The sequence below is a fragment of the Oscillospiraceae bacterium genome, assembly GCA_035353335.1.
Classification (GTDB): domain Bacteria; phylum Bacillota; class Clostridia; order Oscillospirales; family JAKOTC01; genus DAOPZJ01.
The window spans coordinates 1-48519 of record DAOPZJ010000015.1; the positions used below are offsets into that span (position 1 = coordinate 1).

Annotated in this window: 43 protein-coding genes; 13 read left to right on the top strand and 30 right to left on the bottom strand. The window is 53.3% G+C overall.

Annotated elements, in window-relative coordinates:
- The 18 genes from PKH29_04650 to PKH29_04735 all read right to left on the bottom strand — a co-directional run.
- Window positions 1–859: EpsG family protein (locus PKH29_04650; GenBank protein HNX14123.1), on the bottom strand; the 859-nt coding region annotated here is incomplete at its 3' end.
- A gap of 25 nt (window positions 860–884) precedes the next feature.
- Complete coding sequence (locus tag PKH29_04655; GenBank protein HNX14124.1) at window positions 885–1358, bottom strand: GNAT family N-acetyltransferase; 474 nt, start codon at window positions 1356–1358, stop codon at window positions 885–887.
- A 1-nt stretch (window position 1359) separates the two neighbouring features.
- Window positions 1360–2277, bottom strand: a complete 918-nt coding sequence (gene nadA / locus PKH29_04660; protein ID HNX14125.1) for a quinolinate synthase NadA — start codon at window positions 2275–2277, stop codon at window positions 1360–1362.
- A 54-nt stretch (window positions 2278–2331) separates the two neighbouring features.
- The gene (locus tag PKH29_04665; GenBank protein ID HNX14126.1) at window positions 2332–2697 is read right to left on the bottom strand and encodes a hypothetical protein; all 366 of its coding nucleotides are present in this window, start codon (window positions 2695–2697) and stop codon (window positions 2332–2334) included.
- Between the two features lie 163 nt (window positions 2698–2860).
- Window positions 2861–3358, bottom strand: a complete 498-nt coding sequence (locus tag PKH29_04670) for a zinc-ribbon domain-containing protein (protein HNX14127.1) — start codon at window positions 3356–3358, stop codon at window positions 2861–2863.
- 83 nt (window positions 3359–3441) lie between these two features.
- Window positions 3442–3861: a hypothetical protein gene (locus PKH29_04675; protein HNX14128.1), complete on the bottom strand. Its 420-nt coding sequence runs from the start codon at window positions 3859–3861 to the stop codon at window positions 3442–3444.
- A gap of 154 nt (window positions 3862–4015) precedes the next feature.
- Window positions 4016–4972 carry an FAD:protein FMN transferase gene (locus tag PKH29_04680; GenBank protein HNX14129.1) on the bottom strand — a complete coding sequence of 319 codons (957 nt, stop codon included), beginning with the start codon at window positions 4970–4972 and terminating at the stop codon, window positions 4016–4018.
- A gap of 43 nt (window positions 4973–5015) precedes the next feature.
- Complete coding sequence (ribF, locus tag PKH29_04685; protein HNX14130.1) at window positions 5016–5918, bottom strand: riboflavin biosynthesis protein RibF; 903 nt, start codon at window positions 5916–5918, stop codon at window positions 5016–5018.
- The gene (gene truB / locus PKH29_04690) at window positions 5915–6793 is read right to left on the bottom strand and encodes a tRNA pseudouridine(55) synthase TruB (GenBank protein HNX14131.1); all 879 of its coding nucleotides are present in this window, start codon (window positions 6791–6793) and stop codon (window positions 5915–5917) included. Before truB ends, ribF begins: the two co-directional genes overlap by 4 nt.
- Window positions 6781–7743 (bottom strand): bifunctional oligoribonuclease/PAP phosphatase NrnA, encoded by a 963-nt coding sequence (locus tag PKH29_04695; protein HNX14132.1) that lies wholly within the window; start codon window positions 7741–7743, stop codon window positions 6781–6783. Before PKH29_04695 ends, truB begins: the two co-directional genes overlap by 13 nt.
- A gap of 18 nt (window positions 7744–7761) precedes the next feature.
- Window positions 7762–8127, bottom strand: coding sequence for a 30S ribosome-binding factor RbfA (gene rbfA, locus PKH29_04700; protein ID HNX14133.1), 366 nt, complete (start codon window positions 8125–8127; stop codon window positions 7762–7764).
- Window positions 8128–8182: 55 nt separating this feature from the next.
- A complete protein-coding gene (gene infB, locus PKH29_04705; GenBank protein HNX14134.1) occupies window positions 8183–10684 on the bottom strand; it encodes a translation initiation factor IF-2 in 2502 nt (833 codons plus the stop codon).
- Between the two features lie 10 nt (window positions 10685–10694).
- Window positions 10695–11015, bottom strand: a complete 321-nt coding sequence (locus PKH29_04710; GenBank protein ID HNX14135.1) for a ribosomal L7Ae/L30e/S12e/Gadd45 family protein — start codon at window positions 11013–11015, stop codon at window positions 10695–10697.
- Window positions 11008–11271: a YlxR family protein gene (locus tag PKH29_04715; GenBank protein ID HNX14136.1), complete on the bottom strand. Its 264-nt coding sequence runs from the start codon at window positions 11269–11271 to the stop codon at window positions 11008–11010. The genes PKH29_04710 and PKH29_04715 overlap by 8 nt, the downstream gene beginning before the upstream one ends.
- A gap of 12 nt (window positions 11272–11283) precedes the next feature.
- The gene (gene nusA, locus PKH29_04720) at window positions 11284–12435 is read right to left on the bottom strand and encodes a transcription termination factor NusA (GenBank protein HNX14137.1); all 1152 of its coding nucleotides are present in this window, start codon (window positions 12433–12435) and stop codon (window positions 11284–11286) included.
- Window positions 12436–12469: 34 nt separating this feature from the next.
- Window positions 12470–12949 (bottom strand): ribosome maturation factor RimP, encoded by a 480-nt coding sequence (gene rimP, locus PKH29_04725; protein HNX14138.1) that lies wholly within the window; start codon window positions 12947–12949, stop codon window positions 12470–12472.
- A gap of 313 nt (window positions 12950–13262) precedes the next feature.
- Window positions 13263–15755, bottom strand: coding sequence for a GH116 family glycosyl hydrolase (locus tag PKH29_04730; protein ID HNX14139.1), 2493 nt, complete (start codon window positions 15753–15755; stop codon window positions 13263–13265).
- A gap of 94 nt (window positions 15756–15849) precedes the next feature.
- Window positions 15850–16857, bottom strand: coding sequence for a uroporphyrinogen decarboxylase family protein (locus tag PKH29_04735; protein HNX14140.1), 1008 nt, complete (start codon window positions 16855–16857; stop codon window positions 15850–15852).
- Window positions 16858–17006: 149 nt separating this feature from the next.
- Between PKH29_04735 and PKH29_04740 the strand changes: the two genes are divergently transcribed.
- On the top strand, window positions 17007–18092 hold the full coding sequence (locus PKH29_04740; GenBank protein ID HNX14141.1) for a uroporphyrinogen decarboxylase family protein: 1086 nt from the start codon (window positions 17007–17009) through the stop codon (window positions 18090–18092).
- Between the two features lie 3 nt (window positions 18093–18095).
- On the opposite strand, the gene PKH29_04745 is transcribed toward PKH29_04740, so the two are convergent.
- On the bottom strand, window positions 18096–20156 hold the full coding sequence (locus PKH29_04745) for a lacto-N-biose phosphorylase central domain-containing protein (protein HNX14142.1): 2061 nt from the start codon (window positions 20154–20156) through the stop codon (window positions 18096–18098).
- Window positions 20157–20347: 191 nt separating this feature from the next.
- On the opposite strand from PKH29_04745, the gene PKH29_04750 reads away from it, so the two are divergent.
- Both PKH29_04750 and PKH29_04755 read left to right on the top strand, forming a co-directional pair.
- Window positions 20348–20887, top strand: a complete 540-nt coding sequence (locus PKH29_04750) for a sigma-70 family RNA polymerase sigma factor (GenBank protein ID HNX14143.1) — start codon at window positions 20348–20350, stop codon at window positions 20885–20887.
- A 29-nt stretch (window positions 20888–20916) separates the two neighbouring features.
- Entirely contained in the window at window positions 20917–22563 is a 1647-nt protein-coding gene (locus PKH29_04755) for a DUF4179 domain-containing protein (protein ID HNX14144.1), read from the top strand.
- A 683-nt stretch (window positions 22564–23246) separates the two neighbouring features.
- Here PKH29_04755 and PKH29_04760 read toward each other — a convergent pair.
- Window positions 23247–23507, bottom strand: coding sequence for a DUF6291 domain-containing protein (locus PKH29_04760; GenBank protein ID HNX14145.1), 261 nt, complete (start codon window positions 23505–23507; stop codon window positions 23247–23249).
- Window positions 23508–23884: 377 nt separating this feature from the next.
- Here PKH29_04760 and PKH29_04765 point away from each other — a divergent pair, with 377 nt between their 5' ends.
- From PKH29_04765 to trpS, 7 genes are all read left to right on the top strand, one after another.
- Window positions 23885–25504, top strand: a complete 1620-nt coding sequence (locus tag PKH29_04765) for a hypothetical protein (GenBank protein HNX14146.1) — start codon at window positions 23885–23887, stop codon at window positions 25502–25504.
- A gap of 360 nt (window positions 25505–25864) precedes the next feature.
- Entirely contained in the window at window positions 25865–26338 is a 474-nt protein-coding gene (gene greA / locus PKH29_04770; GenBank protein ID HNX14147.1) for a transcription elongation factor GreA, read from the top strand.
- A 43-nt stretch (window positions 26339–26381) separates the two neighbouring features.
- Window positions 26382–27872: a lysine--tRNA ligase gene (lysS, locus tag PKH29_04775; protein HNX14148.1), complete on the top strand. Its 1491-nt coding sequence runs from the start codon at window positions 26382–26384 to the stop codon at window positions 27870–27872.
- Window positions 27873–27940: 68 nt separating this feature from the next.
- On the top strand, window positions 27941–28720 hold the full coding sequence (locus PKH29_04780; protein ID HNX14149.1) for a hypothetical protein: 780 nt from the start codon (window positions 27941–27943) through the stop codon (window positions 28718–28720).
- A gap of 1 nt (window position 28721) precedes the next feature.
- Window positions 28722–29420 (top strand): hypothetical protein, encoded by a 699-nt coding sequence (locus PKH29_04785; GenBank protein ID HNX14150.1) that lies wholly within the window; start codon window positions 28722–28724, stop codon window positions 29418–29420.
- A gap of 32 nt (window positions 29421–29452) precedes the next feature.
- The gene (locus PKH29_04790; GenBank protein HNX14151.1) at window positions 29453–30631 is read left to right on the top strand and encodes a PLP-dependent aminotransferase family protein; all 1179 of its coding nucleotides are present in this window, start codon (window positions 29453–29455) and stop codon (window positions 30629–30631) included.
- A 130-nt stretch (window positions 30632–30761) separates the two neighbouring features.
- On the top strand, window positions 30762–31766 hold the full coding sequence (gene trpS / locus PKH29_04795) for a tryptophan--tRNA ligase (GenBank protein HNX14152.1): 1005 nt from the start codon (window positions 30762–30764) through the stop codon (window positions 31764–31766).
- Window positions 31767–31979: 213 nt separating this feature from the next.
- Here trpS and PKH29_04800 read toward each other — a convergent pair whose 3' ends face one another.
- The 3 genes from PKH29_04800 to PKH29_04810 form a co-directional block, all read right to left on the bottom strand.
- Window positions 31980–32468: a hypothetical protein gene (locus PKH29_04800; protein HNX14153.1), complete on the bottom strand. Its 489-nt coding sequence runs from the start codon at window positions 32466–32468 to the stop codon at window positions 31980–31982.
- A gap of 179 nt (window positions 32469–32647) precedes the next feature.
- Complete coding sequence (locus tag PKH29_04805; protein ID HNX14154.1) at window positions 32648–34312, bottom strand: hypothetical protein; 1665 nt, start codon at window positions 34310–34312, stop codon at window positions 32648–32650.
- A gap of 272 nt (window positions 34313–34584) precedes the next feature.
- Entirely contained in the window at window positions 34585–35532 is a 948-nt protein-coding gene (locus PKH29_04810) for a D-2-hydroxyacid dehydrogenase (protein HNX14155.1), read from the bottom strand.
- Between the two features lie 211 nt (window positions 35533–35743).
- On the opposite strand from PKH29_04810, the gene PKH29_04815 reads away from it, so the two are divergent.
- Window positions 35744–37927: a SpoIIE family protein phosphatase gene (locus PKH29_04815; protein ID HNX14156.1), complete on the top strand. Its 2184-nt coding sequence runs from the start codon at window positions 35744–35746 to the stop codon at window positions 37925–37927.
- Window positions 37928–38012: 85 nt separating this feature from the next.
- On the opposite strand, the gene PKH29_04820 is transcribed toward PKH29_04815, so the two are convergent.
- The 7 genes from PKH29_04820 to PKH29_04850 all read right to left on the bottom strand — a co-directional run bounded on the left by PKH29_04820 (window position 38013) and on the right by PKH29_04850 (window position 45414).
- Window positions 38013–38603 (bottom strand): HD domain-containing protein, encoded by a 591-nt coding sequence (locus tag PKH29_04820; protein ID HNX14157.1) that lies wholly within the window; start codon window positions 38601–38603, stop codon window positions 38013–38015.
- Window positions 38604–38618: 15 nt separating this feature from the next.
- The gene (locus PKH29_04825) at window positions 38619–39527 is read right to left on the bottom strand and encodes an MBL fold metallo-hydrolase (protein HNX14158.1); all 909 of its coding nucleotides are present in this window, start codon (window positions 39525–39527) and stop codon (window positions 38619–38621) included.
- Window positions 39528–39682: 155 nt separating this feature from the next.
- Complete coding sequence (locus tag PKH29_04830) at window positions 39683–42190, bottom strand: DNA translocase FtsK (GenBank protein ID HNX14159.1); 2508 nt, start codon at window positions 42188–42190, stop codon at window positions 39683–39685.
- Between the two features lie 52 nt (window positions 42191–42242).
- Window positions 42243–43124 (bottom strand): undecaprenyl-diphosphate phosphatase, encoded by an 882-nt coding sequence (locus PKH29_04835; GenBank protein HNX14160.1) that lies wholly within the window; start codon window positions 43122–43124, stop codon window positions 42243–42245.
- A gap of 215 nt (window positions 43125–43339) precedes the next feature.
- Window positions 43340–44035: a sigma-70 family RNA polymerase sigma factor gene (locus PKH29_04840; protein HNX14161.1), complete on the bottom strand. Its 696-nt coding sequence runs from the start codon at window positions 44033–44035 to the stop codon at window positions 43340–43342.
- Between the two features lie 24 nt (window positions 44036–44059).
- The gene (locus tag PKH29_04845; protein HNX14162.1) at window positions 44060–44911 is read right to left on the bottom strand and encodes a sigma-E processing peptidase SpoIIGA; all 852 of its coding nucleotides are present in this window, start codon (window positions 44909–44911) and stop codon (window positions 44060–44062) included.
- Between the two features lie 212 nt (window positions 44912–45123).
- Window positions 45124–45414 (bottom strand): sporulation transcriptional regulator SpoIIID, encoded by a 291-nt coding sequence (locus tag PKH29_04850; GenBank protein HNX14163.1) that lies wholly within the window; start codon window positions 45412–45414, stop codon window positions 45124–45126.
- A gap of 406 nt (window positions 45415–45820) precedes the next feature.
- On the opposite strand from PKH29_04850, the gene PKH29_04855 reads away from it, so the two are divergent.
- A complete protein-coding gene (locus PKH29_04855) occupies window positions 45821–47407 on the top strand; it encodes an NAD(P)/FAD-dependent oxidoreductase (GenBank protein ID HNX14164.1) in 1587 nt (528 codons plus the stop codon).
- A gap of 5 nt (window positions 47408–47412) precedes the next feature.
- Window positions 47413–48519, top strand: a 1107-nt coding sequence (locus tag PKH29_04860) for a glycosyltransferase family 2 protein (protein HNX14165.1), incomplete at its 3' end; no start/stop codon positions are given.

Here is a 48519-nt window from a genome sequence, read left to right on the forward strand (position 1 = left end):
GATAAACACCGAGACCGTAGCAATAAATTTTAAAAATCAAATCCGCTGTCTTATCTTCATTTTGAGCTTTCCGGTATTTGTAAAACACAAAGGCGATGACCGCGAAAGTAACAAGCCGTTCTGCCGCTGCGATCCAACTGACATCTCCGAAACCGTTGAAGGAGTAATTTTTCCCGAGAGCAAGCGAGATTTTTCCGAGCAATCCGCTGACAAGCGGAATGCTGACCGCAACTCCGGCGGCTGCGCATCCTCCCAAAATCCACCAGATCGCTTTTTGACTCAAAAGCATGACGACCGGGGCCGCAAGCACAATAAAAGAGGCTTTATGGATGAAAAGACAGGCAATTCCGATCGCAAAATACTGCCAATATTTTTTCTCCAGCAAAAAAGGCAGCATCAGCCCTAAAAACACGCAGATCGTCAGCCCCTGCCGAACGCCGGAAAACAGATAAGTCAGATACCAGGTCGGGAAAGCCAGCAGCAGAGCAAAAGTGCGTGCACCCGGGCAGCATTTGACGGCAAACCGGCAAAGCAGCAGCATGGAGCCGGCTCCGATCACGGCCATGAAAGCCCAGAACGGCAGGTTAATCATCTGAAACGCATATTCCAGCAGCTTCCACCCGATTTCAACGTTCCCGTTTTTTGTCCAAAAACTCTCGTCGGGAATGATGCCGCCGGGTGCTTCTTCATAAAGGCGCATATAGGAAAAATAATCGGTGCCCTGCCCGTATCTGAGTACCAAAAACAGCGTCAGCACCAGTGCCGATAAAATGAAAAGGAAATTATAGTCCTTCTTTTTTATAAAGGAAACCGCCGCCGCTGCCAGCAGAAACAGATAGACAATCAGATACGGACTCATCGTCAACTCCCGTTCTTTGGATAATTTATTCGGGCAGGATCAATTCCATCGTCCTTTTTTGCGTCGACATGCCCACTCGCTTATAAAAAGACTTCGCGCCTTCGTTGAACTCCCAGACATTCAACTCGATGTTGTAACAGCCGTTCTTCTCCGCGTAAGCCCTCGCCTCGTCAAACAGCGCCCGGCCGATGCCGCCTCTTCTGTATTCGGGATTTACGCACAAATCATCGATGTACAGACAGCGGTAAGCTTTTCGGACCGCGTATTTCGGCTGCTCCTTGATTTTCGCGATCAAATAACCGGCGATGCCGCCGCTTTCACCCTCGGCGACGAATACCGCATGATCGGTAAGCAGTGACGCAACACCTTCGGCATCGTATTTTCCGCACGAAGCGTCAAACAGGTCGGGTCTGCCCGCTCCGTGCTGTGCCGCGATGATCTTCAAAAGCTCCGCAATTCCGGCGCAGTCGCCTTTATCGGCTTTTCTGATCTTTATCATTTTATTCGCTCAGCCGGATCATCTCGTCGATGCAGTGACGAGCCTTTTTGAGCGTATCGGGATCGAGCGTGATCTCTTCGCCGCCTCTGCCCTCGAGACAATTCAACAGATCGGGCAATGTGGTCGCCTTCATGTTCTCACAGACCATCTTTTTGGAAAGCGTGTAAAACCGTTTATCCGGGCGGTCGTATTGGAGATGTTCGGCAATGCTGTTTTCGGTACCGATGATGAACTCTTTTGCTTCCGATTTGCGCGCAAAATCCATAATGCCCGAAGTTGAGCCGACGTAATCGGCTGCCGCCGCAACCGCCGGAACACATTCGGGATGAACAAGCAGCAGCGCGCCGGGATGGGCGTTCTTTGCTGTTTCGACGTCGCGCACCGTAATCGCGGCATGCACCGGACAACCGCCCTGTAAAAGCTTAAAGTTTTTCTCCGGCAGCTGACCGGCGACAAATTTGCCCAAATTGCAGTCCGGAATGAATAAGATATTCTTATTGTCGATTTTTGAGCAGACCTTTACCGCGCACGATGAAGTGACGCAGACGTCGCAGACGGTTTTTAATTCTGCGGTGGTGTTGATGTAACAGACGACGGTATAGTCGGGAAACTGCGCTTTAACACCTTCGATCAGCTCCCGGTCCATTTGCTCGGCCATCGGACATCCCGCGGTGGGGTTTGCGAGATACACCGTCTTGCCGGGCGAAAGGATTTTAACGGTCTCGGCCATAAACCGAACCCCGCACATGATCACGGTCTCGGCGTCGGTCTTTGCGGCCATGACGCTGAGCTGATAGGAATCGCCGCGGAAATCGGCGACTTCGGTGATTTCACGCCCCTGATAGCTGTGGGCGAGCACGCAGACGTTCTTTTCGGTTTTTAAAGCGCGGATGCGTTCCTGCATCTCATTGACTGTCACTTCTCAAACATCCTCTCCCTCTTATTAAGGGCATTAAACTCCATCCCGAAAAATCTATTTTTCAGGCAGCACCTTCGTGAAACTCATGATGTATTCCTCGTCGGACATGGTGAGTTTATTTCCGTCCTCGGCAAACGCATAGGTATATTCTTTTTTTTCTCCGAGTATGTCGGTCATTTGTATGGTATCTTCGTCGATAACCTCATAGGTGCCGAAATCGAGTTCCGGTTTGCCGCTGAGTTCACCGAGAGAGGTTGTGGCTTTCATGATGCCTTTTCCTTTAAAAATATAATACACGCCGAGCTCGCCGCCGAAGTCATCACTCCATTTACCCAAAAACGGTTTTGTAAGGCTTGAGCATCCGGCCGCCGAAAGCGCGACAAGAAGTACGGCCAGTAAAATCGAAACTTTTCGCTTCATGGTTCAGAAACCTCCTGACAGGATTGAAGTTATTATACCATATTTGCCGTCTGTATACAATTCCGCCCGAAACAAAAACACAGTTATTTGTCGTTATAAACCTGTCAAGCGACGGCAAAGCCGCCGGCTTGGCGTCGGCGGCTTTTTTGATGCATTATTGATATCAGACGGAGGGCTTCATGAAAGAATCGAGAATGTGCAGTTTTCCGATCACGGGAAGCGCTTTTTTCTCGCCTTTTGCGGCATTGACGATGCCGATGATGGCCAGCACGGTAAACGCAAGCCAGAGCAGTCCCAGAACGGTGCTCATAATGCTTCCGAGCTTCCAGGAAATCGCCCAGAAAATCGCGATGAGAATCCACTCGACGATGCTGAATGCGATTTCGGCCAGAAACAGATTGAATCCCTGGACCGTATGGAATCTCGCGAATTTCGATGTTTTCGCAGCGAACATCGGCACGAATACCAACGGGCCGAAATACGCCAAAATCCCCATCGCTTTGTTGTCGGCAGCGTCTTTTGCGTCATCGGTCTGAACCGGCGCGCCGACGGGTGTTCCGACCGGAGCCGCCTGCTGGGCTCCTCCGATTTCAGCACCGCAGACGCCGCAGAATTTTGTTCCCTCGGGGACTTCCGCTCCGCATTTTCCACAGAATGGCATATGTTTTCCTCCCTGAATAAATTTTTATGTAATCCGAAATCAGATCATTGAAAACAATCTGAAAACCGGATTAAACATCAAAGTCAAACCGAGACACGTCCGGCGATCCAATCCTGCAACGTACCGATAAAAGGCAGCCCGAGCGCCGAAAAAATCGTGGCTGCGATGGTCGTGACCGCGATTCCGATCAGCAGCCAGAGCAGATAAGCGCGGGCAAAATTACGTCTGTTTTGGTTGATGCATCCTCCGCATGCCCACACTACCATAAATATGAAGCCGATGACCGGAATAGAAAACAACAGGATGCTTCCCATATAAGATCCGATGCTCATGACCGCATATCGGCTGCCCTTTGGCGGCAGTGTTTCGGTATACGGAGCAATGTAGAGCGGTGAAGTCGTTGTTGAGACGGGCAGCGGCCGAACCTTCGGAGTCCCGCAGGTCGGGCATACCTGAGCGCCGTTTAAAGCAGCGCCGCATCTCTTGCAACTGTCGATTGCCATTTTTTTCATCCACTCCACTGTGTATTTCGCCTATTGCCGGCTCTTTGCTGAGCTGACATGAGTTCGAAATCTCCGCGAGCCGAATCGCCATGGCTTTATTTTATTGCCCTGAGCCTTCTTTGTCAAGGTGTTTTCGGACGCAACCGCAGTTTTTTTAATGAATATAAACCGTTTCGCCGTCCGCAGTGACAAGAATGGCTTTGATTTCGGGGTGGTTTTTCAGGTATTCGGTTGTTTTTTCTTTGCCCATAACGAAAAAGGCGGTCGAGTATGCGTCGGCAGCGGTGTCGTCGGCACAAATTACGGTCACCGAGACAAGCCCGCTTTCGGCAGGCCGGCCGGTATATGGATCGATGATGTGATGATACCAAACGCCGTTCTGTTCAAAATGCCTGATATAGCTGCCCGAAGTCACGACTGCCGTATCCGATACCTGAACCGTATCGAGATAAGCGCTCTCGTCGTCCGGGTCGCGGATGGCCACGTTATATAAGGTGCCGTCCGGCTTTTTCCCGAGGGTGGTCACGTTTCCGCCGAGCGACAAAATCGCGCTCGTTACCCCCATTCCAATCAACAATTCTTTCAGTTTTCCGGCCGCCCAGCCCTTCGCGACGCCGCCGAGGTCCAGCCGCATTCCCGCCGGAATTCTCACTTTCCCGTCCGCGAGTTCGATTCTTTCCCACCCGACATCCTTTGCCGCCGCTGCGAGTTCTTCATCCGACGGCACACGGGGATCCGTCCTGAATCCCCATAGTTCGACGTATTTTCCGACCGTAACGTCGAATGCGCCGCCGGTCTGACTTGAAAACCCGACGCAGCTTGTCAACAGCTGATAGACCTCCGGGCTTACCCCGACAAACTCCCCGGCATGGCTGTTGATGTTTCCGACGTCTCCGGTGTCGACGTCGAGAAGAGTGTCGTATTCGTTGAGCTTTTGTGCCGCGGCTTCGAGCGCCGGACCCGCATTTTTTCCGTATGCCGTCAGTGTTGCGACGGTGTCCATCGCAAACACCGTCAGGGTCTTCGGGCTCTGCCGGATCCCGCACCCGCAGAACCCGGGCAGAAGCAAAATGGCGGCCAAAGCGACCGCCGTTTTTTTTATGATCTTCATTTTGGTAACCGCCTTTACAGATGATGGGACGAAACGTGTACTTTCAAACCGCACCCCGGATTTCCAGCGCTGCCGCGACGTCTTTTTGTATCTGGTCCCGAAGCTTTCCGATATCTTCAAACTTAACTTGCGGCCTTAAATACTTTAAAAACCGCACGCTGACGGTCTTTTTGTAAAGATCGCCCTCAAAACCGATGATATGGGTCTCGGCGGCCTCTTCATTCTGCAGAACCGTCGGCCTTGCGCCGAAATTCGTGACCGCCGGATACTCTTTTCCGCCGAGCGTTACGGAGGATGCGTAGACCCCGCGCAAAAGCGGTTTTACCGGTGCCGTCAGCGGTTGATTGAGGGTCGCGAACCCAAGCCTGCGCCCGAGATTTTTCCCGTTTTCAACCTGTTCCGTCAGCAGAATGTCTCTGCCCAGCATCTTCGCAGCCGATTGCACGTCCCCTTGATTCATCGCCGCGCGGATGCGGCTGGAGCTGATCGGCACGTTGTCGAACAACACCGGTTCCGCCCGAGTATGCGCGACACCGTCTTTGTCGCAGAACCGCGCAAGCAGCTCGCTGTCGCCTTCCCGCCCTTTTCCGAATCGGTAGTTATACCCATAAAAAGCCGCTCTCATCTGCAGCTTGTCTCTCAAAAATTCATAAAAATCCGCCGCGCTCATCGCGGCGAAATCGGCGAAATCCGCAATGACGGCGATTTCAACGCCCAACTGCTCAAAGCAGCCGAGCCGGTCATTCAGTTCGGAAATCAGCTCCGGCGCATCGCCGAAAAACGCGCGGGGATGTTGTGCGAACGTAAAAACAACAGGCAATAATCCGCTTTTCACCGCTGCCGAGATGACCGCCCGGTGCCCTTGATGCACACCGTCGAAAAAGCCCAGCGCAACCGCCGCCGGCTTATCAAGACAGATGTTTTTGGTGTCGGTAATGACTTTCATAAGACGATCTCCGAGGGATTGCAGAATAGTTTCTTCGTACAGCCGATTTGACCGGTGACACAGCAGAGGCCCAAAAAAACACCGTGAAACACCGTATAAAGCCCGTCCGGCTTGTCCGTCTCAAAATCCGCGCCGTTCACAAACCGCCGCAGTTTTTCGCCCGTGAGCTCAAGTTCCGGAAGCGTCTTGAACACTTCCGATATCGGGCGAAGATATCGTGCCTCATCGCCCTCGTTCCGGCACTGCTGAAGCTGTTCCAGCGTCACGCAGTCGGCGAGCGAAAATCCGCAGGCGCGGGTTCTGTTTAACGACGACAGCGCCGCGCCGCAGCCGAGTTTTTGCCCGATATCATGTACCAGCGAGCGCACATACGTCCCTTTGGAGCAGGTGACGCGCAAAAAAAGTCCGCTGCCCTCTTCATAACAAACCAGTTCGCCGACTGTGACTTTTCGGGGGCTCCGCTCGACTTCGCGGCCCTCTCTCGCGAGATCGTAAAGCCGCTGTCCGTGGACTTTTACCGCGGAGTACATCGGAGGCAGCTGTTCTATCTCTCCTCGGAATTCGGGCAGAACCGCTTCTATCTCTTTAACGCCGATATCGCCCGGTTCACAGGACGAGACCGTATTCCCGGTGACGTCGTATGTATCGGTCACAAGTCCCATCCGAATCCCTGCGATATAAACCTTCACAGTGTCCGGGCACAAATCCACCGCGCTTGTCGCACGTCCCAAAAAAAGAGGCAGTACGCCGGTCGCCATCGGATCAAGCGTCCCGCCGTGGCCGATGCGGCGTTCCCGCAAAATGCCGCGGCATTTGGCCACCACGTCAAACGAGGTGAAATCCGTCGGTTTGCTGACGCAGATCAGTCCGTCCATGCCGCCAACTGTTCCTCTGCTTTTGCGATCAGTTTATCGCGGACCTCAATCTGACTCCCGCGGATCGTGCAGCCCGCCGCGCGGGTGTGCCCGCCGCCGCCGAACGCTTTGCAGATCTCCTCGGCGCTGAGTTTTTCGTTGGTCCGAACCGAAATTTTATACACCGCCCGCTGAAGCTGCTTCAACGTGATGCCGCATTCAACGCCCTCGATCTGGCGGGGGATCGAAGCCATCTCGCCGAGGTCGTCGTTGTAAAAACCGGCCTTCTCGCGCATTTTCTGCGTGACGGTGACGACGGCGATTTTGCCGTCGGAGTAATATTTGATGCTGTCCAAAATCATGCGCCACATCTCCATCTCGCTGCGGCTCCTGGTTTCGAACATCTTTCTCGTGATGGTCTCGGTATCGGCTCCGGCTTCGGTCAGCTCGATTGCTGCGGCATGCGCGCCGACGTCGGTGTTGGCATATTTAAAACATCCGGTGTCGGTGGAGACGGCGGTGAAAAGCGCGTCGGCGATGTCCGGCGTGAGTTCGGCGCCAAGCTCTTTCGCCAATTGCAGAATGATGACGCCCGTAGCGGCGGCTTTTGGATCGAGCACCAAAATATCCTCAAAGCGCTCCTGCGCATGGGAGATATGGTGATCAAATGACAAATCGCAGCGGTTATAGTCCGCCCAGAGCTTGCCCCACTGACCGACCGAAGCGGTATCGACCGAAACGACGGTTTCCGGCGTCTCGCAATCCTGCGGCAATCTTAAGGATAAAAAGTCAAATACATGCGGAAATTCACCGGCACATCGAACCTTGGTCTTTTTCCCGAGTCCGTGCAGAATCAAAGCCAGGCCCGCTGCGGAGCCGACGGCGTCGCCGTCCGGATTGACGTGGCAGATGATATGGAAGTTATCCCGCTTTTGTAAATATTCCGCAGCGGTTTTCAGCTCTTCACCCACTTTTACTGCTCCTTTTGGCTATTGCGGTTTTCCGTCTTTTTCGGCCGGGATGTTCAGATCTTTCAGCTTTTTGGCGATTTCTGCGGAGTATTCGATGCTGTCGTCTGCGATGAATTCAAAATGCGGGATCACGCGCAGCCGCAGCCGGGTACCGACCTCGTGACGGATAAAACCGCCCGCGGCTTCAAGCCCTCTCGCCGAAACTTTTGCGACTTTCATACCCTCGATGGCGCTGACGTAAACGCGGCAGGAAGAACCGTCGCCCGACAAATCAACCCGAACGACCGAGAGCATTCCCGAAATGCGCGGGTCCTTGAGCGTCGGGATAACCGAACAGAGCACCCGCTTAATGTCCTCGCTGTTGCGCTGATTGGTAAAAGACATCTATTGTACAATCCTTTCACAGTGCGTAACTGCTGTCTCTTTCGCAGCCGCTGCTTTACTGCTTGATTTCCTCCATGGTGAAGGCCTCGAGGATATCGCCCTCCTTGATATCGGAAAATTTCTCAAGCGAAATGCCGCATTCATACCCTTCCGCGACCTCTTTGACGTCGTCCTTGAAACGGCGCAGTCCCGCCAGTTTATCTTCGGCGACGACGATACCGTCGCGGACGACGCGGATCTGAGCGTTGCGGGTGATTTTGCCTTCGCGCATATAGCTGCCTGCGACCGCTCCGACTCCGGTGATCTTATAGACCTGGCGGACTTCGGCTTTTCCGAGAATGACTTCTTTATATTTGGGCGCGAGCATCCCTTTCATCGCCGCGGTGATCTCGTCGATACAGTCATAGATAATCCGGTAAAGGCGTATATCCACGCCGTAATTTTTGGCGTTTTCCGCTGTGACGGAATCGGGTCGGACATTGAAGCCGACGATGATCGCTCCCGCGGTTCTGGCAAGCATGATGTCGGTTTCGCTGACCGCGCCGACGCCGGAATGGATCACTTTCACGCGCACTTCATCGGTGCCGATCTTCGAAAGAGATTGGCTGACGGCTTCGACTGAGCCGTTGACGTCGGCTTTTACGATGATCGGCAGCTCCTTGACTTCGCCTTCCTTGAGCGAGTCAAACAAGTTGTCGAGTGTGACCTTACGGTATTCGCCGAATTTTTCTTCTTTTTCCTTCGTGCGCCGCTGGTCGACAAGCTCTCTGGCAAGGCGTTCATCCGACACGACGTCAAAATTTTCGCCTGCGGCCGGGACGTCGTCGAGACCGGTGATCTCGACCGGTTCGGACGGGCCTGCGCTCTCGCGTTTGCGGCCTTTATCGTCGCTCATCGTGCGCACGCGGCCGACCGTGTCTCCGGCAACGAGGATATCGCCCGTATGCAGCGTGCCGTTTTGAACAAGCAGCGTCGCAATCGGGCCCATGCCCTTATCCAGACGCGCTTCGATGACCGCGCCCTTTGCGGGACGATTCGGATTGGCCCTGAGGTCTTTGACATCGGCCAGAAGTATTATGGTCTCCAGCAATTCATCTATGCCTTTATGCGTAACGGCAGAGACCAATACACAGGGCGTTTCGCCGCCCCATTCCTCGATCACGAGTTCGTGTTCGGTCAGCTGCTGCTTGATGCGTTCGGGGTTTGCGCCGGGCTTATCCATCTTGTTGATTGCGACAATGATCGAGACGCCGGCGGCTTTTGCGTGGTTGATGGCTTCTACGGTCTGGGGCATGATGCCGTCATCGGCCGCGACGACAAGCACCGCGATATCGGTGATCTTCGCGCCGCGGGCGCGCATTGAAGTAAACGCCTCGTGGCCCGGAGTATCCAGGAAGGTGATCTCCCTGCCGTTGATTTTGACGCGGTAAGCGCCGATATGCTGGGTGATGCCGCCGGCCTCGCCCTCGGCGACCTTGGTCTTGCGAATGGCGTCGAGCAGAGAGGTCTTGCCGTGGTCGACGTGGCCCATGACCACCACGACCGGGCTGCGCAGTTCGAGATCGGCTTCGCTGTCTGCGCTGGTATCCATGATGCGTTCTTCGATTGTCACCACGACCTCGCGCTCAACCTTGGCGTTGAATTCCAACGCGATAATTTCGGCGGTGTCATAGTCGATGATATCGGAAGCCGAGGCAAAAGTCCCGAGTGCAACCAGTTTCTTGACCACTTCGGCTACGTTCTTTTTCAGGCGTGTGGCAAGCTCGCCGACCGAAATTTCGTCCGGCAGCATGATCTTGAGCTGTTGTTTGCGGGCTTTTTCAAGCTGCAAACGACGCAGCTTTTCTGCTTCGGTCTCTTTCTTCGAAAAGACCGGCTTCCCCTGTTGGCGGGATTTTTGGTTGATCTTTTGCTTGTGAGGTTCATATTTGCGCGAATTAATGTTGGCGGGTCCGCTCTGTTCATAGCGGCCGCTGTATTTATCGGCGTCGATCTCCGCGCCCGAACGGGTATCCACCATTCGGATCACGCGCTCCTGAGGCGGCAGGACTACGCGTTCCCTGGGCTTTTTGGGCTCGGTGGGATTCATGTTCGGTTTAAAATCGGCAGGCCGCTGATAACCGACGACTTTTTGTTTTGGCTGTTCCGGCTGCTTCGGCTGAACTTGTCTTACCGGCTCGGCCTTTTTTACCGGTTGAGCGGCTGCCTGAACGGGCGTATGCTGCGCAGCCGGCTGTGCGGGTTTTGCGGCCGCTTCGGCTGCCTTCTGCGCATCAAGTGCGGCCTGGGCGGCTTGCTTTTTGGCCTGCTCTTCCTGCTTTACCGCAGCCGCCGCCATCGCCTCGGCGAAAAACTCCATAAAATTCTTGACGCTGTTGTCCAAAGTGAGCCGGTCGAAAATCAAACTCAGCTCCTCTTCGGTCAGCACCGTGGAGTATTTCTTTCCGTCGTTTCCGTCCGGGTCGATGATCGACAGGAGATCCTTGCTGGTCAGCTCCCTGCCGCTTATCGCAAAATCCTTAGCCGCCTCGTGGATTTTGTATTTTCGTGTGATCATTGAACTCCTCCTATTTGTGGGTATCCGTCAGATAACCCGATATCAGTTTTGCAAATCCCTCGTCTGTTACCGCGGCGACTCCCGTCGGTTTCCCGACTGCTGACGAAAATTGTTCCATCGTCCGCCCGGTCATCACGTGCCTGACGCTTTCCCGACACAAAAATTCGACGTTTGAAAGCGTTTTTGCCGATAGATCCGCAGCAGTCAGCACTAAAACCGCTTTATGCTTTTGGATTGCGTCCTTGACGGTTTCGTAGCCGTACACCAGCCGTCCCGCTTTTTTTGCAAGTCCCATCGTGGTCATTAATTTGTCTTGGTTTTTATCAGCCATTGATCTCCTCTGCCAGCCGGTCGTAAACTTCCTGAGAAATCGAGGTCTTGAGGTTTCTTTCAAGCCGTTTGGTCTTGATCGCCTTTTTCAGGCACTCGGCGCTTTTGCAGACATACGCACCCCGCCCGGAGACCTTACCCTTTTTGTCGAGCAGGATTTCTCCCACGGGGGTCAGCACCACACGCAAAAGCGCGTTTTTATCTTTCATCTCGCCGCAGCCGGTGCACATGCGCTGCGGGATTTTCTTCTCTGCCATAATCTGCCGTTCTTATTTCGATTCATCCGCTCCCGAAGAGGCGAAGAAGTCGTTGTCGAAGTCGAATGCCATATAGCCGGGTTCGTTCGCGCCTTCCTTATCGGAGTGGATGTCAATCTTCCAACCGGTCAGTTTTGCCGCAAGACGGGCGTTTTGGCCGCGGTTGCCGATGGCGAGCGAGAGCTGGTGATCCGGCACGATGGCGCGGCTCAGCTTGTTCTCCTCGTCGATGATCTCGACGTCGATGACCGAAGCGGGGGCAAGCGCCGCGGCGATCATCGAAGACGGCAGCGGCGAATATTTGACGATGTCGATCTTCTCACCGCCGAGTTCGTCGATGATCTGAGCGACGCGGGCGCCTTTGTGGCCGATACAGGCGCCGACCGGATCGATATTGGGGTCGCGGCTGTAAACCGAAATCTTGGTGCGGCTTCCGGCCTCGCGGGCGATTGCTTTGATCTCGACGATGCCGTCGGCGATCTCAAAGACCTCTTTTTCAAACAGACGGCGCACCATGTTCTGATGGGTGCGGGAAATCAAAGCGCGCGGGCCTTTTTCGCTTTCTTTTACGTCTACGACATAGACCTTGATCAACTGACCCGGACGCAGAGTCTCTTCGGGCAGCTGCTCGGTACGCGGCAAAAGCAGCTCGTTGCCGTCGATTTCGACGGTGGCGTTTGACGTCATCGGGTCGATGCGCACGACGCGGGCGGTCACGAGCTCATAACGGTAATTCTGGAATTTTTCGAGCATCTGCTCGCGCTCGACTTCGCGGATTCCCTGCCGGATCACATGCTTTGCGGCCTGCGCGGCGATGCGTCCGAAGTCCTTGGTGTTCAGCGACACATCGACATAGCCGTTCGCCGGGTCGTAGCCCTCGATATTTTTGGCCTCTTCTTCTGTGATCTGCGTGTTTTTATCTTCCACCTGTTCGACGATCGACTTGCGGATATAGACGTTGAATTTCCCCTTTTTCATATCGATGTCGGTGATGGTGTTGTCTTCGCACCCCATGTCGCGGCGCACCGCGATGGCGATGGCATTCTTGATGCGCTCCAGCAGCACGCCGGAGGTGATGCCCTTTTCCTTTTCGAGCAATTTAACCGCTTCAAATATTTCCAAGGTGTCGGGTGTCATGCTCTTTGCGACTGTCTTCTTGTTCATGTCGGTTCATCAGTTCCTTTCGAAAAATCCGATTTCATATTTCAAATGTCCATTTAGTATATGCCGTTTCCTTCAACGGGAATAACTTTTGCCCCCCGATTGTCTCAAGCGTGATCACGTCATCCGAAAAGCCGGATAAAATACCGATAAAATCACGCTTACCGTCGATCGGCCGGATCGTGCGCAATTCGACCTCACGGCCGACGGAGGCGGCAAAATGCTCAGGCAGACGCAGTTTCCGGTCGAGACCCGGCGAGCTTACTTCAAAGCAATAGCTTCCGCTGACGGGATCGGCTTCGTCGATCACGGGATTTGCCAACTCGGTAAATCGATAGCATATTTCGCTGTCGATGCCTTCGGGCCGGTCGATGGTCACGCGCAAAACGAAATTTCCGCCCTCTTTGAGATATTCGACGTCCCAAATCGCGACTTCGCACTGTTTTGCGACCGGTTCCATCAGAAGACGCACCGTCTCCGCGATATTTTTCCCCAAATCCCGCTCGTCTCCTTTCAAAAAATCCCCTTAACAAAAACGAAAGAGCGGGAAGACCCACTCGATGACTTGTCAAGTATAACATATTCTTTCCGCGTTTGCAAGAGGTTTTTTATACTTTATAATAAAAAATTGTAGGGCGCGGCATCCCTGACGCGCCGCGTGGATTTATGCCTGCGGATTGTACTCGCCGCGCGGGGTACGACGTAGGGGCGATTCGCAATCGCCCGAATATTATGTGCCGGCTTTCGGTCAATTACGAATCACCCATAAATCATGTGTCATCTTCGGGCGATTGAGTCGGGTCGTGCCCGATATCGCCCTACACCCAATTTTATCTCACGACGGTCAGCTTTTCTTTTATAACCGCTGTCTCCCCGAACGCATATTCCCCGTCCTTATAAACAGCTTTCAACGCTTTTCCGTCAATGGTTACTTTGCCTCCGGCGAGTTTGGTGCGCAGCTTTTTCAAACGCAGTTCCCCGCCCAAAATCGTGAGTTCCAGCGCTTTCGCGGTGATTTTCACCGTGCCCCACGCCGAATCCACGCTCCAGATGCAGCGAAATTCCGGTAACTCATCAATCGGGTCAAACCCGATCATGCCCTGTGTCATATCGAACGAAAAGCCCGAGATCAGCGGGATAAACGCATAGGTCGCCATCGAGCGGGCGTAGTTGTTGCCGCACTCGATCTCGTTGTAGGGGTTGCGCTTTTTGCCGTCATATTTTTCGCGCACCGCCCGAACCATTTCCAGTGCTTGCTTTTTCAAACCGTGTTTATACAGCAGCCCGGCGGCGGCATATTCAAAGCCGTGCATGGTCTCCTGACAGTAGGGAATCGGAATCGCGGGTTTTTCGGCGCCCTCGGGGAAGGTGCAGATGACGGTGCCGCCCTCGTCGTTCAGCGAATACAGGCGGAACGGGTTGTAAAACTCCCGCACCGAGAATTTGAAGTTGTTTTGATAGAGGTTTTCAAGCGCAATCTGCACATGGCCGGGGTCGAATAATTCCCCGAGTCCGCAGATGTCGGCGTGCCATTGCCCGAGCAGCTGGTCGATCTCGCAGCCGTCGCCGATTTGGTATTTGATCTCCCCTGCTTCGTCGTTCCAATACTGCGCGCGGGCATCCGGGTACGGATCGAGAATATGCTCGTCGTGCAAGTCGATCTTTTGCTGATAATACTTGCCGTTGAACAGCTCTTCGGTCTTTTTCTTTCCACTCTCGTATACCGCAAGATACTCTTTCGCTTTTTCCGGCTCGCCCAGATATTGTGCCATCTCGGCTCCGGCCTTTAAAGCCGCCAGATAAAAACCCTGCAGCCACGACGACGGCCCGAACAGCTCCATATCGAGCGTGTGGTGCTGCCGGCCCTCCAACATCCCGTCCTTATCCAAGTCCCATCGGTCGCGGTTTTCGGGATTCCAAGCATATTCGAGCGATTTTTGGACCTTTGGCCAAAGCCCTCTGAGCCAGTTGTCGTCACCGCAGTGTTTCCAGTCGCGCCAGACTTTGAGCACACCGCCGAACTGCCCGTCGGCGCAGGCGCGGAACATATGGATATTGCCGAGCGGCAGCATCAGCCGGAACTGCATTTCTCCCGTGGGCAACTGGTTATAGGCATAATCCAGATCGCGCACCGACCGCTCGAGTTTCGGAAACAAAAACGGCAGCGCGTAGGCGTAGTTCCAGACATGCGTGCAGCTGCCCTCGCAGCTTCCGACATCGGAAAACACGCCTTCCCAGCCGTAAAATTCTCCGTTTTCGAGCCGCATCACCGTCGGCGATTTTAACACCGACAGCGTCGCGGAAATCGCCTCGAGTATTTCCGCCGGCAGAGTCGAATCGGAGAGGGCCTTTTGAAACTTTTTGCTTTCATCGCGCAGCCGATCCCAATTTTTCAGGCAGTAAGAAGCGCAGTCGGCGGCGCTTGAAAACAATTTCGCGTAATAATTATTCCATTTTGTGTCCCACGGAACGTCGCCTCTGCCGAGCGAGAGCGGTTTCGTGGTTCGGCCGGTTTCGGGGTAGTACCAGCCCATCACAAACCGCACGGTTTTGCGCCCGCCCGGTTTGACAAAAACACGCGCCTCGACTGCGGCGGTGTCGAATTTCCCCGCCGTGTCGTAATTGCGCGGCGGCAAAACCGGTTTTTCGGTCATCTCGCGCCAAAACGTCTCAAGCGCGTCGTTCCAGCCGCCCCGGTAGCGGTAAAGCTGAACTGAAGCGTTTTCGCAGTCGGCCGCGAAACACAGTTCGCCCCCGCCCGTAAGCAGCACGCCTTTTCCGTTTTCAAGCGCCTTGTTCACGCTGTTCTCGGCGGGATTTGCCACGCTGAAACAAACGCCGTATTCGACTTCCGAATCGGTCGTATTATAAATTTCAATCTCGAAAAACGCCGCGGGAATCGAGCTGTCGGCGTCGTTTAACGGAATAAACGGGTTAAACGCGGTCAGATTGACCTGCGCGGGAAAATGCGGATCGGAAAACGCGAGTTCGGCGAACGGGAAATTGCCCTCAAACTCGCAGGACTTGAAATGCGGAAACCCCGCCATGCTCTGGTTTTCGGGACCGGTTCCCCAAAACGGCTCGTCGGTGCGCCCGATGTAATGACCGTACAAATCGCCGTTCAAAACCCGCGCGTCGAGAATCTTTCCGTCTTTGAGTGCTCTCACCGCAAAATGCGAACAGCCGTTGAACGAGCCCTTGGAGGGTTTATTAAATATTTCCCAGTCGATCAGGCGCCCGTTGCCGGCAAGCCCGACGCTTCCGCTGCCGATTCCGCCGAGCGGAAAAGAGACCAACTGTGTATATTCACCGCTGTATTTCATGTTTACCTTTCAACTTTCGCCTCCCGCCATACCAATCCGGCATGGTGTTAAAGGGGAGAGATTCATCAATTTTTATCTCAGGATAATCCCGGTTCTATTGCTCTTGAAACGCTTTCAGCATCGCCACAATGTTTTCGCAGGGCACGTCGCCCGGCACCGCGTGAGTCGGTGACGCAATATAACCGCCGCCCGGCTTCATCACCCGAATGATTCTTTTTACCTCCGCGGTCACTTCCTCGGGGGTTGCGTACGGCAGCAGACGCTGGGTCGAAATCGCGCCCCAAAACGCCAGTTTATCGCCGTATTTTTTCTTGACCGCACCGATGTCATAAATCTCGGGCTGGAAGGTCTGGTGACAGTGCAGCCCGATCTCGATCAAGTCGCCGTATACTTGCTCGATATCGCCGCAGGAGTGCTGGATGACAAACCGCCCGGCCTGCCGAACCCGCCCGTACATTTTCGCCAGACACGGCTTGATAAACTTGCGCCACAGCGCCGGCCCCATGATCAACCCTTTTTGCTGACCCCAGTCGTCTCCGAAATAGACCGCGTCGACCGGGTATTGAAGCACAATATCAATCATTTTCAGGTTAAAATCACAGATCGCCCCGAACAGCGCTTCGGCAAAATCCGGGTCGGTCAGCATATAGGCAAGGCCGTTCTCCATGCCGCACAGCGTCCAATAGCGCTCAAAGGTCGAAAAGCCGATCCCGACAAAGGAAAACCGGTCTCCCGCCTGTTCCGAGGCCCTTTTTGCCGCGGCGTGCATCTTTGCGGCGGCAGCTTCCGGTTCATGCCAGTATTTCATATCCGGCTCGGGAATCACATGGTTTGCCACGACGCCGATATCTTTATCGACGCCGCTTCTGTCCCAGATCACGCCGAAATCATCCTGATAATGTTCGGGTCTGCCCTCCATCAAACGCGGCTCCCCGGCGTATTGATCGCCGAAAATGGTGTCGGGCAGCAGCGCTTTCAATTTCTCCTCACCCATAAAGACGACCATTTTATCATGTTCTTTTTGCGTAAAGTCACAAAAACACGGCACTTTTTCCGTTTCAATATGAGACAATGCCGCGGACACAAGCTCTCTTCCGGTCATATTCAAACCTCCACATCTGTTATCTGGCCGAATTATAACATACGAAACAACCGTTTACAATTTGAATTTTACATTTTTAAATTCCTATTTTCTTTTTCCCGTGTTATAATGATGATCACAAGTTTGACCTCGGAAAGGATTTTATTGATATGACCCGCAGAGAGCGCTTTAACGCCGCCGTCAATCACCGCACGCCCGATCGGGTGCCGCAGGACCTCGCGGGCTGCCCCCAGACCCTGGTGATGACCGAAACGACCACCGATCAGCTTCGTAAACTTTTCAATATCAACGGAAAATATTCCGGAACGGGCCTTTACGACGACCGGATTTTGGAGGCGCTCGGCACCGATACCCGGCTGACCGGCGGTTTTCCGGCTCCGAAAAGCCCGCACAGCAAAAAGACGCCCGACGGCTATGTCGACGAATGGGGTATCCGATACGCCAGCGTCGGCGGACATTTCGAGATCGTCGAAAATCCGCTGCACGACCTTCCGCTCGAACGGGTTAAGGAGTATTATTATCCGTCCGCAGATGATATCGACCGGAGCGTTTTTGACGGTTACGCCGCCCACGCCAAAGATTTATTTGAAAACACCGATTATGCCGTGATCGCCCAGCACCCGTGTTACGGCGTGTTCGAGACGGGCTGCTGGATGTTCGGCTTCGATGACTTTTTATACCGCCTCGCCGCAGAACCCGAGACCGTCGAATGGTTTTTCGACCGCATCTGGCAGTATCAAAAACGCCTGATCGAGCGGTATTATTCGGCCCTCGGCGGCTACATCGACGCCACGACGAGCGGCGACGACTTCGGCACCCAGCGCGGCATGTTCATGTCGGTCGATATGTTCCGCGAAACCATTATGCCGTTCTTTAGCGAGCGCATCCGCTATACCAAAACCTTCACCAAGGCCAAATTCCAACACCACACCTGCGGCTCGGTGTTTCAGCTGATTCCGACGCTGATCGAATGCGGCGTTGAAATTTTGAACCCCATCCAGCCGAACGCCTGGCTGATGGAACCCGAACGGCTCAAAGCCGAATACGGCAAATCCATCTGTTTTTGGGGCGGCGTCGATACACAGGAACTGCTGCCGAACGGCACACCGAAGCAGGTGCGTGAAAAATGCGCCGAACTGCGCGAGCTTTTCAAAGACGGCGGCTATATCCTCTCCCCCGCGCACTGCATTCAGGAGGATGTCCCCGCCGAAAACCTGATTGCCGTTTACAAATAACCGCTACTCGATCACAATCGTTATACTGCTCTTGAGCTCAGGAATCATCACCGTCGTCTCATCCCCCTCCGTCGTAAACGGCAGGGGGATTTTTTCCGGCACGGAATAGACCTTCGACGCCTTTTTTAAAAGGTGTGCTTTGATATTTTGCATCGGAATCGTTTGGGCTAAAAACGACTTTGAAAGATCGAACCGCGATCCGCTGACATTCGTCAAATGCATCACCCAATTCCCGCCCTGTTGTCTCAAACTGACATGCGGGCAGACCGGCGCTTCAACGCGGACCGTGCTTTGACAATCAGAATCGAGCAGGTTTTGCACCATTTTCAGCAGCCAGGGCGAACCGGTCGCCTGAAAAGACGAGAAAATTTCCGGCGCAAAGTAAACGCAGGTCCCCTTTCCGAATTTGTTGATCACAACGGCGGAAAATCCGGACTTTCGGGCCGGATGGGCATGCTGATGATAAACGTGCCGTTCGGCGGTCGCTTCAAAAAGCGGTTCTGTCAAAGAGGCGCCGCTTTCGGCATTTTCATGAAGCGAAACCCGTACCGCTTTGAGATTCGCCTGATGTACCAAAATCGGGTTGTCGGGAATATCGCGGGCAATTTTTTCGGTGATATCCTTGATATCACTGATATAATCAACCGAGAATTCCGATTCCCCTTTTAAATCCACCCCCAGAACGTCAGCCAATAAAAAATTATCCGCCCGGCTTCCGTCATTGCGGTAAAGCCCGACCGGCCCGGAGGCAATCAAAACGCCCCCGCCGTTTACAAAATGCCGGACCGCCTCTGCCGTCTCTTCATCCAGACACGCCGCCCCGGGCAAAATCGCGGTATGATATCTCCCCGCGTTTGCGCAAAAAGTTTTTTCCGAAAGCACGTCGAAATGACGGCCGCTCTCAAGCAGCATTTTCACCGCGCCCGTGAGAGAATTCGAATAACTGTCATTTGAAAACACTTTGCCCCATTGCGACAGTCTGCGGCTTGCCGGCGAGTTGATCACGGCGACGTCGGGCACGCTTTCGGTATTCACGAGCCACGGTTCCAGCGCTTTTACTTTATCGTACGCGCTCTTGATGGATTGCTTTACGCACTGATTCACGCTCGAGGCGAATTCCCCCGAGGGATAGGGCACATGGTTGACCGCACACCCTCCGCCGTTTGCGGTAATCATCGAAACGACGGTCTCCAGGTTCTCTTTGGGCAGAATGCTCCAGTCGCCCCAGCTGCCGAGCTCATAAGGGATGCTCATGATCACCGGCATCCCCCGGGACTGCGCCCATTTCACCCGAATCAGCCCGTCCGTAAAATCCGGCGCGTGAAATTCCGTTGACAAAATGTCGGCTTTGCCGTCCGCCCCGTTTTCCAGACGGGGATTCCCCGAGCCGTTCCATAAAATACGCACGTCCCGCGTCTGCCGGATGGTCTGCGCAAGTCCCTCCAGCAGCCTTGTTCTCGACTCTGTCAGAAATTCGTGAAACTCCCGGAGTTCCTTGGTCCCCCGTTCGAATTGATCCGGGAGCGTATATCCGTATCGTTTTTCGAAACGCTCTTTGCAATAGCGGCAGTGGCAGGTGTCGGGAGAAAAATAAGTGATGTCCAAAAAGATGCCCTGCACCTCATATCGCCGCAGCAGGTCGGCAATCCGCTCCTTCGCGATCCCGAAATACGGGCTGTTCGGGCATAAAATTTTATAATAATCATAGGCGATCACGGGTTTTCCGGCGCCGTCGATCATTCTGTATTCCGGAAAACGTTCGCCGAGTTTATCATCCAGCAAAACGTTGAAATAAGTATAGATCTCCACGCCGTATTTTTTCCCCGCCGCTATGGCCTGTGCAAGGTAATCGCTTTGAACGGCGGTATTCCTTTTCACGAGATCCGAATCATAAAACGCGCAGCCGCAGGCGTCTTTCCCGATAAAAACGAGGGTCTGTATTCCCGCCTCCGCCGATGCGCGGACATATTCCTCCGGGTCGAGCGGGATGGAATCGTGGCATTCGCCCACCTGAAAATCGAGCAGCCCGCAGCGCAAATTCACGCTTTTTCTTTTTTCGGCCATCTTTTTGCCTCCTGTCATTCCGCTTTTTACCGTTGATTCTTTGATTATTATATCGGATTGTGTCTTCAAAAGCAAACCTTTCGATTTGCTATTCCCTCCGGATTGCTGTAAAATGGAAACAAACCGATCTTTTGTAAAATAATTTGTAAGATTTTACCCCGCTCAACCGTATTAGGGTCGGAGGTGAGTTGATGCCGATCGGGACCACGCTGACCGAACAGGCGTTTTTGCGCCACTCGGAACTCGTTTACCGGGTCTGTTTTGTCTATCTCAAAAATCAAGCCGATGCGGAGGATGCGGCCGCGGACACCTTTGTGCGGCTGATGGAGAGCCGAAAGACGTTTGAGTGCGACGAGCATCTCAAGGCCTGGCTGATCGTCACGGCCAAAAACCTCTGCAGGGACGCCCTGTCCCATTGGTGGCGCAAAAAGCGGATCGGCAGCGAAACGCCGGAGTTCGCCGAAGCGCCCGGTGAAGACCGCGAGACCCTTTCGATTTTGTTGGAGCTGCCGGTCAAATACCGGGAAGCATTATCGCTTCATTGCCTCATGGGCTACAGCGGTGAAGAGACCGCCAAAATCCTCGGGATCAGCCCGTCGGCATTGTATGTCCGGCTCAGCCGGGGCCGCGAAATGCTTCGACAGGCGCTTGGCGAAGCTCCCGCGAAACCGAAATCCGTGAAATCCCGGTCTTCCGAACCCCGGACGCTCCGCCCGACTGACAGCTTGTGACTTTTGGCTTTACGGAAAGGATGAATCTTATGAATCCCATTGATCAAAAAATCGAGGGCGCGCTCGAACAAGTGACCCTCTCGCAGGATGCGAAATACCGCATCAAAAATAAAGTAAAGGCGTTTCCTGCCAAGCATAACAAACGCATTGGCGGAAAACTCTCCTCCGCCGCGTTTTTAAGCATTGTTTTGGCCTCATTGATCTTCATAACGGCGGCAGCTGCCGTAGGATTTTCGCTGTTCAAAGGAATATACGGCGAAAAGGCGGAAACCCTGACGCCTTACGGCGTCACCATCGGCACCAGCGTGCAAAACGGAGATGTTCAATTGACCCTGCACGAATCGGTCGCGGACGATTACGCCACCGCCTATATCTTCTCAATCAAAGGCCTTACTGACGCAGGAAAGGCACTTGTTGCCTCCAATACCCTTGACCCGAACGCCGATGAAACCGTCTTCCGGCAGACAAACAAAGGAGAAACTCTTGTTAAAACAGTTTTGACCGACAATTATCCGACTACTTCCGTTGAAAAAAACCCTCCGAAAGAAAACGCCGATTGTCAGTTGTACGAATTGCATCAGCAAACAGATTCTGACGGGGAATACGTGTATTTCGACATCGGCCTGCGCCGTAATAACGTCATGTATAACGCCGAAAACAACGCCTCCTATGTGATTATTCCGATTGAATCCCTGCGTGAAGAAAGCCGTGAATATTTCGCATTATATATCATCACTCCGGAGGTACAGCAGCTTACCTTGACTTTTAACGGCTTGGAATTATCGCTGCCCCAAGCGACAACATATATTCCGGGCACCGAAGTCATTATTGATGGTTATATTCAAGATTATATGCTGACTGAAGGTGGTCTGGTTATGATAATGTATGATTATCCCACCAGTGCAGTTTTAACACCGTTGGGATTGTATGTAAACGATAATCATGCCAGATCGCTTGCATATAGGTATGCGTCATTGACCTTCAATGACGGCAGCGAACAATATCTGAGCGAAATTTCAAACGATAAATCCGGTATCGCAAGCTGGAAGCCCCGTTATTTACCGACTCATTATCAAGGCGCAGTCTATCTGTTCAACGAAATCATGGATATTTCCACCGTTAAATCCCTTGTATTCAGCGATGAAATTGAATTCCCATTCGACGGCAGCGCGCCGTTTGTCCGTTCTTCCGGCAGAATTTTAGACCCAAACGACCCTCAACTCCTGTATTGGAAAATTACCGCTCAAATTCGGGATTATATCATCGAAAATTGCCCCGAATCTCAATATGTTCGAAAAACCGGTTTTCGTGCTTCTGATTTTTCATGTAGCTATGAAATTATCGATAACGGCAGTGTAAATGATAATAACTGTAAATTCATAATCAGTTTCTCCAGACTATCAGGAGGTACACTTGAAGAGGAAGCCCGGGCTAAGGTCGAAAGCATAAAACGCGGGATTAATTATGACTTGTCCTTCAACGTAGCGGGCACAGGCGTTTACAATGGCACTGATGTTCTGGTCGTAGAATGCGGTGAAACTTCGCCGGGTCTTTACAAGCGCTGCATTTTTGCGTTTTATGAAGGCAAATTACTGACTATCGAATACGACGGCTATACCGGCCAGCCGACCGATTATGCGTTCGACGCTCTTTTAAACCTGATCAAATTCGATTGAAAATCAATTCATAAATCAAAAATAGTCGTTTGTAAAATTCATTGCTGTTGAATACAGTGAACCTTCGTTCAGTGATTATAAACGCTGTATCTACGCTCTGTATGAAGAAAAATTATGGTGCATTGAATATCGCGCCGATCCGGATCTGCCAAACGACTACGCCTTTAACGCGCTTTTGGATCTGATCACTTGATAAAACGTATTTCAAACTTTTCAACGGGCCGCTTCTGCGGCTCTTTTTCTTGTAAAAAACTCCTTTTCGGGACGTTTTTCGAAAGTGATACAACCCCGAAAACCCGTTTATGCTCGCGCGCGCGACCGGCGCGTCAGCGCCGGTGCATCTGTTTCTTTTTCTTTTTTGTTTTTTGTTTTTTGTTTATCGTTTTCATTTTCATTTTCTTTTCCATTTAGATCTGCATTTACATATACATTAACATTGACATTATCATTTACATTAGGGGTTTACAGAGGTTCTCCTTCCGGATTTGACGCCGAAACCCCTTGGGGTTATCCTCACATAACCCCCGGGGTTTGGCATCAGAGGTTGGTCATGGGTCCAAAAAAGGATATGAACGTTGATAGTATGAAGCCCGGACCGCAATCGATTTCCGCTCTTTTACCCCTTTTTGCTGCCGTCAGCGTGAAATCGGCCTCCGGGCGCCTCCGAAAGGGCCCTTTCCGGCTCAATTTTCATTTTTCGGCCTGCCTCCGAGCTTTCCGTACGGCGCCCCTTTTTTTCCGTTTTCATACCTCTTGTGATTTGCCTCAAGCTGAGGGGCGATCAAAGCGAACATCCCGAGAGCCACACCGGATAACGGAACGTCCTCCATACCCAGTCCCCGATGGATGATCGCTATCATGAGTTTCAGCTGATCTTCCTCCTTTTTGAGCGTCTCGATCGCTTCGTAAAAGCTGCGGTAGAAAACAAAACTGTTGATCGGCATACGCGTTTCCTTTCTGACCTGACGGTCACCCTCCCGATTCGAAAATCGGATCTTCGTTTTTGATGCGGGGCGCTTGTGTGAGCCGAAGCGCCCTTCCCTGCCGCACTGCCTCGCATCATCGGCTTCACAGAGGCGGCGCAACAGTTATACTATTATTTTAACATATATAATATCATGTGTCAAGTATATTTATGATATTTTCTATTATTTTTTAAATCGGTTTTTCTTTTGCATAAAAGTTCCCTAAAATCATTTGTCGCAATATCATGAAAAATGACGATGCGCTCAGTTTGGCATAACTTGTATTTTGTACCGTATTATTGTAAAATGCAGACAGGAAAAGATCCGACAGTGCGATAAAGGGAGGTGGTTCATCCATGGGTTCCGAAACGATCAAAAAAAGGACTGCGTCCGAAAGCGAAGCGACCCGGAAGGATACCGGCTCCCGGACTCATCACTTCCGAAAATACCCGGTGAAGACCGTTATCGCTCTTGCCGTGGATTCCCTGCTCGTTTTGTCGGCTGCCGCGATCGGCGGCGTTTCTTATTACAAATCCAACAACGGAACCGGAGCCCGGCAGCCCCGCAGAACCACGATCGGAACCAGCGCGCAAAACGAGGATGTTCTGCTGACCCTGCACGAATCGGTTTCCGACGATTACACAACCGCTTATATCTTCTCGGTCCAAAGCCTGACCGATGCCGGAAAATCTCTTTTAAACGCCAATACGTTCGACCCTGACGCATGTCGGGCGGTGTTTGAGCCGGCCGATGCGGAAGAACCCGCTTTAGAGACGCTTGCGAACACCGAACCCGCTGCCATCGCCGATGAAAAAACACCGCTCGCCCAAAACATCGATTCCCGTTCCTATACGCTTGAGATACTCTCCCCTTCCGGTGATTCCGTTGAATTAAATATCGGCCTCCGTCGGAAAGGCCTGATTGATGATGCGGAAAACAGCGCGGTTTTCGCAATCCGCCCCATTGCCGCGAAAGGTGAAGAAAACCGCGAATTCTATTCGCTGGACATCATCGGCGACGCGCCGCAGCAGCTTTCATTGACCTTTGACGGACTTGAAATTCCGCTGTCAAAAGCGACGGCGCGCAATTCCGGGATTGAAATCGGCATCGGCGGCTGCCTGCGGGATTACTTTCAAACCGAGGGAAAATCCGCTCAGACGACGTCCGATTATCCTGACGATGCGGTGCTGACCCCGCTTGGGCTGTATGTGAACGGCGGGAACCAAGCGGCCTTCTTTTACGATCATGCGAAACTGGTTTTTAATGACGGCAGCGAAGTCGGATTAAACCGGCTGTCACAAGCCGAAAAAGAATATTGCCCTTCCTTCTTTGCCGACGCGGATGATTCTCTTTCGGTCTTTCTTTTCAAAGATTTAGTAGATAATTCCTCCCTGAAGTCACTGGTGTTTTTCGACGAGGTTGAAATCCCGACAGACGGCGGGACACCGTTTGTCCGCTCAACCGGCCGAAAGCTGAAGACCTCTTCGGATACGGACGTTGTTTGGACCGGTGTTCAGCGGCTTCGGGATTATATTGCCGAGGCCTGTCCGGTCCCGGTTGGCGTTCAGGGCTCTGCTTCGGAAAACGCCTGGTCAAATGTCAAATACGGTGGTAAGGACACGCTGTGTTTTGATGTCGTATCCGATTTGGATGCCGATAAGGCCGACCGCTTCTTCATCTCGTATACCGAAATTTCCGGTTTGGCGCTTGAACAGGAAGCACGCGCCATGATCGAGAAATGCAATACGGAACAGCGCGCCGCCGGAATTCCCCGTACGTTGTCATTTAAGATCATCAAAACGGGCAAACTTGTCGGCAACCAATTGATTGCCGTGGATTGCGGTGAGACGGCGCCCGGATACACAAAGCGCTGCATATTCGCCATTTACGGCAACCGGCTTGTCACCGTTCAATATGACAGTTTCAAAGACGGCGCCGCTTATCAGGCGTTTGACGAACTGTTGAAATTGTTTTAAATTCGGCAATTTCATTCAGATCCTCACGATATGCATTTTCTTTGTCCGAATATCATCACAAACGGTGATTAACATCCATAATTTTGTATATAAATATGCGGTTTCCCTTGACAAAACCTCTTTTTCTTGTATAATGGTTAAAACGCCTCCGAAACAGGGGCGTTCAGCATTCACAAGAACGTGAATGTTTAAAAAGAATGATCCTTACGGTTCATTCTTTTGATGTTTATATGAGAACGTTTTCAGGTCCGATACATAAAACGTCCCATACGGCATATGATTGGTCGCATGCGAAAGATCATTGCGGACGATCCGCCGCACAAACCGCCTAATTTTTTCCGAAGAGAGAGGTAGTCGTACATGGAAAAACAAACCGTCCTCACCAACGAGGGACTGGCAAAACTCAACGAAGAACTCACACAACTCAGAACCGTCACCCGAAAAGAAGTCGCGGAACGCCTTAAAATCGCCCGCGGCTACGGCGATCTCTCCGAAAACAGCGAGTATGACGAAGCGAAAAACGAACAGGCCAAAGTCGAGGCGCGAATTCTCGAACTCGAGACCATCATCACCAAAGCCAAGGTCGTCAGCCGCAGCGACATCAACAGCAATGCCGTCGGCATCGGCTCCCATGTGCTGCTGCTCGACACCGAGTATAACGAGGAGATGGACGTCTTTTTGGTCGGGAGCAGCGAATCCGATCCGGACGGCAACCGTATCTCCAACGAATCCCCGATCGGCGAGGCCATTCTTGGCCGTAAAGTCGGCGATACCGTTGAAGCCGTCACCCCATCCGGGACTCTGAAATTTAAAATTTTAAAAATTCTCGAATAAGAGTTCCCTCCCGTTTAAAAAACAGCATAGGAATGAAAAAATAATGGAAACAGGAAACGAAAACGCCCTTCAGCCCGAACTCTCCGAAATTCTACAAATCCGGCGCGACAAGCTCACGGCCCTTCGGGCTGCGGGCAATAATCCGTTTGAGATCACCGTCTTTGACCGTAAAAACACCGCCGCCGAGATCATCGGGGATTTTGAAAAATATGAAAACCAAACCGTCAGCGTCGCGGGCAGAATGATGTCGTGGCGCGATATGGGTAAGGCCTGCTTCATGGACCTTCAGGACACGAGCGGCAAAATCCAGCTCTATATCAAAATCGACGAGGTGGGCGAAGAGACCTATGCGGGAATGAAAAACTGGGACATCGGGGATATCCTCGGCGTTGTCGGCTATGTTTTCCGTACCCGCCGCGGCGAGATTTCGATTCACGCCCATCAGGTGACCCTGCTTTCCAAATCCCTGCTCCCGCTCCCCGAAAAATTCCACGGTCTGACCGACACCGATCTGCGTTATCGCCAGCGGTATGTCGATCTCATCGTCAATCCCGAGGTCAAGGACACGTTTTATAAGCGCAGCAAGATCCTCTCGCTGATCCGCAAATTCCTCGACGCGAAGGGCTATCTCGAGGTCGACACCCCGGTGCTGCACACGCTCGAAACCGGCGCCGCGGCCCGTCCGTTCAAGACCCACCACAACACCCTCGACATCGATATGTATCTGCGCATCGAGACCGAACTCTACTTAAAGCGCCTGATCGTCGGCGGCATCGACAAGGTCTATGAAGTCGGCCGCATCTTCCGCAACGAGGGGATGGACACCCGCCACAACCCCGAATTCACTTCCGTCGAGCTCTACGAGGCCTACACCGACTTTCACGGCATGATGGATATCGTCGAAGAACTCTATATCTATCTGGCCAAAGAGGTCTGCGGCACCGCCGAACTCACTTATCAGGGCAAACAGATCCGCATGGACGGCCCGTGGCCCCGCGTCACGATGGCGGATGCGGTCAGGCAGTATTCCGGCGTCGATTATTACGACTGGAAGTCCGACGAAGACGCGCAAGCCGCCGCAAAGGCAAAGAACGTCCATTATGATAAAAACGCCTGCACCAAGGGCGATATCCTCGCGGCTTTCTTCGATGAATTTGTCGAGGCAAACCTCATCCAGCCCACTTTTATCTATGATTATCCGGTCGCCATTTCTCCGCTTGCGAAGCGCAGACCGGACGATCCCGAATTCACCGAGCGTTTCGAATTTTTTATCAACGGCGGCGAGATGGGCAACGCCTTCTCGGAATTAAACGACCCGATCGACCAGCGGGCGCGTTTTGAGCGTCAGGCCGCGGAACGCCGCAGGCAGGGCGCGAACGCGCAGGTCGACGAGGATTTTTTGACCGCAATGGAATACGGAATGCCGCCGACGGGCGGGCTCGGCTTCGGGCTCGACCGGCTGGTGATGCTGCTCACCGACAGCGCGTCGATCCGGGACGTGCTGTTGTTCCCCACCATGAAGCCGGAACTTTAATTGCAGGCCTTAGCTGCCGCAATACGGACATAGCGTTCCTTGGGGACGCCGGAAGGGAGACCTTTCATATGTCGAGAAAACTCACGTCGCAGGAATCGGCCGGCCCGACGCTTGAACACCTCGAATACACGCCTTTGACGCCCGGGCAGAAGTTTGGCGAGTTTTTTGCTGACCACTGGAAACTGATTGCCATCCTTGCGCTGGCTGTTATCGGCGCAATCGTGGGATTTGCCCAATTGACCAAAGAACCGGTTCCCGACGTCAAGGTGCTTTTTTTATCTTCGTCCTATGTTCTGCCTGAAAAAACCGCCGAAAAGCTTGAAGGTCTGCTGGTGCCCTATACGCCGGATGCCAATAAAGATTCGGCGCAGTACGCAAAAGTCTATTCCTGTTACTTCGATAAAGGCAATACCGGTTCGAATCCCAAAGAAACCGCTTTGGCCGCGCAGCTGCTTGCCGACGACACCTGCTATGTGATCTTTGCCGATCCCGACGCCTATGCGTGGCTCGCCGAAAACGGCTATGTCTCCAAATTGGGAGATTTCATTACCAACCGCCCGGATATCGAACCGGACGCGCTCGGTTTTAAAATTTCGGATTCAAATATATTCGGTTATGTCAATAACGGGACTTTCGCTTTCGCGGGAGATGATTTCGGACTCTCCAACGCGTTCGCCGATTATCAGGTGATTTTTAAAACAGGGGCTTATAACGAGCTGACCGGTGATTCTCTGACTGCCCTGCAATCCTCCGTCGTGTTTTATAAGGGTGTCGCCGCAACCGTATTCACCTCTTCTTCATCCGGGTCCGCACCCTCGGAAACATCTTTTGTCATCGGGGTAGATTGAAATGGCAAGAAAACTCACTTCAAAAGAACAGAGCGATCCCGTTTTTACCCCCATCCGCACAAAAGCGGAGGTCGGACGGTGGGAGCGCTTTTCGGATTTCTGGTCGGAATTCCGCTGGCTGGTGATCCTGGGCATCGCGGTTCTTTTAATTATCATCTATGCGGTTTTTTCGGTTTTCAGCAAAACTCCGGATCTGACGCTTTGCATTGTCACGACCGGCACCGCCGCAGACGCCGAACTCGGCGACCGGCTTGTCAAGGAACTGACGCCTTATGCCATGGATATGAACGGTGACGGCAAGGTTCTGCTCGTCACAGAATACTGCACCATCGGTTCTTCCGGAGCGACGGAAGCGGCTTTTGAACTGGATATCGCCGGAGGCAAAAAATTCGCGGTTCTCAGCAGCCCCGAGGCGACAAAATACCTCGCCGAACACAATCTGGACGAACCGATGACCTCGTTCTCCGACAAACTGCCCGCGGGAACCGTCGGCGTTAAAGTCGGGCAGCTCGATGTTTTCGAGAAAGATCTCGCATTGTACGACGACCTCGAGGGCTGGACCTTTTTAATGCGCAGCTATTCGGCAGAAGGGCTAAATAAAGCAAGGGAAACCAAGACCGAGCAGGCCTCCGCGTTTCATTTTTATGTATGGCTCCTGAATAATTGGAACGGCGAACTTCCGGGCGCCGTCAGTCAATAAAAAACAGACAGAAAACAAAAGGAAATCAGACTATGAATTACCGTCTCAGCGAGAGCTTTAAAAACCTCAGGCCGTCGGCCATCCGTGAGATTTTAAAACATACCTCCGGCACCGACGTCATTCCGTTTGCCGCCGGAAACCCGTCTCCGGAGGCCTTTCCGACCGAGGATATCCGACGCATCATCAACGAGATCACAAAAAGGCCTCCCGCGGCTTTTTTGCAATACGGCATCAGCGAGGGTTATGCGCCGCTGCGCGACTATCTGAAAGCCGATCTGACCGCAAAGGGGCTGAAGTCCGATTCCGACGATCTGATCATCGTCTCGGGCGCGCAGCAGGGCATTGATCTCTCGGCGCAGATTTTTTGCAATGCGGGAGACGTGATTCTTTGCGAGGACCCGTCCTTTATCGGTTCCTTGAACGCCTTCCGCTCCCACGGCATCAAACTCGCGGGAATTCCGATGGAAAACGACGGGCTGGATCTCGCAGCGCTGGAAAAGGCGATGAAAACACCGGAAGCGAAGCTTTTATATGTGATACCGAATTTTCAAAATCCTTCGGGCACTTCGACTTCATGGGAAAAGCGCATAAAAATTTATGAACTCGCGAAGAAACACGGAATCGTCATATTGGAGGACAACCCCTACGGCGACCTGCGGTTTGCCGGCGAGGAGATCCCGACCATCAAATCCCTTGACCGGGACGGCCTTGTGATCTACTGCGGCAGCTTCTCCAAACTGATCGCGCCCGGCATCCGCGTCGGTTATCTGCTTGCCGACGCCGAGTTGATTGCCAAACTGACCGTCGCCAAACAGGCCTCCGATGTACATACCAACCTGCTGGCCCAGATTCTCGTCCACGAGTTCATCAGCACCTGTGACCTCCCCGCGCACACGAAAAAAATGCAGTCCCTTTACCGGCATAAATATAACCTGATGGCGCGCGGGCTCGAAGAAAACGTCCCCGGCACCGTGCGGTTCACCAAACCCGAGGGCGGCTTGTTCGTCTTTGGTTATCTGCCCGAAACGATGGATATGATGGGCGTCGTCAGGGCCTGCATCGACCGGAAACTCGCCATCGTGCCCGGCTCCGCGTTCTCGGTCGACCTTCAAAAACCGGCACACACGATCCGCCTCAACTTTTCGACCCCCTCCGACGAACAGATTGTCCGCGGCTGCGAGATCTTAGGCAATGTGATAAAAGCATTGTAACCCATTTTGGAGATCAAGACCTCTGAACTTGCCTTTCTTGTTAAAGGGAGGGGAACCACCGAAGTGGCGGTGGGATTCATCCCTGCGGGGGAATTTTTGAATTAACCTACGATAAGGACGATCGATCACCATGGAAAACGAAGCCAGAAAACGCATTTTCTCGGGCATCAAGCCGACCGGCGAACTGCATCTCGGCAGCTATCTCGGCGCAATCAAGAACTGGGCCTCTCTTCAGGACGAATACGACTGCGTCTACTGCATCGTCGATATGCACGCCGTCACCGTCCGTCAGGACCCGGCGACGCTGCGCAAAAGGTCGCTGAGCCTGCTCGCGCAGTATATCGCCTGCGGCCTCGACCCGAATAAAAACATCATGTTCATCCAGAGCCACGTCCCGGCGCACGCCGAACTGGCCTGGGTATTGAATTGTTTCACCATGGTCGGCGAACTCAATCGCATGACCCAATTCAAAGACAAATCCAAAAAGAATAAAGACAACATCAATGCCGGGCTTTACGATTATCCGGTTTTGATGGCGTCGGATATTTTGCTGTATCAGGCCAATCTCGTCCCGGTCGGAGATGACCAGAAGCAGCACGTCGAACTCTGCCGCGACGTTGCGGGGCGTTTCAACGGCGTCTACGGCGACGTCTTCACGATTCCGGAGCCGTTCATCCCGAAAATCGGCGCGCGCATCATGAGCTTGTCCGACCCGGAGAGCAAGATGAGCAAGTCCGAAGAGGACCCGGCGGGAACCGTCGATTTGATGGACGAGCCGAACATCATTTTGTCGAAATTCAAAAAAGCGGTCACCGACAGCGAGACCTGCGTCAAATATGACCCGAAGAATAAAAAAGGCATCTCCAATCTGATGAGCATTTACAGCGCATCGACCGGAAAGACCTTCAAAGAAATTGAAGCCGAATTCGAGGGCAAAGGCTACGGCGTGTTCAAGCCGGCGGTCGGCGAAGCGGTGGTCGAACTGCTGCGCCCGATCCGCGCAAAGGCCGGGCAGCTGCTCTCCGACAAGGCCTATCTCGAGAGCATCTACAAAGACGGCGCGCAAAAAGCCTCCGTCCTCGCTGCCCGAACTTTATCCAAGGTCTATAAAAAAGTCGGCTTCGTGGCAAAATAATCTCTTTACCTCCCTTGTCAAAGGGAATGGGGGAAGGAGTTCGCTTTACGAACTCCCTGATGAATTGCAATGCAATTCATTTTCCCCTGCAGCGGTGGTAGGATTCTCGGATTCCTTTGTTTTTTAGTAAAATGACATTCCAATCGGCTTTTTCCGAAGGGTATGCCACTTTAAACTTTAAATTTTTCACTTTATCCTAAGTTAATTATTGTTTTAAAACAATTTTACCTTTTTCGGTTCTTCTTTTTCCCGCTCCTCCCGGTCTTTTTTCACAAGGATCAGATTGAGCAGCGCAAACACCCACCCGGTTGACAGAATCACAATCAAAATTGCAATGCCGGTGCTGCCGACGGGCGTCAGAATCACTCCGAAACCCGCGAAAAAGCTGATTGCCCCCAACACCAGCACATATCGGCTCGGCAGGAGATATTTTTCGTTTCCTCCCGGGATCAGATAGTGATTATAGGTATTAAAACTCTTCATCGCGCAAACGATCATCGCGATTGAAGTGAGCAGAACCAATCCGAATATCAAAAAACTGAGGATTCCGGCAAAGCTCATCAGCTGCTCTTTCATTCCGTTTCGCCTTCCCAACATCGAAATCAGGGAAAGCCCCGTAAAAAAGACAATAAAAAAACCCAGCATGGACTGAAGAAACATCACGATGCCCGAAATTTTTAGAATGATGGGCCCCTTGGCCATAACGCTCCCTCCCCGCTGAATCGAAATCTTATGATGCTGCCGCCGCTTTGATTCGTCCCGGTTCGTTTATCTGTATCATATCTCCGAATTTTTCGGTTGTCAAGTTCCCTCTTTAAAAATAAAAGCGCCGTTCCAAAACGGCGCTTCCATCATTTGCTTTTTATGGTTTTTATCTCTTTTCACTGTAGAATTTGCGCGTTCTGCAGACCGAGCGCGGCGTTCGATTCTTTCAAAACATCCGCGACGCCGTAAAACACCGCATCTTCACGATAGGATTTCAAGCTCTCCGCTATCGTCGCTTTTTCGAAAATAACCGCCCTGTACAGCTGTCCGTAGACGTTGCGCCGGAGCAGTTTCGCCGATTCCTCATAAGCGGGGCCGCCCGGAGCATAGTAAGCCGGAACTTCGACCATCAGTTTCTGTGCCTGATACCGGTCGATATAGCCGTCGATCTTCTTTTTTAAGCCCGTAAGGACTTCTGCGTATTCCGCTCCGCTTTTGCCGGCGGACACCGCGAAACGTTCGCCCAGTGAATTTTGATAATATCCGCCCAAATTCGGGCATGCGCCGAGTTCGGTATTGCCGATTGCGATTCCGTATAACGGGTCATAGGCAGGCGCGGTGCAGGTGCCGTCGCTTTGGAGCGTATAAGCCCCGTCTCCGAAATTGCACTCCAGATAACTCGCGCCGTTCAACCCGTAACATAAATCCACAAACCGGTTGATCACCTGATTCGGCATCGGCGTCGCGGAAGTCATGACATACCCGTAAACCGAATTTGAATAGGTGAGCGGATGCTCTGTGCTGAGCGGCGGCATCGGCTCGAACACTTCGGAAGCCCACTGCAAAACTTCTTTGTTCATGGGATCAAAGGGCTTTCCGGTGATTCGCTCGTAATTCGCGGCCGCATAGGTCAGTCCGGCTTCGAGAAGCGCTTTCGGATTGGTCATATAAATGGTGCCGTATTTGCCGGCCATCGCGTCTTCGCTGATTTGATCGAAATTGTAGTAGGCGGAGGAATCGGGATCGATGACCCCGTCGGCGAAAAGCTGTTTCAGATAAGTCAGCGCCTGTTCGGCGTTTCCTTTGAACAGCGCGTCGGCAATGCAGCCGAGTTCGGGGTCATAGCCGAGCGTCGTGCTTGTCGTTTGGTCGAAATATAACCCGAACGCCTGCATGATCTGGGTATTAAAAGCCGGATTGAAAAAGCACAGCAAAAAATCGTTCCCGACGACGCCGTCCCCGTTCATATCGTTTAAAAGAAATTGTTTGCCGACGTTCTCAAACTCGGCAAGCGTCTTCGGCATCTGAAGCCCGAGCTGTTTGAGCCACTGCGTGTTGACCGCGAGTTCCCGGTTCAAACTGAGGCCGCTGCCGATCACACTGTCCGGCGAATAGGGGATCGCGTAGATATTGCCTTCAATTTTGAAGGTGTTTCGAAATTCCTCCGGCAGCGCAAGCCAGGAAGTGTTTTTGGCGAGATAGCCGTCGAGCGGCAATATTTTGCCTTCATGCGCCAGTTCTTTGATCTTGAGGGGATTGTCGAGCAGCACAAGGCCCTCCCGCTCTCCGTTCGCGGCCAGTTCGGTGCTCTGTCCGATCTGCTCGTTGTAAATCGTGAAGTCCGTATTGCTGTGCACCGACATATATTCGATCCACGCGTCTCTCGTGTCTTTGTCGTAGTAGTAGCTGTATTCGTTTTGAGAGACAAAACTGTAATAATTCGTAACGCTGATGCCCACCTGTTCGGTCGGCGACACCGGCGGATTGGCCGAACCGCCTTTTCCCGAACAGCCCGCCGAAAAGAATATCAGCGCCATAAACGCGGCGGTTATTTTTTTCATCATAGTCCCTCCGTCACTCCGCCGTTTTAAGACAGATTTTCGCCTTTCAATCGCTCTTGAAATGATTATATCTGCGTTTCTTGAAAAGTCAATAAAAAAGCGCCGTTATGACACGACGCTTTACTTGCGGATTACCACATTGGGAGCGCCTGCAGTGCGCACAACGGCCAATACCGTTCCCTGCAGAAGTACGGCGGGCGATCACAGATCGCCCCTACGGGCTGGAGTGTCACTGCGTATTTTTAACTGCCAACTATTCACTTGGAATTCCGCTAACTCACAACATTGACCGGCTTTCCGTCTAAAAACGCCTTCATATTGCTTGCCACCAAACCGATCAGCCGCTGGCGCGCTTCTTTGGAAGCCCATGCGGTATGCGGGGTGATCACGCAGTTCTTGGCGCTGAGCAGCGGATTATCGGCCTTCATCGGCTCGACCGTCAGCACATCAAGGCCTGCCGCGGCGATTTTGCCGGAATTGAGCGCGTCGGCCAACTCCGGCTCATTGACGACCCCGCCCCGGGACGTGTTGATCAGCACCGCGGTCGGCTTCATCAGCGCGAGCGTGTCTTTGTTGACCAGTTCTTTGGTCTGCGGAGTCAGCGGGCTGTGAATCGTCAGATAATCGGAACGCGCGAACAGTTCTTCTTTGCTCACGAGTTCATAAGGGCAGTTCTCGGGTTTTGTTCGCGTGCAGACGATCACCTTCATGCCGAACGCGTCGGCCGCTTTGGCGACCGATTTGCCGATGCTGCCGTATCCGAAGATGCCCAGGGTCTTGTCTTTGATCTCGGTGATCGGATAAGGAAAATAAGAAAACGCCAGCGACCTGACCCAGTCGCCGTTATGCACCGACCGGTCGTATTGCCCGATGCTGCCCGCAATCTGCAGCAGCAGCGCGAACACATGTTGCGTGACCGAGTCGGTCGAATATCCCGGCGCGTTGCAGACCGTAATCCCATGCCGTCTCGCGGCTTCGAGATCGATGTTGTTATATCCCGTCGCAAAAAGGCCGACGTATTTGATGTTTTTGCACTGCGCAAAAATTTCCCCGGTCAAAACTGCCTTGTTGACCAAAACGATATCGGCGTCCCCGATGGTTTCGGCCAAATCTTTCGGCGGGACGATGTCGTGAAAAGTCACGTCGCCGAGCGCCTCGATGGCGGAAAAATCGACGTCACCGACCGTGAGCGTGCATTTGTCAAATAAGCTGATTTTCATAAAACGGTTCCTCCGGGAAAATATACAGCCATTATATCGTAAAACCGCTCTTATTTCAAGGCAAATATGGTGACAACGGTTTTACCTGATCTGCGCCGCCGGCTGCACGAATCATCCCCTAAAAAAAATTAATTTACTCCCACCCTTCGACCGAATCTGCCTGATTTGCAGATTATCATAAATCTACGGCTTGTCCGTGGAGGGAAAAGAGATGGAGAGAATCTTACAGAGAGTAAAAGTGTTTTTCTCCGCAAGAATAGAAATAAAAGCGGGCATCAGAACGGCACTTTTATGGGCTGCGCTCGGATTCGGCGCGGCGTTTTTCAAAGTGGGCAACGGCTATACCCCGTTTGCAGCCGCCTTATGCGGCGCATTGCCGTTTACCGGCGGTATCGCGGCCGCAGCCGGCGCGTTGATCGCCGGAATCGTGATTCTGCCCGATGTGCAGGGCGGCGTCATTATGATGTCCGTCGGGCTTGCGCTTGCCGCAAGGCTGTTTTTCCGTCAAAAATCCCGTTTTTGGGGTATTTTCACGGCAGCGGCCGCGGCGCTTGCCGCTTCCGTTCTGCTCAAATATCTGCCCGATAAAACGGTTTTCACCCTGCTCGGCGCGATTTTCGAGGGGCTTCTGACGCTCGGCGTCTGCTTTTTGGTGAGCCCTCTGAATTTCACGGCGGCGTTTTCCGACAGGGCTTCGGGACTCGCCGCGTTTGTGATTTTATTTGCGGTCTGCGCCGCTCCGGGCAGCGCCGGCTTCGGCGGCCTCGCCCTGGGAAGAATCATTGCCGTCGCCGCGTTTTTATTGTTGATCCGCGACGCCAATCCCTTATACGCGGCCGCCATCGGCGCGGTCGGCGGATTCATTCTGACTTGCACCTCGAAAAATATGATGGTGCTGTCGCCTGCCCTCGCGCTTGCGGCCTATGCGTTCTGCGCATTTCGAAGGAGTGCTTACGGGCGCTCCTTTTTGTTTTTCGGAGTTTCGTCGCTGGTCTTAATCGCCTGTTCGGACGCTTACGACGCCTTGATCTGCATCTATGAAGTCGGCATCTCGGCGTTGGTGTCTTCTTCGGTTCCGATCAAGCTCTATGAAAAGCTGAAGCGTGAAAAAGGCCGCCCGCCGGTTCAGGAGAGCCCCGAGGCAAAACGGCTGTTTGCGCTCTCGGATGCGATGCGCGAGGTCTACTGTGATCTGCATGAGGCCGATAACCGGCTTTCGGCGCTGAAAACGCCCATCGTAACACCCGAGACCATTGCGCGGGAGGTCTGTCTGTCCTGCCGGCGCAAAAACTATTGTTGGAATCTCTCCTATATAAACACGGAAAAAAATCTGCGCGCGGCGATTCGTCAGAGCGAAGATCAAAATCTCTTTAGAGATGCAGACCTGTCCTTCTGCATAAAGCAAGAGCAGATTCATAAGATGATTGAGGCGGGCGGAGCGGTTGGGGAGAACCTCAGCGCCCGCCGAAATCCCTGCGAACAGTTCGGAATGATGTCCGATTTATTGCTCGCGGCGGCGCAAAACGCCGATTTTACGGGCGAGGACGAATACCTCAAATCCGCGCTCTCGGGTTTGCTGCGCCGTTTGAAGCTCGATCAAATCTCTTTGTCGGCCCTCTCGAACGGAAAATCCCTGCGGCTGCATATCATCTGCGTCAATGCGCCTTCCGCTTCCGACCTTCAGCAGATCTCAATGCTCATAGAGAAACATACCGGCAAAAAGCTTAATAAGGTCAGAATCGAGCGCGCAGCAGGCGGTTACGAGGTTACCGCAGAGAGCGCGCCTGCCGTAAAAGTCGATTTCGCGCTTGCCCAGCGCAGCGCAGACGGCATCTGCAGCGGCGATATCTGCCGGATATTGCCCGAGCGCGGGCTGTTCATCCTCTCCGACGGGATGGGCACCGGCCCGAGGGCAGCGCTCGACGGAAATATGGCGGTTTCCGTTTTTGAAAAGCTCTATTGCGCGGGCGCGGGAATCGACATCTCTCTGCGCTGCGCAAACAGCGCGCTTGCCTCCCGCACCGACAACGAAGCGCTGGCGACTTTCGATGCGCTGCTCATCGACGACGGCACGGGCGAAGCTGAATTTGTCAAGGCGGGCGCGTTTCTGAGTTATGTGATGCGCGACGGCAGCATTTCGAAAATCGAGGGCGATACCCTGCCGATCGGAATTTTCGGAGAACCCCAGCTTTTCCGTAAAAAAATACGCCTTCAAAAAGGCGATATTCTCGTAATGGCTTCGGACGGCATCGCCGACGAAGAACTTCCCGCGGCCTGCCTGTGCGATAAAAAAGAGCGGTCACTCAAGGCTTTCTGCGAGGGACTCGCCGAGGAAGCCAAAGACCGCAGCGATAAAAAAGACGATATCACCGTTCTTGCGATCGAGGTGAGCTGATTGTTTTCCCAACTGCTGCGGATTTGCAGCGTATCGTATTTGAAACAGTTGTATCGCTATCTGCGTTACATATTAAATTCATAAATTATTCGGTGATATAGCCCTTTCGGATACAGTCATCGATTGATTTGACGATAAAATCCCAGATGTCGGGCATTGCGGCGCGAATCGGGTCCATGCGTTTATAGACCTGCGCGGCGGTGACGCCGTGCCGTTTCCAGGTATGCCCCTCGGTCATGAGGTTATTGACAAACGGCTGCAGCCGGTCGATCGCGCAGGCGTATTTGGCGTCCGGGGTCCGCTCGGCGTCGAACTCCTCCCATAACGCCCGGATCTCCTGCCCCTGATCCTGCGGCAACAAGGAAAAAAGCTTGTCGGCAGCGGCTTCTTCGCGCTGCTGTTTATCGGTGTTGCCGGCGGCGTCATAGGCGAACGTGTCCCCTGCGTATATCTCAATCAAATCGTGCACCAGCGCCATTTTGACCACCCGGTTGAAATCGACGCTTCGATCCGCGCAGTGTTCAGCCAACATCATTGCCATCACGGCAAAATGCCACGAGTGCGAGGCGTCGTCCTCGCGCCGGGATTTATCGATTAAAACGGTCTGCCGGAAAACCGACTTCATTTTGTCGATCTCGGCTAAGAATTTCAGTTGCTGTTCAAACCGCTCGTCCATTTTATATATTGCTCCTCACTCGATTGACTTCTGCGTATTCACCCTGAGTTTCCCTTCGCTCTGGGTGCAGATGATTCTGCCGTTGTGTCTGGTGTCACAGACCTTTGCTCCGAGTTCGCCGAGCCGCCCGACGACGGTCTCCGTCAGATAATCGTCCTCGGCATCTGCCCGCGCGGTGATCAGCGCGATTTGGGGCGAGACCGCGCGCAAAAAATCCATGCCCGAAGAAGTTGTTCCGCCGTGGTGCGCGACTTTTAAAATATCGCAGTCGAGAAGCGCCGCAATCTGCGGATTTTCGAGCATCTTTTTTTCCTCGGCAACCGTGGTGTCGCCGGTAAGGAGCACCGATACGTCGCCGCAGTCGGCCCTGACGACCGCCGACCAGGCGTTGAGTTCGTCGTGGTCATTTCCGATCGGCGCAAGCACCGTCAGCTTGATATCGCCGTTGACGTCATAAACGTCGCCCGCTTTACAGGAGAGCTTTTTTACTCCGTTGTCTGTTACGGCCTGATTGAAATCTCTGACGGTCGGCAAATCCTCTGTCTGATTTTCGGGGATATCGGGCTCTATCAGCGCGTCGACTTGAATCGATTCCTCATTCAACACATCGTCAAGCCCGCCGATGTGGTCGGAATGCGGATGACTCGCGATCATCACGTCGATGTGGGTGATTTTTTGCGCCAGTAAAAAACCGACCACGTCGCCGGCGTCGGAATTTTCGCCGCCGTCGCATAACACCACCGAACCGCCGCTCTGTAATACAATGCAGTCGGCTTTATCGAGCCCCAGTACCGTCAGCGTGAACTCGGAAGAAAAGACCTTCGGCTGTTCGGCCGAACAATTCCGCTCATAAAGATATATGCCGATCGAAAGCACCGCCGCGAGCAGCAGCGTAATCAGTCGTTTTGTCGTCTGTTTTTTCATGCTGCTCCGCTGACCTCGGCTTTCAAAAGTGTAAAGTTTAAAGTTGACCTATATCGCCTATTCGTATATATATTATTATATTATACTATATGTATTTTTTATACTCGCTGCATAGGTTTTTACCATATGTCTTTACATTTTAAGTTTTACGTTTTTCACTTATCCTGAGACCGCATTTTCATCTCACCCCATTGCGAGCGGGTGATCAAAACGGCTCTGGGCTTGCTTCCGTCCATCCCCCCGACAATGCCGCGCTCCTCCATCTCATCGATGATGCGCGCGGCTCTGCCGTATCCGATGCGCAGCTTTCTCTGCAGCAGCGACGTCGACGCGCCTCCCGCGTCGACCACACAGTCGATGGCCTGCGTCATCATGTCGTCGACCGGCTCGTCTCCGCTTCCGGAACCGCCGCCCTCGCGCTCGGCGGCGCGCTGCGCGGCGGCAAGTTCGATCTGTTTTTCAATGTCTGCGTCATAGTTCGCGCCGTGCTTGGTCTTGACGTAATCGATGACCCGCTCGACTTCGGCATCGGAGACGAAGCAGCCCTGAATGCGCACCGGTTTCTGAGTGCCGATCGGGCAGAACAGCATATCGCCGCGTCCGAGCAGTTTTTCCGCGCCGCTTGAGTCCATGATGACGCGGGAGTCGACCTGCGACGAGACCGCGAAAGCGATCCGGCTCGGGATATTGGCCTTGATGACGCCGGTGATGACGTCGGTGGAAGGCCGCTGCGTCGCGATGACAAGGTGCATGCCCGCCGCGCGCGCCATCTGCGCCAGGCGGCAGACCGAGTCCTCGACGTCGGTTCTGGCCACCATCATCAGGTCGGAAAGCTCGTCGATGACCACGACGACCTGCGGCAGCGGATCGATGCCCGGCGTGTGTTTTGCCATCTCATTATATCCTGTCAGATCGCGTACGTCGTGCGTGGCGAACAGTTTATACCGGTCCATCATCTCATTGACCGCCCAGGCCAAAGCGCCCGCTGCTTTTTTCGGGTCTGTCACGACCGGAATCAATAGATGCGGCGTGCCGTTATAGACGTTCAGCTCAACGACTTTCGGGTCGATCAGCAGCATCCGGACGTCTTCGGGTTTGGATTTATAGATCAAACTGATCAAAAAGGTATTGATGCACACGGATTTGCCGGACCCGGTCGTGCCGGCGATCAGCAAATGGGGCATCTTCGAAAGGTCCGTGACGATGACGTTGCCCGTGATGTCTTTGCCGAGCGCGACGGTCAGATTCCCGGGGGCCGAGGCGAACTTGTCGGATTCCATGACTTCACGTACGCACACGGTGCTGACGGTTTTATTCGGAATTTCGATGCCGATGGCGTTTTTGCCCGGAATCGGCGCCTCGATGCGCACGCTCTGCGCGGCGAGCGACAGCGCGATATCGTTCGACAAATTGGTGATTTTGCTGATTTTGACGCCCGCCGCCGGCTGCAGCTCATAACGTGTGACCGTCGGCCCGCAGCAGATGTTGATGACCCGCGTCTCGACGCCGAAGCTGAGCAGCGCGTCGACCAGTCGGCTTGCCGTAATTCGGAGTTCGTCATTTAACCGCGTCGTATCGCGGGGCTGCGGTGTGGTCAGAAGAGTGATCGGCGGGGACTTATAATTGAGGTCTTTTACCAGTTTCAATTCAGAAGCCGTACCGGTCTTGGCGTCCTGTGCGGCGACCTGCGCGGTTGCTTTTTCTGCCATGCTGTTGATTTCGGCGGGAATCTCGGTGCCCGGAATCGGCAGCGTGCCGCCTTTTAACGGATGTTCTTCAAACTTGACATCCCCCTTTTTATAAGGGCTGTTCAGATTGGCAATGGCGGCTTCCAGACTTGCCAGCTGCTGCGGGCTCGGTTCGGGCAGCGGCGCCGGCGGCGTCATGGCCGTCTTCGAAGACAGCGTATTCGGCTGCGTATGCTGGATCGGGATCCTGCCGTTATCGTCAAACTTGACGTCGGTGTCAAATCTGGGCTTTTTGCCGAGCTGCGACGCCGCGGTGGCCTCGGCGGGAACTTCGTACCCGTCGATCATCACGGGTGACTTGCTGTTCTCTTCCCTGCGCGCCTCGCTGCGCGCCTCGTTTCTCTCCCGCGTTTTCTTCGCCATGTTGATGACGTTAATCAGGCCCTTGCCGCTCATGATCGCAAAAACAGAGACGGCTACGACGATTTCGACGATGATGGCGGGGGTCTTTCCGAGCCGTGAGATCGGCCAGCCGATCAAAGCGCCGAACCAGCCGCCGCCCCAGCCCTGTTTGGCCTCCCATCCCATCGATAACGCCTGCGAAAAAGGCAGATCAAACCCGCCGTATTTTCCGGTGTAAAACAGCGAGCAGATAAACGCGGCCAGAATCACCGTCTGCCAGACCTTGGACGAGATCTTCTTGGTTCCGACATCGAGCGCCAGCAAAAAAGCGGCGTAAATCAGTAAAAAGCACAGGATCCAGCTTGCCACGCCGAATAACCCGAAAAAGAAATTGCCGAATGACTCCCAAAGCTCGTTGCCCGGTATGACAAACATGCATAATAACAAAACCGCCGCAGCGACCAAAATGACCGACCAGGCTGTGCGGCCGGATTCGGTCGAGGTGCGTGTTTCCGGTTCCGGTGTTCTCTTGACCGCTTGTCTTTTTTTAACGGCCGGTTTTTTCGTCGCCATTGATAAAGTCATCCTTTCGCTGATTTATATTCTGTTCTCTCTCTCTGATTTTTTACTGAAGTCCGAGAAGAGCCCCAAGCGGCTGACCGCTGACTTTTTCGGCAATTCCCGCCGCAATCACCAGTACGCCGATCAACGTGCAGTACCATCCGAAATACTTGAATGCACCGCTGCGTACGGTCTTTGCGAGCAGTTTAATCGCAAAGAATCCGACAGCCGCCGCAATCGCGATTCCGATCAAAACGGCCGTGATATTGACGTCGATATTTCCCTGCACCGCATCCTTGAGCTCCAGCGCCGTTGCGAGCAGCACCGCCGGGGTGCCGAGGATAAACGAATAATCGAAGGCGTATTCGCGTTCATATCCGAGCATCAGCGAGGCCGAGATCGTGCCGCCCGAACGGGACAGCCCCGGCAGCGTCGCCGCCGCCTGCGCCAATCCGATCAAAACCGCGTCCCCGGCCTTCATCTCTCCCGCGGTTTTACCCTTGCCTTTCGGAGCCGCAAGCCGCGAGCCGATCAAGATCAACGCCGCGGTGAACAAAAAGCAGACGCCCTCAACGATGATATCGTTGTCGCCGGCAAGCCCTTCGATTTTGTCTTTCACCGGCAAAATCACGAACAACATCAGCGAAGACAGAATCAGCATCAGCAGCATCCTGCGGCGCGTTGTCATGTTTTTAAAACGAAATTTCCCCGTAAACAGATCCTTAACCGTCAGCCAGAGCTCAGCGATCAGTCCGAGCAACGGTTTATAAAACACCGCCAATACGGCGAATAAAGTGCCTAAATGCAAAAACACCGTCGTTGAGAGGCCCCCGTCGGTGATCCCGGCAAAATGCTGATAAATCGAAAGATGTCCGTCGGAAGAAACAGGCAAAAACTCCGTAAGTCCCTGTAAAATCCCCTGAATGATCGCGTCGAGAATTGTCATAAAGTGCCTCCGTAAATATGTGGTTGTATTATATCACAAACCCGAATTCAACGCAACGGCGGGCGGTTCCCGCTCGAAAACGCCGTCTGACCTTTACGAAATATCGTTCGCAAAGATTGGAGAAACGCATCAATAAAACAGGCGCACATCAGGTGCGCCCCGGTTTTTTTGTTTCTTTCGTTTTTTGATTTATTGATTTTTCATTCCGCCTTCGGCTAAATCGCCGCCAGGTCCCTTCTCAGCTGCCTGATAATCTTTTTTTCCAGCCGTGAGATGTATGACTGCGAAATCCCGAGCTGGTCGGCGACTTCCTTCTGGGTCAGTTCTTTTTGTCCGAACAGCCCGAACCGCATGCACATGATCTCCCGTTCGCGCGCCTGCAGCCGTTCAACCGCCTCATACAGCTGTCTGCGCTCGTCGTCGCTCTCGACTTTGAATCCGATGTCGTCGCCGTCGCTTCCGAGCACATCCGCGACAAGCAGTTCGTTTCCGTCCTTATCGATATTTAACGGCTGCTCGAGCGAGAGTTCCCCCCGTTGGCCCGAGCACTTGCGCAGATACATTAAAATTTCGTTTTCGATGCATCGCGAGGCATAAGTCGCGAGTTTGATATTTTTATCCTGCTTGAACGTGTTGACCGCTTTGATCAGCCCGATCGTTCCGATCGAGATCAAATCCTCGACGTTGGAGGTGCCCGCGTCGAATTTTTTCGAGATATACACGACGAGCCGCAGGTTATGTACGATCAGCTTTTCGCGCGCCGCATTGTCCGCCGCGCAGACGGACAGCAATTCCCGCTCGACGTCGGGATCGAGCGGCGGCGGCAATATTTCCGGCCCGTTGATATAAAACACCGGGCGCAGCCCGAACAACCGCGCCAAGAAATTGAATATTCGGGCAATCCCTCTCATCTTTATGATCATCCTCTCGCTTTTTCAGGCCCCGATCTCTTCGCTGACGGCTGAAGGCAGCAGCGTCTCCCCGTCCCGGTCGAGTTTGTCCGATACCGCAATCAACAGTTTCACATCCTTGCTTCCGATGACAACGGAATCCGGCAAAAACCCGGGCAAAAGCCCGCCGCCGCCTACGGTCCTGCAGGGGATCAATCTCAACCTGCGCCGCCACCCCTCGTCATAACAGATCCCGTCTCCGCAGAAAAACCGTACCGCGTCTCCGGTGAATAACGGAGAAACCGCGCTCTCGGGCGTCACCGCGACCGGGAGGCCGCTGATCGGGTCACTGAGCATATTTCCGCTGTCGACGACGGCTTCCAGCACCACGCTCCGCCTTCCGACCCGCACGGTCATCCTGCAGCTTTTTGCCGGCAGTTTGGATTCGGTCAACTTGAAAAAGATGCGCAAAATCAGATAACATCCCGCGGTCTCTCCGATCAGAAGCAGCGGCGAAATCTCGAAATAAACCGCTCCGCCCCGATATGAAAGCCCTTTCGCCCCGAGTGTCCGGCACAGTAAAATCGCGCCGGCGAACACCGCCCCGCACCCGCAGAAGCAGAGCATCCGCTTCAAAAACGCCTTGAATCCCACCGAACGAAACGCCGCCAAAATGATGATCGCCGCACAGATCAGGTTTGCCAAAATGCATAAAAGCGGGTAATCGCCGAGAAAAAACAATAACCCCGACAACCCGCCGAGCGCGCTCGCCAGGAGCAGCCGCCATCCGATGACCCGGGCGCGGCAAAATTTCGCCGTCGCCGCCAGTTGGAACAAGGTCATATACGCATTGAGCAGAACCAGGATATCAACATAGACGACGGTCATCGTGATCATCCTTCCGCAGCGTTCATGTCAAGAGTATACCGCCCTGCCCGCGCGAATCCTGCCGAAATAATCATTCGGAATTCGGAAATAAAAATCGAGAAATAGAATCGTTTCTTTCTTCGGAATCAAGTTCTTCAGACATGAAACTCATTTTCTGTTACCGGGGGTACTTGCTGATGTTTTTACCGTTCTGAATTCTTAATTCCGAATTCTGAATTGTTCTAACTCGGCTTCCTGTTCAGATACTTCTCCCTTGTCGCCGATCCGCCCCGGATATGCCGCTGTTCGCGGTTGCAGTCCAGCACCCTGCGCACACGCAGAAACAGCGTCCGATCAATATTTCGAAGCCGCTCTGTCATATCCTTATGTACCGTGCTCTTGCTGACGCCGAAACGCTTTGCGGCGTCGCGGACGGTGGCGCCGCTCGCGGCGATATAGGCCCCCAGCATCAATACCCTGTCCGAGATCGGGTCCAAAGACCCGTAATCCTTCCCAAGCCGTCCCCGTTTCATCCTCCGCCCTCCCGATTTTTTTATAATGTATGCAGGTTCGGGCTCGAAAAATAACCTTTGCGGGGGTTTCTTTTCGCTTGTCTGTCAAATGAAAAATCCAGGAGTAAAATGCGGCGTCGGGTTTTGGCGGAAACCGTTGAATCCTGTTGGGTTTTATGTTAAAATACTGTCATTTCAATCGCAGTTTGCACCGGAATGGCCCTTTCCTTTAACCCCGATACGGATGCATATCAGACATAGTCCGCCGACGGTGAAATTCAGGCAACGGTTATGCGGTCATTCACAAAAAAATACGTTTCAAGGCAACAGCCGGATTAAGAGTGTTCATATAAAATCAGACGCTTGTCTTTTTCCGGTTTTCACTCAAAAAGGCGAAACCGTCAAATTCATCAAAGGGAGGCACTCCATGAACCGAACGTATGATGCGATTGTGGCCGGAGGGGGACTGGCGGGGCTGACCGCGGCTGCGTACCTGTGCCGAAACGGACATCGCACGCTGCTGCTTGAAAAAAACAAAAAGACAGGCGGCCTCGTCACCACTTTTCAACATCGCGGCTTTGCTTTTGATGCCGGTATCCGCGCGTTTGAAGATTCGGGCATTTTGCTTCCGATGCTCAAAAGTCTCGGCATTGAAATGCTGCTGGTCAAAAATCCGGTTACGGTCATTTTCGAAAACCAAAGGGTTTTGCTGACGTCACGCGGGAGCTTAAACGATTACGCCGCGGCTTTGATCGCGCTCTTTCCGCAAAACAAGGCGGATGTTTTAAAAATCGCGGCTGAGATCGAAAAAGTCATGGGCTATATGGACGTGCTTTACGGCATCGACAATCCGCTCTTTATGGAAAAACCGGAACCCGCATATCTGATGAAGACCCTTCTGCCGTGGCTTGCGCGCTATCAGGTCAACATCCGCAAAGCAAGCCGCCTGAACGAGCCGATCCGGGCGTACCTGCGGCGCTTTACCGGCAACACGGCGTTGATCGATATGATCGTCCAGCACTTTTTTAAAGCCACTCCTGCATTTTTCGCCCTGAGCTATTTCGGGCTCTATCTCGATTACCGCTATCCCCGGGGCGGTACGGGCACGCTGGCCGAAAAAGTGACGGATTTTATCCGTGCGAACGGCGGTGAAATTTTGACCGAAACGCCGGTGACGCAGATCGATGTTCATTCCCGGCAGCTCACAACGGCAAACGGCGAGATTTATCATTATCAAAATCTGATCTGGGCTGCCGATCAGGAAACCCTTTATAAAATCGCGGGCAAACCCGATTCCCCCTTCGCAGAAAAACAGCGTGAACTCACTGCGCAAAGCGAAGGCGGCGACTCGATTCTCACGGTGTTTATGGGCGTCCGTCTGGACGGGGCCTATTTTGAAGAACACTGCGGCGCGCACGCGTTTTATACCCCGAACGCCGAAGGCCTGTCTTCCCTGCCCGATTGGCGCAAAGCCGCCGAAAAAGGCGAAGACGCGCTTTGGCGGTGGCTTGGCGATTTCCTTCGGCTTACGACATATGAGATCTCCTGCCCGGCGCTCCGGGATATTGCGCTTGCGCCCGGGGGGCAGACCGGCGTCATCATCAGCACACTGATGGATTATCGGCTCGTCAGACATTTCTCCGATGCGGGCAAATACGACGGCTTCAAGCGCTTCTGCACCGACAAAATCACCGAAACCCTGGAAGCGCTGTTCCCGGGCCTGCGCCAAAACCTGTTGTTTTCGATATGCTCCACCCCGATGACGATCGAGCGTGAGACGGGGAACAAACAAGGCGCGATCACGGGCTGGGCGTTTACGGGGCCGATGCCCGCGGAAAACCGCTTTCAAAAGATTTTAAACGCAGTCAAAACCCCGTTCAAAGACGTCGTCCAGTGCGGACAGTGGACCTTCAGTCCCTCGGGACTTCCGGTCTCCATTCTCACCGGTAAAGTTGCGGCCGACGCCGTACATAAACAAATCAAGTTAAAATCAAAAAGCAAAGGGAAAGAATAGATAAAATGATCTTCTTTTGGTATCACCTGTGTATCGTTCTCCTCGGTTTTATATCGGCAGCCATCCTTTTTTTCCGCTTCCCGCATTTGCCGGAAAAAAGTAAAAAACTTGGAAAATTCCCCTCGCTTTCGGTCATCATTCCGGCCCGAAACGAAGAAAAAAATCTTCCGCTGCTGCTGTCCGATCTGCGCGCCCAGACCCTTATTCCGTTTGAGATCATCTGCGTCGACGACGCCTCGGGCGACGCCACCGCACAAATCGCTTTGGATTACGACGTAAAACTGATCTCCCTGCAGGAAAAACCCGAGGGCTGGACCGGCAAGACCTGGGCTTGCCAAAACGGCGCGGACATGGCGGAGGGCGACTTGCTGCTGTTTCTCGACGCCGATGTGCGGCTGAAAAAAGACGGGCTTGCGCGAATTCTGGAGGCCTATTCCGAATCGGGCTGCACCGTCTCGGTTCAGCCATGGCACCGCACCGAGAAATGTTATGAGCAGTTCTCGCTTCCGTTCAATCTGATTCAACATGCGGGCAACGGAACCGCTCTGAAAAAACCGCGCAGCATCGGTTTGTTCGGACCTGTCATTTTGATGCCGAAAACCGATTATTTTGCAATCGGCGGCCACAAAAGCGCCCGGAAGAGTGTGGTCGAGGACATGACGCTCGGTGAAAACCTGAAAAAGTCGGGACGCGCTTATCGTCTCTTTGTCGGCGACAGCGACGTCGCGTTCCGTATGTACGGCGGCGGGCTGGGCGACCTGCTGCGGGGTTGGGTCAAAAACGTCGCGACCGGCGCGTCCAAAACTCCGGCATTATTGATTCTTTTAATCATTCTCTGGGTTGCCTCGATGCTCACGCCGCCGATGCAGATTGTCAGATACGCCGCCGCGGGCGACTTGCTTTTCACGGCGCTTTTCTCGTTGTTGTATCTGTTTTGGGTCGTAGCCCTGACCGTTCTTTCAAAATGCGTCGGGCGCTTCCGGTTCCCGGCGGTCCTGCTTTACCCGGTTCTGCTTGTCGTCATGCTGTGCGTCTTCGCGGTGTCGGCGTTTCGTAAACTGTTCGGCCTCAGCGTCCGCTGGAAAGGCCGGGATATTTCCACACGCGAACAC

Bases quoted from the DNA above. Each gene is read 5' to 3' on its own strand.
- PKH29_04825 (HNX14158.1), bottom strand. From the start codon at position 39,527: ATGAAAAAACAGACGACAAAACGACTGATTACGCTGCTGCTCGCGGCG.
- greA (HNX14147.1), top strand. From the start codon at position 25,865: ATGGAAAAACAAACCGTCCTCACCAACGAGGGACTGGCAAAACTCAAC.
- PKH29_04740 (HNX14141.1), top strand. From the start codon at position 17,007: ATGACCCGCAGAGAGCGCTTTAACGCCGCCGTCAATCACCGCACGCCC.
- trpS (HNX14152.1), top strand. From the start codon at position 30,762: ATGGAAAACGAAGCCAGAAAACGCATTTTCTCGGGCATCAAGCCGACC.
- PKH29_04710 (HNX14135.1), bottom strand. From the start codon at position 11,015: ATGGCTGATAAAAACCAAGACAAATTAATGACCACGATGGGACTTGCA.
- PKH29_04850 (HNX14163.1), bottom strand. From the start codon at position 45,414: ATGAAACGGGGACGGCTTGGGAAGGATTACGGGTCTTTGGACCCGATC.
- PKH29_04730 (HNX14139.1), bottom strand. From the start codon at position 15,755: ATGAAATACAGCGGTGAATATACACAGTTGGTCTCTTTTCCGCTCGGC.
- PKH29_04845 (HNX14162.1), bottom strand. From the start codon at position 44,911: ATGATCACGATGACCGTCGTCTATGTTGATATCCTGGTTCTGCTCAAT.
- PKH29_04760 (HNX14145.1), bottom strand. From the start codon at position 23,507: ATGCCGATCAACAGTTTTGTTTTCTACCGCAGCTTTTACGAAGCGATC.
- PKH29_04675 (HNX14128.1), bottom strand. From the start codon at position 3,861: ATGGCAATCGACAGTTGCAAGAGATGCGGCGCTGCTTTAAACGGCGCT.
- PKH29_04755 (HNX14144.1), top strand. From the start codon at position 20,917: ATGAATCCCATTGATCAAAAAATCGAGGGCGCGCTCGAACAAGTGACC.
- PKH29_04830 (HNX14159.1), bottom strand. From the start codon at position 42,190: ATGGCGACGAAAAAACCGGCCGTTAAAAAAAGACAAGCGGTCAAGAGA.
- PKH29_04810 (HNX14155.1), bottom strand. From the start codon at position 35,532: ATGAAAATCAGCTTATTTGACAAATGCACGCTCACGGTCGGTGACGTC.
- nusA (HNX14137.1), bottom strand. From the start codon at position 12,435: ATGAACAAGAAGACAGTCGCAAAGAGCATGACACCCGACACCTTGGAA.
- PKH29_04715 (HNX14136.1), bottom strand. From the start codon at position 11,271: ATGGCAGAGAAGAAAATCCCGCAGCGCATGTGCACCGGCTGCGGCGAG.
- PKH29_04745 (HNX14142.1), bottom strand. From the start codon at position 20,156: ATGGCCGAAAAAAGAAAAAGCGTGAATTTGCGCTGCGGGCTGCTCGAT.
- lysS (HNX14148.1), top strand. From the start codon at position 26,382: ATGGAAACAGGAAACGAAAACGCCCTTCAGCCCGAACTCTCCGAAATT.
- PKH29_04840 (HNX14161.1), bottom strand. From the start codon at position 44,035: ATGAGAGGGATTGCCCGAATATTCAATTTCTTGGCGCGGTTGTTCGGG.
- truB (HNX14131.1), bottom strand. From the start codon at position 6,793: ATGGACGGACTGATCTGCGTCAGCAAACCGACGGATTTCACCTCGTTT.
- PKH29_04855 (HNX14164.1), top strand. From the start codon at position 45,821: ATGAACCGAACGTATGATGCGATTGTGGCCGGAGGGGGACTGGCGGGG.
- PKH29_04820 (HNX14157.1), bottom strand. From the start codon at position 38,603: ATGGACGAGCGGTTTGAACAGCAACTGAAATTCTTAGCCGAGATCGAC.
- PKH29_04750 (HNX14143.1), top strand. From the start codon at position 20,348: ATGCCGATCGGGACCACGCTGACCGAACAGGCGTTTTTGCGCCACTCG.
- PKH29_04765 (HNX14146.1), top strand. From the start codon at position 23,885: ATGGGTTCCGAAACGATCAAAAAAAGGACTGCGTCCGAAAGCGAAGCG.
- PKH29_04785 (HNX14150.1), top strand. From the start codon at position 28,722: ATGGCAAGAAAACTCACTTCAAAAGAACAGAGCGATCCCGTTTTTACC.
- PKH29_04800 (HNX14153.1), bottom strand. From the start codon at position 32,468: ATGGCCAAGGGGCCCATCATTCTAAAAATTTCGGGCATCGTGATGTTT.
- PKH29_04780 (HNX14149.1), top strand. From the start codon at position 27,941: ATGTCGAGAAAACTCACGTCGCAGGAATCGGCCGGCCCGACGCTTGAA.
- rbfA (HNX14133.1), bottom strand. From the start codon at position 8,127: ATGTCTTTTACCAATCAGCGCAACAGCGAGGACATTAAGCGGGTGCTC.
- PKH29_04670 (HNX14127.1), bottom strand. From the start codon at position 3,358: ATGCCATTCTGTGGAAAATGCGGAGCGGAAGTCCCCGAGGGAACAAAA.
- infB (HNX14134.1), bottom strand. From the start codon at position 10,684: ATGATCACACGAAAATACAAAATCCACGAGGCGGCTAAGGATTTTGCG.
- PKH29_04735 (HNX14140.1), bottom strand. From the start codon at position 16,857: ATGACCGGAAGAGAGCTTGTGTCCGCGGCATTGTCTCATATTGAAACG.
- ribF (HNX14130.1), bottom strand. From the start codon at position 5,918: ATGAAAGTCATTACCGACACCAAAAACATCTGTCTTGATAAGCCGGCG.
- PKH29_04805 (HNX14154.1), bottom strand. From the start codon at position 34,312: ATGAAAAAAATAACCGCCGCGTTTATGGCGCTGATATTCTTTTCGGCG.
- PKH29_04835 (HNX14160.1), bottom strand. From the start codon at position 43,124: ATGACAATTCTCGACGCGATCATTCAGGGGATTTTACAGGGACTTACG.
- PKH29_04790 (HNX14151.1), top strand. From the start codon at position 29,453: ATGAATTACCGTCTCAGCGAGAGCTTTAAAAACCTCAGGCCGTCGGCC.
- PKH29_04655 (HNX14124.1), bottom strand. From the start codon at position 1,358: ATGATAAAGATCAGAAAAGCCGATAAAGGCGACTGCGCCGGAATTGCG.
- PKH29_04680 (HNX14129.1), bottom strand. From the start codon at position 4,972: ATGAAGATCATAAAAAAAACGGCGGTCGCTTTGGCCGCCATTTTGCTT.
- PKH29_04665 (HNX14126.1), bottom strand. From the start codon at position 2,697: ATGAAGCGAAAAGTTTCGATTTTACTGGCCGTACTTCTTGTCGCGCTT.
- PKH29_04815 (HNX14156.1), top strand. From the start codon at position 35,744: ATGGAGAGAATCTTACAGAGAGTAAAAGTGTTTTTCTCCGCAAGAATA.